The sequence below is a fragment of the Nocardia sp. NPDC051981 genome, from assembly GCF_040680715.1.
Lineage (GTDB): Bacteria > Actinomycetota > Actinomycetes > Mycobacteriales > Mycobacteriaceae > Nocardia.
This window is the reverse complement of record NZ_JBFAXK010000004.1, coordinates 112,455-157,602: the sequence shown is the minus strand read 5'-3', so window position 1 is coordinate 157,602 and position 45,148 is coordinate 112,455. Positions and strand designations below refer to the sequence as shown.

General features: G+C 69.5%; 39 protein-coding genes and 1 pseudogene (1 of these 40 running past the window's edge). 18 read left to right on the top strand and 22 right to left on the bottom strand.

Annotated elements, in window-relative coordinates; genetic code table 11:
• Positions 1-132 precede the first annotated feature (132 nt).
• From AB0L60_RS10070 to AB0L60_RS10050, 5 genes are all read right to left on the bottom strand, one after another.
• On the bottom strand, positions 133-1,560 hold the full coding sequence (locus AB0L60_RS10070) for an aldehyde dehydrogenase family protein (protein ID WP_364610211.1): 1,428 nt from the start codon (positions 1,558-1,560) through the stop codon (positions 133-135).
• 55 nt (positions 1,561-1,615) lie between these two features.
• Complete coding sequence (locus AB0L60_RS10065) at positions 1,616-3,115, bottom strand: cytosine permease (protein ID WP_364610870.1); 1,500 nt, start codon at positions 3,113-3,115, stop codon at positions 1,616-1,618.
• Positions 3,108-3,575, bottom strand: coding sequence for a gluconate 2-dehydrogenase subunit 3 family protein (locus tag AB0L60_RS10060; protein WP_364610209.1), 468 nt, complete (start codon positions 3,573-3,575; stop codon positions 3,108-3,110). The genes AB0L60_RS10065 and AB0L60_RS10060 overlap by 8 nt, the downstream gene beginning before the upstream one ends.
• A 10-nt stretch (positions 3,576-3,585) precedes the next feature.
• Positions 3,586-5,226, bottom strand: coding sequence for a GMC family oxidoreductase (locus AB0L60_RS10055; protein ID WP_364610206.1), 1,641 nt, complete (start codon positions 5,224-5,226; stop codon positions 3,586-3,588).
• Between the two features lie 664 nt (positions 5,227-5,890).
• Positions 5,891-6,322 carry a hypothetical protein gene (locus tag AB0L60_RS10050; protein WP_364610203.1) on the bottom strand — a complete coding sequence of 144 codons (432 nt, stop codon included), beginning with the start codon at positions 6,320-6,322 and terminating at the stop codon, positions 5,891-5,893.
• A gap of 145 nt (positions 6,323-6,467) precedes the next feature.
• On the opposite strand from AB0L60_RS10050, the gene AB0L60_RS10045 reads away from it, so the two are divergent.
• Entirely contained in the window at positions 6,468-6,908 is a 441-nt protein-coding gene (locus tag AB0L60_RS10045; RefSeq protein ID WP_354832372.1) for a Fur family transcriptional regulator, read from the top strand.
• Between the two features lie 64 nt (positions 6,909-6,972).
• Positions 6,973-9,180 carry a catalase/peroxidase HPI gene (gene katG / locus AB0L60_RS10040; RefSeq protein WP_364610199.1) on the top strand — a complete coding sequence of 736 codons (2,208 nt, stop codon included), beginning with the start codon at positions 6,973-6,975 and terminating at the stop codon, positions 9,178-9,180.
• Positions 9,181-9,253: 73 nt separating this feature from the next.
• Here the strand turns inward: katG and AB0L60_RS10035 are convergent, their stop codons facing one another.
• Complete coding sequence (locus AB0L60_RS10035) at positions 9,254-9,781, bottom strand: hypothetical protein (protein WP_364610196.1); 528 nt, start codon at positions 9,779-9,781, stop codon at positions 9,254-9,256.
• Positions 9,782-10,364: 583 nt separating this feature from the next.
• Positions 10,365-11,291 (bottom strand): homocysteine S-methyltransferase, encoded by a 927-nt coding sequence (gene mmuM, locus AB0L60_RS10030; protein ID WP_364610193.1) that lies wholly within the window; start codon positions 11,289-11,291, stop codon positions 10,365-10,367.
• Between the two features lie 37 nt (positions 11,292-11,328).
• On the opposite strand from mmuM, the gene AB0L60_RS10025 reads away from it, so the two are divergent.
• Complete coding sequence (locus AB0L60_RS10025) at positions 11,329-12,180, top strand: alpha/beta hydrolase (RefSeq protein WP_364610190.1); 852 nt, start codon at positions 11,329-11,331, stop codon at positions 12,178-12,180.
• A gap of 43 nt (positions 12,181-12,223) precedes the next feature.
• Here the strand turns inward: AB0L60_RS10025 and AB0L60_RS10020 are convergent, their stop codons facing one another.
• Positions 12,224-12,970, bottom strand: coding sequence for a hypothetical protein (locus AB0L60_RS10020; protein ID WP_364610187.1), 747 nt, complete (start codon positions 12,968-12,970; stop codon positions 12,224-12,226).
• 227 nt (positions 12,971-13,197) lie between these two features.
• On the opposite strand from AB0L60_RS10020, the gene AB0L60_RS10015 reads away from it, so the two are divergent.
• Entirely contained in the window at positions 13,198-13,908 is a 711-nt protein-coding gene (locus tag AB0L60_RS10015; protein WP_364610184.1) for a metal-dependent hydrolase, read from the top strand.
• Between the two features lie 84 nt (positions 13,909-13,992).
• Positions 13,993-14,487 carry a phosphoribosyltransferase gene (locus tag AB0L60_RS10010; protein ID WP_364610181.1) on the top strand — a complete coding sequence of 165 codons (495 nt, stop codon included), beginning with the start codon at positions 13,993-13,995 and terminating at the stop codon, positions 14,485-14,487.
• A gap of 81 nt (positions 14,488-14,568) precedes the next feature.
• On the opposite strand, the gene AB0L60_RS10005 is transcribed toward AB0L60_RS10010, so the two are convergent.
• The 4 genes from AB0L60_RS10005 to AB0L60_RS09990 all read right to left on the bottom strand — a co-directional run bounded on the left by AB0L60_RS10005 (position 14,569) and on the right by AB0L60_RS09990 (position 17,427).
• A complete protein-coding gene (locus AB0L60_RS10005; RefSeq protein ID WP_364610178.1) occupies positions 14,569-15,069 on the bottom strand; it encodes a peptidylprolyl isomerase in 501 nt (166 codons plus the stop codon).
• Positions 15,070-15,271: 202 nt separating this feature from the next.
• The gene (locus AB0L60_RS10000) at positions 15,272-15,658 is read right to left on the bottom strand and encodes a VOC family protein (protein WP_364610175.1); all 387 of its coding nucleotides are present in this window, start codon (positions 15,656-15,658) and stop codon (positions 15,272-15,274) included.
• Positions 15,659-15,716: 58 nt separating this feature from the next.
• Positions 15,717-16,571, bottom strand: coding sequence for a fructosamine kinase family protein (locus tag AB0L60_RS09995; protein WP_364610172.1), 855 nt, complete (start codon positions 16,569-16,571; stop codon positions 15,717-15,719).
• A 64-nt stretch (positions 16,572-16,635) separates the two neighbouring features.
• A complete protein-coding gene (locus tag AB0L60_RS09990) occupies positions 16,636-17,427 on the bottom strand; it encodes a helix-turn-helix transcriptional regulator (RefSeq protein ID WP_364610169.1) in 792 nt (263 codons plus the stop codon).
• Positions 17,428-17,545: 118 nt separating this feature from the next.
• Between AB0L60_RS09990 and AB0L60_RS09985 the strand changes: the two genes are divergently transcribed.
• The 3 genes from AB0L60_RS09985 to AB0L60_RS09975 all read left to right on the top strand — a co-directional run bounded on the left by AB0L60_RS09985 (position 17,546) and on the right by AB0L60_RS09975 (position 19,710).
• On the top strand, positions 17,546-18,331 hold the full coding sequence (locus AB0L60_RS09985; protein WP_364610166.1) for a DeoR/GlpR family DNA-binding transcription regulator: 786 nt from the start codon (positions 17,546-17,548) through the stop codon (positions 18,329-18,331).
• A 39-nt stretch (positions 18,332-18,370) separates the two neighbouring features.
• A complete protein-coding gene (locus AB0L60_RS09980; protein WP_364610163.1) occupies positions 18,371-18,739 on the top strand; it encodes a hypothetical protein in 369 nt (122 codons plus the stop codon).
• 134 nt (positions 18,740-18,873) lie between these two features.
• Positions 18,874-19,710, top strand: a complete 837-nt coding sequence (locus AB0L60_RS09975; RefSeq protein ID WP_364610160.1) for an SDR family NAD(P)-dependent oxidoreductase — start codon at positions 18,874-18,876, stop codon at positions 19,708-19,710.
• Between the two features lie 76 nt (positions 19,711-19,786).
• Here AB0L60_RS09975 and AB0L60_RS09970 read toward each other — a convergent pair whose 3' ends face one another.
• Positions 19,787-20,344, bottom strand: a complete 558-nt coding sequence (locus AB0L60_RS09970; RefSeq protein WP_364610157.1) for a sugar O-acetyltransferase — start codon at positions 20,342-20,344, stop codon at positions 19,787-19,789.
• 63 nt (positions 20,345-20,407) lie between these two features.
• Between AB0L60_RS09970 and AB0L60_RS09965 the strand changes: the two genes are divergently transcribed.
• Together AB0L60_RS09965 and AB0L60_RS09960 are read left to right on the top strand one after the other, a co-directional pair.
• Positions 20,408-21,307, top strand: coding sequence for a TIGR03619 family F420-dependent LLM class oxidoreductase (locus AB0L60_RS09965; protein ID WP_364610154.1), 900 nt, complete (start codon positions 20,408-20,410; stop codon positions 21,305-21,307).
• A 274-nt stretch (positions 21,308-21,581) separates the two neighbouring features.
• Positions 21,582-22,790 carry a hypothetical protein gene (locus AB0L60_RS09960; protein WP_364610151.1) on the top strand — a complete coding sequence of 403 codons (1,209 nt, stop codon included), beginning with the start codon at positions 21,582-21,584 and terminating at the stop codon, positions 22,788-22,790.
• On the opposite strand, the gene AB0L60_RS09955 is transcribed toward AB0L60_RS09960, so the two are convergent.
• Together AB0L60_RS09955 and AB0L60_RS09950 are read right to left on the bottom strand one after the other, a co-directional pair.
• Positions 22,791-23,018 (bottom strand): hypothetical protein, encoded by a 228-nt coding sequence (locus tag AB0L60_RS09955; RefSeq protein WP_364610148.1) that lies wholly within the window; start codon positions 23,016-23,018, stop codon positions 22,791-22,793.
• A 31-nt stretch (positions 23,019-23,049) separates the two neighbouring features.
• Complete coding sequence (locus tag AB0L60_RS09950; protein ID WP_364610145.1) at positions 23,050-23,727, bottom strand: response regulator transcription factor; 678 nt, start codon at positions 23,725-23,727, stop codon at positions 23,050-23,052.
• Positions 23,728-23,846: 119 nt separating this feature from the next.
• Here AB0L60_RS09950 and AB0L60_RS09945 point away from each other — a divergent pair, with 119 nt between their 5' ends.
• The 4 genes from AB0L60_RS09945 (at position 23,847) to AB0L60_RS09930 (ending at position 26,721) form a co-directional block, all read left to right on the top strand.
• The gene (locus AB0L60_RS09945; protein ID WP_364610143.1) at positions 23,847-24,398 is read left to right on the top strand and encodes a hypothetical protein; all 552 of its coding nucleotides are present in this window, start codon (positions 23,847-23,849) and stop codon (positions 24,396-24,398) included.
• A gap of 116 nt (positions 24,399-24,514) precedes the next feature.
• On the top strand, positions 24,515-25,084 hold the full coding sequence (locus tag AB0L60_RS09940; protein WP_364610141.1) for a copper chaperone PCu(A)C: 570 nt from the start codon (positions 24,515-24,517) through the stop codon (positions 25,082-25,084).
• Positions 25,077-26,315, top strand: a complete 1,239-nt coding sequence (locus AB0L60_RS09935; protein ID WP_364610139.1) for a Dyp-type peroxidase — start codon at positions 25,077-25,079, stop codon at positions 26,313-26,315. Before AB0L60_RS09940 ends, AB0L60_RS09935 begins: the two co-directional genes overlap by 8 nt.
• Positions 26,316-26,385: 70 nt before the next feature.
• Positions 26,386-26,721, top strand: a complete 336-nt coding sequence (locus tag AB0L60_RS09930) for a YnfA family protein (protein WP_356996771.1) — start codon at positions 26,386-26,388, stop codon at positions 26,719-26,721.
• 822 nt (positions 26,722-27,543) lie between these two features.
• Here AB0L60_RS09930 and AB0L60_RS09925 read toward each other — a convergent pair.
• On the bottom strand, positions 27,544-27,894 hold the full coding sequence (locus tag AB0L60_RS09925; protein ID WP_364610135.1) for a hypothetical protein: 351 nt from the start codon (positions 27,892-27,894) through the stop codon (positions 27,544-27,546).
• Positions 27,895-28,083: 189 nt separating this feature from the next.
• On the opposite strand from AB0L60_RS09925, the gene AB0L60_RS09920 reads away from it, so the two are divergent.
• A complete protein-coding gene (locus AB0L60_RS09920) occupies positions 28,084-29,067 on the top strand; it encodes a glycosyltransferase family 9 protein (protein ID WP_364610132.1) in 984 nt (327 codons plus the stop codon).
• Positions 29,068-29,128: 61 nt separating this feature from the next.
• On the opposite strand, the gene AB0L60_RS09915 is transcribed toward AB0L60_RS09920, so the two are convergent.
• Positions 29,129-30,058 (bottom strand): EamA family transporter, encoded by a 930-nt coding sequence (locus AB0L60_RS09915; RefSeq protein WP_364610129.1) that lies wholly within the window; start codon positions 30,056-30,058, stop codon positions 29,129-29,131.
• A 194-nt stretch (positions 30,059-30,252) separates the two neighbouring features.
• A pseudogene (locus AB0L60_RS09910) lies at positions 30,253-30,537 on the bottom strand (metalloregulator ArsR/SmtB family transcription factor); the annotation flags it as partial.
• Between the two features lie 182 nt (positions 30,538-30,719).
• Here AB0L60_RS09910 and AB0L60_RS09905 point away from each other — a divergent pair.
• Positions 30,720-31,400, top strand: a complete 681-nt coding sequence (locus AB0L60_RS09905) for a M23 family metallopeptidase (protein ID WP_364610126.1) — start codon at positions 30,720-30,722, stop codon at positions 31,398-31,400.
• A gap of 184 nt (positions 31,401-31,584) precedes the next feature.
• Complete coding sequence (locus tag AB0L60_RS09900; protein ID WP_364610123.1) at positions 31,585-32,643, top strand: hypothetical protein; 1,059 nt, start codon at positions 31,585-31,587, stop codon at positions 32,641-32,643.
• Here AB0L60_RS09900 and AB0L60_RS09895 read toward each other — a convergent pair.
• Positions 32,594-32,920 (bottom strand): hypothetical protein, encoded by a 327-nt coding sequence (locus tag AB0L60_RS09895; RefSeq protein ID WP_040857932.1) that lies wholly within the window; start codon positions 32,918-32,920, stop codon positions 32,594-32,596. The genes AB0L60_RS09900 and AB0L60_RS09895 overlap by 50 nt on opposite strands.
• A 195-nt stretch (positions 32,921-33,115) precedes the next feature.
• On the opposite strand from AB0L60_RS09895, the gene AB0L60_RS09890 reads away from it, so the two are divergent.
• The gene (locus tag AB0L60_RS09890) at positions 33,116-33,451 is read left to right on the top strand and encodes an RNA polymerase-binding protein RbpA (RefSeq protein ID WP_040857934.1); all 336 of its coding nucleotides are present in this window, start codon (positions 33,116-33,118) and stop codon (positions 33,449-33,451) included.
• A 136-nt stretch (positions 33,452-33,587) separates the two neighbouring features.
• Here the strand turns inward: AB0L60_RS09890 and AB0L60_RS09885 are convergent, their stop codons facing one another.
• The 3 genes from AB0L60_RS09885 to AB0L60_RS09875 all read right to left on the bottom strand — a co-directional run.
• Entirely contained in the window at positions 33,588-34,370 is a 783-nt protein-coding gene (locus AB0L60_RS09885) for an ABC transporter permease (RefSeq protein WP_364610865.1), read from the bottom strand.
• Positions 34,371-34,462: 92 nt separating this feature from the next.
• On the bottom strand, positions 34,463-35,455 hold the full coding sequence (locus tag AB0L60_RS09880) for an ATP-binding cassette domain-containing protein (protein WP_364610118.1): 993 nt from the start codon (positions 35,453-35,455) through the stop codon (positions 34,463-34,465).
• Positions 35,452-45,148, bottom strand: partial view of an amino acid adenylation domain-containing protein gene (locus AB0L60_RS09875; protein WP_364610115.1) — the 3' portion only. 3,947 nt of this gene lie beyond the right edge of the window; the window shows 9,697 of its 13,644 coding nt (coding positions 3,948-13,644); its start codon lies beyond the right edge, outside the window — the gene reads right to left on this strand; it ends in the stop codon at positions 35,452-35,454. Before AB0L60_RS09875 ends, AB0L60_RS09880 begins: the two co-directional genes overlap by 4 nt.

Sequence of the window (45,148 nt, the reverse complement as noted above, 5' to 3'; positions counted from 1 at the left end):
ACATGACGTGTTTGGTCCGGGAGAAGTCGTCGAGCGCGTAGAGCGAGAGGTCGCGCCCGTAGCCCGATCCCTTGAACCCGCCCCATGGCACCTCGCAGCGGCAGGAGCAGGAACACCCTGAGTTCACCTGATCTATGTTCTGAACATGACGTGTTTGGTCCGGGAGAAGTCGTCGAGCGCGTAGAGCGAGAGGTCGCGCCCGTAGCCCGATCCCTTGAACCCGCCCCATGGCACCTCGCACGCGAACACGAGGTGCGAGTTGACCCAGACAGTGCCGAAGTCGAGCCGCTTGGGCACGCTGAGAGACAGGCCCACGTCCCGGGTCCATACCGATGCCGAGAGTCCATACGGGGTCTCGTTGGCCCGCGCAACCGCCTCGTCGGTGGTGCTGAACGTCTCGATCGTGACGACGGGGCCGAAGATTTCCTGCTGGGTGATCGGCGCCCCGGCCGGCACCCCGCTGAACACGGTCGGTTCGATGAAGTAGCCAGGGCCGTCCAAGACCGCGCCGCCGATGGCCGCGTGCAGGCCGGCCGCCGTCGCCTCGGCCAACGACTTCCGTACGCGCTCGAAGTGTGGGCGGGAAACCATAGGGCCGATGTCGATGTCGTCCCCGGCAGCCGGCGCGCCGACTACCAGGCTTCCGACTTCCCGAACCAGGAGTTGAGTGAACTCTTCCGCCACCGATTCGTGCACCAGCACCCGGCAGGCTGCCCCGCAGTCCTGGCCCGCATTGCAGAACCCGGCGTTGCGCACCCCGGCCGCGGCCGCACCGAGGTCGGCGTCAGCGAAGACGACGACGGGTGCTTTGCCGCCGAGTTCGAGATGGACGCGTTTGACCGACCGTGAGGCGGTTCCTGCGACTGCCCGGCCACTGAGAACGCTTCCCGTCACCGCGACCAGTGCGATGTCGGGGTGTTCGGCCAGGCGCTGTCCCACTGTCGGGCCAAGACCGGTCACGATATTGACGGTTCCGTCGGGGATGTGTCCGGCGATGAGCTCGGCCAGTTTCAGTATCGACAGCGGCGTCTGTTCGGAGGGCTTGAGCACCACGCTGTTTCCGGCGGCAAGAATGGGGGCGATCTTCCAGGCTGCCATCAGCAGCGGATAGTTCCAGGGCGTGATCACCCCGACCACTCCCACCGGTTCGCGGAGAATCACCGAGGTGTATCCCCGTGCGTAGTCTCCACCGGCGAGGGAAGTCATCGTCCGTCCCGCCCCCGCCATGAACCGGAACGTGTCGATGGTGTTGGAGACATCGTCCTCGGCGATGCTGCGGGGCTTGCCGGTATTCGCGGACTCGAGCACTGCGAGTACCTCGCGGTTGGCTTCCACGATGTCCGCGATCCGGGAGAGCACCTCGGATCGTTCCTTCGGTGTGGTGCAGCCCCACGATCTCTGAGCCTCGACGGCCGCCTCCACAGCCGAATCGACATCTTCGACGGTTCCTGCCGGGACGGATCCGAGAATCTCCTCCGTGGTCGGATCGAGGACGTCGATGACTTCGGTGGACGAGCCCTCGACGAACGATCCGCCGATGAAGTGGCCTGCGGGCGGCACGTCAGCGACCGGGATCTGATCCGGAGAGGGACGCCGAACGGTGAATCGCCCAATTTCAGTTGATGCCATGATTATTCGCCTGTACTTTCTGCGCCCGATCCGGCGCCGGTAGGTAGGTTCTTCGTCTCGGTCGCCTCGCCGAGGCGTCACGTGCAGCGGAACGATTCCTGCGGCGGGCAAGAGCTGTGACGGTGAAGTAGTAGAGCGGTGAAACGACAGCCAATCCGACGATGAGCGAGATGTCCGTGTTGCCGAGCATTGTGGCGATCGGCCCGATGAAGGCTGTTCCAATGATCATGAACGGGAGTTGTACAGCGACGCCGACGAGGTAACAGCTGACCGCGGGCCAGTTGACCCGGCCGTAGCGACCGCCGTCGCGCTTGTAGAAATCTCCGACGACGTAGTCCCCGTGCCGGACCAGGTAGTAGTCCACCAGATTCACCGCGGTCCACGGGACCAGCGCACCCAGCAGCAGAACCAGGAAGTTCTTGTAGGTGGCGACGAAGTCGCTGCCCGCGGTGAGCGCGATACTCGTGGCCAGCGCGCACAGTCCGGTGGCGACCAGCGCACGTTCGCGGCCGCGTGGATTGAAGCGCGGAACGATCGTCTGCGCCATCGTGATCGTGCACAGCGTGCCGCAGTACAGGTTCATCGCGTTCGTCGCGGCGACTCCGATGCTGAAGACCACGACCACCACCACACTGATCCCGGCGGTGGCCCGGGTCAGGGCGACAACCGGGTCGGTGTGGGGGAGCAGCAATCCGATGCCTGCCCCGAGGAACATCGGCAGGACCGAGCCGATGCTGGTGCCCCAGTAGCTCATCCAGAATGCCGGCCTCGCGCCCGTCTCCGTCGGCAGGTAGCGCGAATAGTCGGAAACGTATGGGGCATAGGCGATCTGCCACACCGCACACGCCCCGAAGGTGCTCAGGAAGCCGGCCGGCGTCGCGACGCCCGTGCTGAAGAAGTGAGCGGGCACCGAGTGGACGATGAAAGCCCAGACGAACGCCATCAGCAGCACCAGCCCCGACGCCCACGTCATGATGCGCGCGTAGGCGTGGATCAGGGTGTAACCCCAGATGGCCGCGCAGACGCTGATCGCCGCCAGCATCACGATGCCGGCCTCATCGCTCAGGAAGGGTATCGCCGACGCGAGGGACTGCCCGCCGAAGACGAGAATCGAGACGAAGAACCCCAGATACATGCAGACGACGACTCCGACGATGAGAATCGATCCCAGCGAACCGAATTGGCCCTTGGTCTGCACCATCTGTGGAACACCCAGCCGCGGCCCCTGAGCTGAGTGCAGCGCCATGAAGATCGCACCGAAGAGGTTTCCCGCGATGATCGCCAGCGCGGCCGACCAGGCGGGCTGCCCGAAGCGGGTCGTCGACAACGCCCCGGTGACGATCGCCAGGATCATGATGTTGGTTCCGAACCAGATCGTGAACATGTCCCGGTTGCGCCCATGGCGCTGGTCGGCCGGGATCGGTTGGATGGTGGCCGATTCGATGGTGGAGACAGATTCTTCACGCCCGCCGTGTTTTTCATTCACTGGTGTTGCCTTTCGCAGGACCCCGCGCCAGGTGTGGCGATCGTGGTTCCGGCCGCGCCGGGCTCGACCAGCGGATGACGAAGCCACGCTCGACAACGTCGGCGAGAAGATCGACGTAGGAATCCATGTCGTCGCGGGCCGGACGCGGTGCCGCGGCATAGGGCATGGCGGCCTGCACGACGGGACTGAGGAAGTACGCGCCTGCCGTCAGCACCGTCAGCGCCTCGAACTGGTCGGGCCGGTGCGCGGCGAGCTCATCGAGAGCGGCTTCGGGGGCCTTGCCGTCGCACGAGGCGACGGCGGCCGCGAATGCCTCTGCGAGATCAGGCCGGTAGCCGAGAACCTGGTCGAGCAACGCGTCGGGTACTCCCGCGGCGCTCGCCGAGGGCATGGAGCCGGACGCGGGAATCAGGGTGTCGGCGAGAAGCGCGAAGGTGCGGCGCTGGCCGGAATCGAGCATCATGCTGTCCTCAGAACGCGGTCTGGATGCTGTGGCGGGTTTCGGCGAGATGCCGCATCGAGCGCAGCGCAATCGCCATGATGGTCGCGGTCGGGTTCACGCCCGTGGAGGTGACGAAGACGCTGCCGTCGATGATGAACAAGTTGGGTACGTCGTGTGCCCGACCCCACTGATCGACGACGGAGGTGGCGGGGTCGCTGCCCATGGTGGCCGTGCCGAGCAGATGCCAGGCACTGTGGCGTACCACCGGGATCGGATGGACTTCGACAGCCCCGGCGGCCTGATGCGCCTCGATCGCCCGCTCCACATTGAATTCGAGCATTCGCTCACAGTTCTCACCGATGGTGTAGCGGATTTTCGCGGCCGGGATCCCGTCGGAGTCCGTGACGTCCGGGGACAGGACGACCGCGTTGTGCTCGTCGGGCAGGTCTTCGGTGGTGATCCCCCATTCGGTGTAGCGCCCGAACGTGCGCTCGAGGCGGCGGTGGAAGGCGGGTCCGAAACTCCCACGCCAGTCCTGGCCCCGCTCCCACAGGGCGTGGGCGAGCGGGCCACCGGTCGGCATCAGGTTCCACTTCGCTCCCCGCACGAAACCGCGGTCGGTGTCGGTCTCGTAGAACTGCATCGACTGCAGCGCCTGTCCTGCCGGGCCGAGCCAGGTTTCGAGCTCTTCGTCGTAGGCGCCGAAAACCGAGGCGTACGGGTGCGTCATCAGACGCTTGCCCACCAGCCCCGAGGAGTTCGCGAGGCCGTCGGGGAAGAGCGACGAGGTCGAATTCAGCAGCAGGCGCGGTGTGCCTACACCGTTCGCGGCCATCACGGTCACCCGGGCCGCCAGGTGTTGCAGGTTCCCGTCGCGGTCGATGTACTCGGCGCCGGTGACAAGGCCGCGGTCGTTCACGGTGAGCCGGCTGACGCGGGCACCGGTGATCAGCACCGCACCCAGCGCGATCGCGTCACGCCAGTGTGTGAGGTCGGTGCTGGCCTTGGCTCCGGTCGGACATCCGGATTCACACGCGCCGTAGCGCAGACAGGCCGGGCGGTTCTTGAAGGCGCGCGACGCGATGGCATTCGGTGCCGGCCACCAGTGCCAGCCCAGCCTGTCCATCCCTCTGGCCGCGACCAGCCCGTACTTGCCGATCGGCAGCGGCGGCAGCGGAAAGGTGTGCGGATCCGGATAGGCGGGATCGCCTTCCAGCCCGGACACGCCGATTTGGTGGGTGACCTCGTCGTAGAACGGTCGCAGATCCTCATAGGTGAACGGCCAGTCCTCGGCCACGCCGTCGAGTGTCCTGACGCGGAAGTCCGACGGCATGGCCCGAACCCAGTGCCCGGAGAACAGGATCGTGCTGCCGCCGACCCCGTTGAACATCAGCGGTTCGACCGGGCTCTCGGTGGCATCGACCGGATAGTCGGCCCGGTTCTGACGCACATTCGGGCTGGAGTTCCACTGCTTCAGACGGGTGAGCTCCCACGACGGTTTGTCGCCGGTGAAGTCGCCGGGCAGGTTCCAGTCTCCCTGCTCCAGACACACGACCCCGAGGCCTCTGCCGGCCAACTCGAGTGCTGCCACCCCGCCGGATGCTCCGGCGCCCACGATGAGGACGTCGGCTCCTTCGGCGGTGTCGTAGTCGATGTGCTGTGTGTTCATCGGCTGTGCTCCTGGTCAGCCCAAGAGCAATGATGCGTGGGTCGCACCTCGCCCGCCAGCATCGATCCGCAACAAACCGGCGAACCTGTGTTGTGTAACCGCACAAGGGGATGCAATGTACACGTTATGGGATTTCCTGGCCCCGGCGACCGGGACCAACATCCGTTCACCCAAACCCGATCAGCAGTTCGTCACTGTGACGTAATGAGATGCGGGAAGCCGCAGCACAACCCAGGGGAGAAGCGCCAAACCGGACAATCCGAAGAAGACCTTCGAGCCGCCACATACGTCACAGTGACGCAACCAATCACCGAATAACTATGCAGAAGCCAGTGAATAATGCGCCACACACGCAGGTTTCCCGGATTTATCCACCGAATCGGAGCACACGCACTTGCGCCGGACTACACGCAACTTTGCCCGGATCGAACACCGACAGTGGCTGACACGCGGGTTTCAAGATCAACTCCCATGCCGTAACCACGCCGATAATCGACATTATGTCAAGTAGTGCCGATCCGATGCCTCCCCTGCCGTCGTCAGCACGGCCGCGGGCACCACTGGTCCATGAGGTTTCGAGCGCGCTCCACGAGCTTCGAATGCGCCGGTGCCGCTGATGAATTCACCGATGTACCGGGAGGCCGCCCGGGGCGCGGCGAGATGGTCAGTCCCAGACGAGGGTGAGGACGCTGTGACCGTCGGGTATGGCCGGGACGCCGCAGTAGGAGGTGTCCTCGTCGTAGGACCAGCCCTCCCATACCGGTTCCGCACACAACTCCCCCACATCGAGTCGCTTGTCGATATCGCTGGGCAGCAATGACGTACAGATCGCCACCGATTCCGCCGCGATGCCGTCGTGATCGTCGTCGAACATCTCCTCGTGCAGTTGCACCCGGATCCAGGCGACGGCGGGGTCGGCGTCGAGAGCGGTGAGGCGCGCCGCGATCTCGGCAAGGCCGGGGCGGCCTTCGCCGTACTGGTTGGGGGCGATGGAGTCTTCGAGGGTGTTGCCCTCGAAGAACTCCGCGATGGTCACCAGCGGGTACCGGTTGTCGTGGGCGGCGGAGCGGGTGCGGATCTCGTCGCGGGTGATCATCGCTCGATGGTAGGGGCTGCACCCGCCCGTGGCTCCGGGGCCGGGTCGCCGGCGGTGGTATCGCCGGTCGGCGCCGGGATCATTTTTGCCGCCGATCCGGCCCAAAGACTTGATTGATTCCAGAAAAAGGGGCAGACTTCGGGTTGTGCCCACGCCTACGGATTTCGAGCGCATGTTGCGCGGGGCCGCTTTGCGTGTGACCGCACCGCGGCTGGCGGTGCTGACCGCGGTGCACACTCACCCGCACTCGGACACGGACTCGATCCTGGGGTTCGTGCGCGAGACGCTGGGCGGGGTGTCGCATCAGGCGGTGTACGACGTATTGAAGGCCCTGACCAGTGCGGGGCTGATTCGCCGCATTCAGCCGATGGGGTCCGTGGCGCTGTACGAGACGCGCGTCGGGGACAACCATCACCATGTGGTGTGCCGGTCGTGCGGCGTGATCGCCGATGTCGACTGCGCTGTGGGCGACGCGCCGTGCCTGACCGCGTCCGACGACAACGGTTTCGCGCTCGACGAGGCCGAGGTCATCTACTGGGGCCTGTGCCCCGAATGCTCGAAAACTACTGCGACACAAGACAAGTAGCGGCCACAATCGTGGCCGACAGCAAGATGATCACGCAGATGATCACTCACTGAAAGGACACACCGTGCCTGAAGAACACCCGCCCATCGGTGAAGCCAATACCGAACCCGCCGGTGGCTGCCCCGTCGTACACGGCCGGCTCGCGGACCCGGCCGAGGGCGGTAACGCCAACCGTCAGTGGTGGCCCAACCAGCTGAACCTGAGCATCCTGCAGAAGAACCCGGCCGTCGCCAACCCGATGGACGAGGGTTACGACTACGCTGCCGAGTTCAAGACCCTGGATCTGGCCGCGGTCAAGCAGGACATCGTCGAGGTCATGCACACCTCGCAGGACTGGTGGCCGGCCGATTTCGGCCACTACGGCCCGTTCTTCATCCGCATGTCCTGGCACGCCGCGGGCACCTACCGCATCAACGACGGCCGCGGTGGAGCCGGTGCCGGTATGCAGCGTTTCGCTCCGCTGAACTCGTGGCCCGACAACGCCTCTCTCGACAAGGCGCGGCGTCTGCTGTGGCCGGTGAAGAAGAAGTACGGCAAGAAGCTGTCGTGGGCCGATCTCATCGTCTACGCCGGCAATGTCGCCCTCGAGGACATGGGCTTGAAGACGTTCGGCTTCGGCGGCGGCCGCGTCGACCAGTGGGAGCCCGAGCAGGACGTGTACTGGGGTCCGGAGACCGAGTGGCTCGGCGACGCCCGCTACACCGGCGAGCGTGACCTCGAGAACCCGCTGGCCGCGGTCCAGATGGGTCTGATCTACGTCAACCCGGAAGGCCCCAACGGCAACCCGGATCCGCTGGCCGCGGCCGTGGACATCCGCGAGACCTTCCGCCGGATGGCCATGAACGACGTCGAGACCGCGGCGCTCATCGTGGGTGGCCACACCTTCGGTAAGACCCACGGTGCGGGCCCGGCCGACAATGTCGGCCCCGAGCCCGAGGCCGCCCCGCTCGAGGAGCAGGGCCTGGGCTGGAAGTCCACCTTCGGTACCGGTGTCGGCAAGGATGCCATCACCTCCGGCATCGAGGTCACCTGGACCCCCACCCCGACCCAGTGGGACAACTCCTTCCTGGAGACCCTCTACGGCTACGAGTGGGAGCTGTCCAAGTCGCCCGCCGGTGCGCACCAGTATGTCGCCAAGAACGCCGAGGCGATCATTCCCGACGCGTTCGACGGGTCCAAGAAGCACCTGCCGACCATGCTGACCACCGACCTGTCGCTGCGGTTCGACCCGGTCTACGAGCAGATCACCCGCCGCTGGCTCGACCACCCCGAAGAGCTGGCCGAGGAGTTCGCCAAGGCCTGGTACAAGCTGATCCACCGCGACATGGGTCCCAAGGTCCGCTACCTGGGCCCCGAGGTGCCGGCCGAGACCCTGCTGTGGCAGGACCCGATCCCGGCCGTCGAGCATGAGCTCATCGACGCCGCCGATGTCGCGGCGCTGAAGGCCAAGATCGCGGAGTCGGGTCTGACCGTGGCGCAACTGGTGTCGACCGCGTGGGCGGCGGCCTCGTCGTTCCGCGGCTCGGACATGCGCGGCGGCGTCAACGGCGGCCGCATCCGCCTGCAGCCGCAGGCCGGGTGGGAGGTCAACCAGCCCGACGAGCTGGCGCAGGTCATCCGGGTGCTCGAGGGCATCCAGGAGTCCTTCGGCAAGCCGGTCTCCTTCGCCGACCTGGTGGTGCTGGCCGGTAACGTCGGCGTCGAGCAGGGCGCCAAGGCCGCCGGCTTCGATGTCGAGGTGCCGTTCCGTGCGGGCCGCGGCGACGCCACCCAGGAGCTGACCGACGTGGAGTCCTTCTCCGCGCTCGAGCCGGCCGCCGACGGTTTCCGCAACTATGTCGGCAAGGGCACCCGTATCCCGGCGGAGTACCTGCTGCTGGACAAGGCCAACCTGCTGACCCTGTCGGCCCCGGAGATGACCGTGCTCGTCGGTGGTCTGCGTGTGCTGGGCGCGAACTACCAGGGTTCGCAGCTGGGCGTGTTCACCGACAAGCCGGGTGCGCTCACCACGGACTTCTTCGTGAACCTGCTCGACATGTCCACCAAGTGGGGCCCGTCGTCCGCCGACGACGGCACCTACGAGGGCAAGGACCGCGCCACCGGCAAGACCGTGTGGACCGGTTCGCGTGTCGACCTGGTGTTCGGCTCCAACTCGCAGCTGCGGGCCCTGGCCGAGGTGTACGCCGAGGACGACTCCAAGCAGAAGTTCGTCAACGACTTCGTGGCCGCGTGGACCAAGGTCATGGAGCTCGACCGCTTCGACCTGGCGTGATGACATCCGTCTGAACCAGTAGCACGATGCCCCCGAACCGACCCGGTTCGGGGGCATCGTGCGTGCCGGGATGCTAGCCGGTGGACGGCTCGGTGCGGACGCGGCCGAGGAAGCGGCGGGCGATGTCGGTGCCGTCGTGGTTGTAGGCGTTCATCAGCTCGGTCAGTTCCTCGACCAGCGCCCGCAGCGCTGGAGTGTCGAAGCCGTCGGGGTCGGTGTCCCACCCGGGCGGGATGTTGCCGACTGTGATGAGAATGCCTGCGTCGTAAGGGGTTTCGACGTCGTACGTGAGCTGGCCGGGGGCGTCGCGCAGGGCGCTGCGGGTAGCGAGGTCGCCATCGCCGTCGGAAAAGGTGAGGATGCGGGCCAGGGCGATGTCCTCGCCGATCATGTCGGCGATACGGGACAGGCTCGCGTGCCGGCCGGGACGATCGTGGCGCGCACCGTAGGTGCGGTCTCCGGTCCGGTGCGCTCCCCCACCGGTCTTGCTCAGCAACCGGTCCAGCATGCGCTGCGCGGCCGCCCGCTCCGCCTGCCCGGTGCGCGGATGCTCGATGAGACTGCGCAGCCGCTGAATTCGGCCCATCGCCGCCGTCGTCATGCTCTCCCCTTCCGACGCTGCTGTCGACCCCCCGATCATGCCAGCGGCAGCAACCGCAAAGCGAGGCGCGGGCACAGCCGCACCGCATCCCGTGCGGCGGGCAGGTGATTCGGTTCCGTTCTCCCGAGTTACGGGCTCGTCGTCACCGGAGGCGGCCTGCGGCCACCCGCACAAGGTGATGTGCCCGCGGTGGCGATGTCACCGCCCAGGCTCACCAGCACGCCACAGTCGAGCCGATCGGCGACCACCTGCGCGCAATGGTCGGCGGCAAGTGCTTTCGCCGTCGCACCACGCGCGCGGTGGTGTGCTCCACACCGGCCATGCGGTCGAGGCCGTGCGGTCGGAGGCTGCGATCACGAGCCGCTCGATCGGGCGTGGACGCGACTGGTACCCGAGCGCAGCGCCGGGGTGGGGTCGGTGGTGGTGACGTTATGCGAACCGGCACTGTGAGGGCGCTGTGAAGCAGGGTCCTGGATGCTGCGAATACGCCGGGAGCCGACGCTCCCCGGTCTTGGCGCCTTTGTGTTTGTTGGCCGCATTCGAACAACGTTCGTACATGCACATGTCTGCATGTGAACATTTATCATTGGGCAGACCTGGGCGTCTGCCGCCTACCTGCGGCGACGACCGCGGCGAGCCGCTCGATATCGGCGGGCAGCACCCGGCAGCAGCCACCGACGATGGCCGCACCCAGCCCCGCCCACTCCTCCGCCAGCCCGGCCGGGAATCGCGCCTCCCCCGTCCAGCACCGTTGCCCGGCGTCCCACTTCTCCCCGCTGTTCGGGTAGACGATGACCGGTTTCCCCGTTACGTCCCGAGCCTGGGCGATCGCCGCCGCGACATCGTCCGGCGCACAGCAGTTCACCCCTACGGCGACGATCTCCGGAACCGCGCCGGCGATCGCGAACGCGTCCCGCAGCGGCTGCCCGGCCCGGGTCCGGTCGCCGTCGATGGTGTAGCTGAGCCAGGCGGGCACGCCACTCCCGTCGAGCAGTCCGGCCAGCGCCTCCGCCTCGTCGATATCCGGAATCGTCTCCAGCGCAAGCACATCCGCCCCGGCATCGGCGAGCACTTCCAGCCGCGGCAGGTGCCAGCGCTTCAACTCGGCCAGGGAAAGCCCGTAGCGGCCGCGGTATTCGGAACCGTCGGCCAGGGCCGCACCGTAGGGGCCGATCGAGGCGGCGATCCAGCGCTCACGGCCGTCGTCGATCTCGTCTCGTGCCGTGCGCGCGAGCGCGACACTGCGCCGCAGCAATCGGGCGGTCTGCTCGCGATCGATTCCACGCGCCGCGAATCCCTCGAACGAGGCCTGGTAGCTCGCGGTGGTCGCGATGACCGCGCCCGCCCGGAAGAACGCGGTGTGCACGGCTCGGATCTCGTCGGGCGCGTCGACGAGCAGTCGCGCCGACCACAGCGCGTCGGACAGATCGTGTCCGCGCGCTTCGAGTGCGGTCGCCACTCCTCCGTCGGTGACGGTCACCTCGCCCACCGGGATTCCGAACTCGGCCATCGGCCTCCAAACTGCAACCTGTTCTACTGTGGGTGGCGTGGATGTCACCTACGAGAACACCCGACGCGAAATCGCCACCGACAAAGGCGTCCTGCGCTACCACGAGGCCGGCGACGGTCCTCCCCTGATTCTGCTGCACGGCTCCGGAATCGGCGTCAACGGCTGGCGCAACTTCCGCGGCAACCTTGGCTTCTACGCCGACCATTTCCACTGCTACGTCCTGGAATTCCCGGGCTTCGGCGTCAGCGACCCGGTCCCCGGGCACCCGGTCCTCACCGCCGTCGACTCCGTCGTCCGGTTCATGGATGCGTTGAACATCGACTCCGCCGCCATGATCGGCAACTCCATGGGCGGCGTCGTCGCGGTGAATGTCGCCATGCACCACCCGCAGCGGGTCGAGAAGATCGTCGCCATCGGTGGTGTCGGCCACAGCCTGCTCACCGCCAACCCCAGCGAAGGCACCCGTCTGCTGTCGGAATTCGCCGACCAACCCAGTCGCGAGGGCCTCGAGCGCTGGCTGCGCTGCATGATCTACGACCCCAAGATGATCACCGACAGCCTCATCGAGGAACGCTGGACCGCGGCCACCGAACCCGCCGCGCAGGCCAGCCTCAAGGCCATGTACGGGTCCGAAGCACTCGCGCTGCAACAGCAATTCCTGGAGAACTCCCCCACCCCGCCGTACTGGTCCATGCTGCACAAGATCAAGAGTCCGGTGCTCATGACCTGGGGCGCCGACGACCGCCAATGCCCCACCGATATGGCGCTCATCCCGCTGCGGCAGATCCCCAACGCCGAACTCCACGTGTTCCCCAAGTGCGGGCACTGGGTCATGTACGAGGCCAAGGAGGCCTTCGAACGCGTCACCCTCGAATTCCTGCACCGCTGAACAGGATTCCCGGGTGGGCTCACCGGCCCACCCGGGCAGCGCGTCAGCGGTCGCCGAACACCGCCAGCTGGCAGGCGTTCAACAGCGTCACCAGCTCCTCGCCCTCCTTGTCGTCGAGGACCGCGAACGCGGGCGCGATCAGATCCTCGGTGATCGACTCCGCCTGCATCCAGCGGCCCTTCAGCTCCGCGGTGATCTCGTCGAACGGCTCCGGCCAGCCGAAATTGCGGGCCTGATCCGGACCCGGCTTCAGCGGAGAGCCCGCGATCAGCACCGCCTGCAAGGGAGTCAGCCCGCTACCCAGGACGCCGATCAGGTGCAGGCCGCCACGCAATTCCCGGAGCACATGGATCAGCTGCAGCACCAGGCCCGGCGCGTCCTCGGCCTGCGGCAGGGCACGCCAGCCCGCGAACAGCGGCGCGCCCACCGGATTCGCGGCCGCCACCACCCGCTGGAGCAGCTCGGCCAGGCGCCCGGAGTCCTCGAAGGAGGCCAGCTTCCGGCGTCCGAAGTCCTGGCACGCCGTCAGATATCCCTGGGCTGCTGCTGCGGCCGGGATCGAGGCCGTGGCCTCCCACGCCTGCCGGATCGCCTCGGGACGGAAGAAACCGAAGGCCGCGGTCACCACATCGGCATCCACATCACCCAGGACGCCGGCGCGGCCGCGGGTGTAGCCGGGCATGAAGCCGGGGACACCGGTGCTGTCGGCGAAGGCTCGGGCTTCCCGGGAGAACATGAATCCCCCACCGATCGTCTGGATCTGATCCTTCACCGCGGACGCTACCGACATGTCCGTTCCTCTCTGAGCGGAAAGCGCAATCGATCCGAGACTATTTCAGACCGCCGTCCGGCCGCACGCGGGCCACCCGAATGTGACCGGGAGAGCACTCCCAACACCAAACCGACTGTCCTGAAACATATTTGCCTTGCGGTACCGGAATCTGCTGCCCAGCAAGGCCCCTCACCGCACCACGCGGCCGGAAAGACCTGTCGGTTACATCGGCTAACCTTCAAGCGGTGCTAGGACATTCACATGCGACCAGCGGCGCGCTCGCCTGGTCGGCGGCGGCCGCGGCGCTACCGTTCACCGTCTTGACCTATCCCGCAGTGCAATCCGGGGCCATCGGCTCCGTCGATCTGGTGATGGGCACCTTCCTCACCGCGGGCGCCGCGCTGCTGCCCGACGCCGATCACCCCTCCGGCACCATTTCCCATGTGCTGGGGCCGATCTCGCACTACGCGTGCAAGTTCATCTCGTGGATCTCCGGCGGGCACCGCCACGGCACCCATTCCTTCGCCTTCGTCGCCGCCGTCACCTACGGCGCCTGGGCCGGCGAACACCTGCTCGGCCGCTACTTCACGCTCTCGCTGGTGTTCTTCCTGCTCGCCCTCGCCATCAAGGCGCTCGGTCTCGCACCCACCGGCGACGGACTCAAATCCTGGGGCACCGTCATCGTCCTCGCCGTCTGCGGTACCTTCGCCATCGACCACTGGATCAGCGACAAACCCGCCTGGCTGCCCTTCTCCGTCGGGCTCGGCGCCCTCGCTCACCTCGTCGGAGACTGCCTCACCGACCGCGGCTGCCGGCTGCTGTGGCCGCTGAAGATCCGCACGCGTATCCCGATCATCGACCGCACCGGCAACAAGATCGAGACCATGGTGCTGGTGCCTCTCTTCGCCCTCGGCACCCTCGCCCTGCTCTGGTACACCCTCACCCACCATCCGTGAGCCGAACGGGCCGGACCGGGCAACGACCGGCAACCCGGCTCGTATGATCCGAAGACCACCGCAGCGGGCAGAACGGAGTCGGGCATGAGCGATCGCGAGGAACTGAGCTGGGAACTGTTCGGGGACGCCAGCCGCGAACTATCCCAGGCCATCGCCGACGACGGCTTCGAACCCGACCTCATCCTGTCGATCGCCCGCGGCGGGCTCTTCGTCGCCGGCGCCCTCGGCTACGCCCTCGACGTCAAGAACCTCCACGTCATGAACGTGGAGTTCTACACCGGCGTCGACCAGCGCCTCGACATGCCGGTCATGCTGCCGCCCGTCCCCAGCGCCGTCGACCTCACCGGCGCGACCGTCCTGGTCGCCGACGACGTCGCCGACACCGGCAAGACCCTGAAACTCGTGCGCGACTTCTGCTCCCACCACGTCGCCGAGGTGCGCTGCGCGGTCATCTACCAGAAGCCGCATTCCGAGGTCGACTGCGAATACGTGTGGAAACGCACCGACAAGTGGATCAACTTCCCCTGGTCCGTACTCCCGCCCGTCGTCAAACGCGAGGCCCGCGTCCTCGACGCCTGACCCGAAACCCGCTACGCGCCAACGACAACGGCCCGGAACCATACGGTTCCGGGCCGTTTGTTCAGATCCCGCAGGGACTGATCAGACCAGTTCGGCGGACAGGATGGTGATCGGCTCGACCGGCACATCCTGGTGCCCGGCCTTGTTGCCGGTGCGCACACCCTCGATGGCGTCCACGACGGCGGTGCCGTCGACGACCTTGCCGAACACGGCGTAGCCGAAGCCGTCCTGGCCCGGGTAGTTCAGGAAGGCGTTGTTGCTGGTGTTGATGAAGAACTGCGCGCTGGCCGAGTGCGGGGCCGAGGTGCGCGCCATGGCGACGGTGTACTTGTCGTTCTTGAGGCCGTTGGCGGCCTCGTTCTCGACAGTCTGCTTGGCAGTCTTCTGCTGCATGTCGGCGGTCAGACCGCCACCCTGGATCATGAAGTTCGGGATCACCCGGTGGAAGACGGTGTCCGCGTAGTGGCCCGCCTTGACGTAGTCGACGAAGTTGGCGACGGTCTTGGGTGCCTTGGCCTCGTCCAGTTCCAGGGTGATGTCCCCGGCGGAGGTCTTCAGGAGCACTTTGGTCATGTGGACCATCGTATGGGAGCCCCCAACCCAGCGACCGAGCGGCATCGAATAGCCGCTCCCCTCTTCGAGGTTGGTTGGTGATGGGTGTGGTCATGCAGGTGTGTGCGGTGGTGAGTGCTGGAGTTCGTTTGAAACGAAGCAAAATGCGTAGATGCGCATATGTCCATTTCCTAATGTTCAATCGAGAATGCCTCCGGCAGAGGCGCTGATCTCAGGCTTCGTACAGCTCCAGCGGCAGGCCATCCGGATCAGCGAAGAACACGAACCGTTTCCCCGTGTACTCATCCACCCGCACCTCCTCCACCGCCACTCCCCTACCCCTCAACTCAGCCACCGCCTCCCCCACATCCGCTACCCGGAACGCCAGATGCCGCAACCCAGCAGCTTCGGGCCTGGACGGCCGCGCGGGCGGCTCCGGGAACGAGAACAATTCCACCTGTCCGCCGTCGGGTAACGCGAGATCCAGCTTGTACGAACATCTTTCGGCCCGATAGTTCTCCGCAATCACCCGCAACCCGAGGACCTCGGTGTAAAAGGCCTTCGACCTCTCATAGTCCGACGCAATGATCGCGACATGATGAATCCGCTGCAGCTCCACGCCCCCGACGCTAGCCCACGACTACCCCCACCCAAGCAGAGTTGCAGCAGCGATCGCGCTACTGACCCGCCAGGGCTGAGGCTGCGGCGGCGAGCAGCATGCCTCGGTAGGAGCCGCCGAAGAGGATGACATGGACGAGGAGGGGGTGGAGTTGATGGAGGGGGATGCGTTGGCGCCAGCCGGAACTCAGGGGGGTGGTTTCCTGGTAGGCCGCGAGGATGCGGTCGAGGTGGGGGGCGCCGAAGAGGGTGAGCATGGCGAGGTCGGTTTCGCGATGGCCGCCGTGGGCGGCGGGGTCGATGAGGAGGGCGTGGCCGGTGGACCAGAGGATGTTGCCGGACCAGAGGTCGCCGTGGATGCGCGCGGGGGGTTCGGGAGGGCCGGCGAGGTGGTCGATGCGGTCGATGACGCGGTCGAGGAGGCGGGTGCCGTCGCGGCCGAGTTCGCGGGCGGCTGCGGAAGCGTAAGGGGCCAGGCGGTATTCGGCGTACCAGGGGCCCCAGTCGCCGGTGGTGGGGGTGTTGTCCAGAGGGAGGGTGGCGATGTAGCCGTCCCAGGGGGCGCCGTAAGTGGGTGGAGTGGCGGTGTGGAGGGTGGCGAGGTCGCGGCCGAGCTGTTCGGCGGCGGTGGGGGTGGCGGGTTCGCGTGGCTGCCAGGGCAGGACGAGCATGCGGGGGTCGGCGGCGACGACGGGTGGGACGAGGGTGGGGTGGCCGGCGGCCAGCCAGCGGAGGCCGGCGGCTTCGGCGGTGAGGACGGCGGAGGCGGTGCCGTTCTGGACGGCTTTGACGAAGAGGGTGCGGCCGTCGGCGGTGTGGGCGCGGTGGAGGGTCCAGGCGTGGCTGTGGCCGAGGTGGTCGACGCGGGTGATGGGTGTGCCGGTGAGGTGGGTGAGGTGCGCGGGCACGTCCATGGAATCTCATTGTGGGGTATGGACCGGCCCGCGCGGACCGACTAGTCGGATCGGGTTGTGGGGGTCAGGTTCCCGGGACGGTGAGGCGGTCCCGGAGGTGGGCGGCGGTGGCGGCATCGGCGGGGAGGAAGGCTTCGATGGCGAGTTCGGCGACGGTGACGTTCATGGGTGTGCCGAAAACGGTGGTGACGCTGAGGAAGGCGAGTTCGTGGCCGTCGAGGCGCACGCGCAGGGGGACAACGGCCTGGTCGGGTTCGGGCAGGCGGGGTGATTCCTCGCCGCCGGGGTAGGCGCGCAATTCGTCGAGCAGCGCGGTGAGTTCGGGTGATCCGGTTACTTCGATCTGGCGTTGCAGGCGTTCGAAGAGGTGGCCGCGCCATTCGGCGGGGTTGATGATGCGGGGGGCGAAGCCGTCGGGGTGCAGGGTCAGGCGCAGGGCGTTGACGGGCGGCGCCAGCAGGGCGGGGTCGATGCCGTCGAGGAAGAGTCCGATGCCGGCGTTGGCATCGACCATGGTCCAGTTCGCGTCGATGGCGAGGGCGGGGTGGGGTTCGAGGCCGGTGAGGATGCGGCGGAGGGCGTCGCGGACGGATTGCATGGCGGGGGTGTCGAGTTCGGGTTCGGCGTAGACGGGTGCGTATCCGGCGGCCAGGAGCATGCGGTTGCGTTCCCGCAGGGGGATGTCGAGTTCGTCGGACAGGTGCAGCAGCATCTGGCGGCTGGGGGTGGCGCGACCGGTTTCGATGAAGCTGAGGTGGCGGGTGGAGGTTTCGGCGCGACCGGCGAGTTCGAGCTGGCTGAGTCGCCGGGTGGTGCGCCAGTGCCGCAGGAGGTCGCCTGCCGTGTGAGTCGCCATGTGCCGATCGTACGAATGATCAACCACCGCAGGCCATTACCCGGGAGGTAAGCGCCCAGCCTCGGGCAATACGAAACCGACTCTGTTCATTCGAACACACCTCTGTTAGAAATATGGGGTGGATGCCGGTGAACGGTTGGATGTGACGCTGCGTCTGGTGCAGGGCGCGGAGCGGGCCGCGGTGGCGGAATTGGCGCAGCGCCTGGGTGTTTCGGAGATGACCGTGCGCCGCGACCTGGACGCGCTCGAGCAGCGCGGCCTGGTGCGGCGGGTGCACGGCGGGGCGGTGGCGACCCGGGCGCGGACCGAGGCGGGCGGGTTCGCCGATCGCGCGGGCTGGTCGGCCGTGACCAAGGACCGGCTGGGCGCGGCCGTCGCGGCCCTCATCGCACCCGGGTCGCGGGTCCTGCTGGACGCGGGCACGACGACCGTGCATGTGGCCCGGGCGCTGGCCGAGCGCGGTCCGTTGACGGTGACCGCGCTGAGCCTGCAGACCGCGGTGTGCCTGGCCGACCGTCCCGGGATCGAGTTGCTGGTGGCGGGTGGGCGTTCCCGGCCGGGTGAGCAATCCCTGGTCGGCCCTTTGGCTTTGCGGGCGGTGGAGTCACTCGCGTTCGACGTGTTCGTGATGTCGATCGGCGGGGTGCACGCCGAGTACGGCTGGTCGGAGTTCTGTCTCGACGATGCCGCGGTCAAGCAGGCCGGGATCGCGCAGTCGGCGCGGGTGCTGGCGGTGGCGGATGCGACCAAGCTCGGGGTGCGGGCTTTCAGCCAGGTGGCCGCGCTGGGCGCGGCCCACGAGTTCGTCACCGACCGCTCCGCATCCGACCCGGCGATCCATCCGGCCGGGCCGCAGACCCTCGATGCCCTGCGTGAGGCGGGCGTCGTCCTCCATACGGCGTGAACCGAATCGACGTATGAACCGATGATCGAAGGAGCTACCGTGTCGAATTCTCAGATGATCCTGGTCGCGGGCCCGTACCGCTCGGGCACCGGTGACGATCCGGTCAAGCTGGCCGCGAATGTGCGCGCCATGAACGAGACGGCCCTGACCCTCTTCCGGGCCGGGCATCTCCCGGTCACCGGTGAGGCGCTGGCGCTGCCGCTGCTGGAGATCGCCGGCAGTACGCGCCCGGGTGACCCGCTCTACGACGAGATCTTCCATCCTGTCGCCGAGCAGCTGCTCTCTCGCTGTGACGCGGTGCTGCGCATCGGCGGTCCGTCCGAGGGTGCCGATCGGATGGTGGCGCAGGCGCGTGCGGAGGGCAAGCGAATCTATCTGAGCCTGAGCGAGATTCCCGTGGCCGTCTGATCGCCCTGGGCCCGGTGGCGGCCCGGGCTGAGGGCGAGGGCCGGTGAACGGCGAAGTCGGACAGCGGGTCGGCGCCGGATACGCGGGTCGGCGTACCGCGACAGTGCGCCCGGGGTGTGGCAGGCTGGCCGGGCATGAAGACCATGCTGATCACGGGGGCCACGTCGGGGATCGGATTGGCGGCGGCGGGGCAGCTCGCGGCGGCCGGGCACCGTGTCATCCTGGTCGGCCGCAATCCCGGAAAGCTCAGTGCCGCAGTCGAATCGGTGCGCTCTACCGCCGCCGCGCCGGTCGATGCGATCGAATGCGACCTCTCCTCCCTGGCCGAGGTGCGGCAGCTCGCCGCAACCGTCGCGGCCCGATACGACCGGCTCGACGTGCTGGCCAACAATGCGGGCGCATTCCACTTCTCGCGCACCGAAACCGGGGACGGTCTGGAAGCCACCTTCGCGGTGAACCATCTCGCCGGATTCCTGCTCACCGAGCTGCTGCTGGATCTGCTGCGCCACAGTGCCCCGGCGCGGATCCTGTTCACCTCGTCGGTCATGCACTATGGCAATGCCCTCGACTTCGAGGACCTGCAGCTGCGGCACGGCTACAGCGGCACCACCGCCTACGGCCGCGCCAAGCTCGCCAACGTTCTGTACACGCGCGACCTGGCCCGGCGGCTGGACGGAACCCGGGTGACCGCCAACGCCTTCCACCCGGGCGTCGTCGTCACCGGCATCTGGGACGCCGCACCCTGGTTCGCCCGGCCCGTGCTGGCGCTCGGCAAACGCCTGTTCATGACCGACGCCGCCACGGCCGCGCGGACCCTCACCTACCTGGCGACCGACCCCGACGTCTCCTCCGTGTCCGGCTGCTACTTCGAGCGCAACCGTGTCAAGGCGCCCTCCCCCACCGCCCAGGACGACGCGGCCGCCACCCGCCTGCACCGGTTGTGCGCCGAACTGGCGGGCCTGCCCGGCTGAGGTCGTGCCGAACCAGCTTCCGCACCGGTGAACGAAGTCGCACCAGATCCGTTTTCCTGCCCGTTGCCGGTATCGGTCACAGCGGCCTGATCACCCGCGCGGGATTGCCTGCGGCGAACACCTTGTCGGGCAGCTCACGGGTGACGACGCTGCCCGCCCCGACCACCGTGTTCGCACCGATGCTCACGCCCGGGCAGACGATGACCCCGCCGCCGAGCCACACATTGTCGCCGATGGTGATGGGCGCGGCCGTCTCCCAGCGGTCCCGGCGCAGCGCGTGATCGTCCATCGGGTGCAGGGCGGTGAGCAGCTGGGCGCGCGGGCCGATCGAGACGTCGTCGCCGATGGTGACCGGCGCACAATCCATGACGATGGCGTCGTAGTTGAGGAAACTGTTGCGGCCCAACCGGATCAGGTGCCCGTAGTCGCATTGGAAGCGCGGCATGATCCAGGACCCCTCCCCGATCTCGCCGAGCAGCTCGTCGAGGATGGTTCGACGCTCGACGTCCTGACCGGCGCGGGTGGCGTTGAACCGGTCGAGCAACCCCTGGCAGCGCAGACGTTCGGCGACCAGTTCGGGGTCGTTGTCGCGGTACGGCTCGCCGGCGAGCATGCGGTCCTTGTGTTCTCCCACGCCGTCCATCCTGTCCGCGATCCCGCGGCCCGGCGTGATCGCGTATCTGGTATCACCGGAAGGGTGAGAATCGGCTTCGCTCTTCCTCAGCATGGTTCACAGGCCCGCGAGGGCGCTCGGGTGGCGCATTATGCGACCGCGCTGGAGCAGGCGGGGGCCGACAGTCTCTGGGTGGGTGAGCGGCTCATCGCCGCCACCGATCCGAAGGTCGGTTACGCGGGCAAGGACACCATTCCCGACGAGTTCAACTCGGTGCTCGATCCGCTGTTGCTGCTCGGGATCGCGGCCGCGGTGACCGAGCGGGTCGCCCTCGGCGCGAATGTGCTGATCGCGCCGCTGTATCGGCCCGCGCAGCTGGCCCGCGCGCTCACCACGGTCGACGTGGTCAGCAACGGCCGGCTGATTCCCGGCTTCGGCATCGGGTGGTCGCCGGAGGAGTACGAGGCCGCCGAGGTCCCCTTCACCCATCGCGGCGCCCGGCTGGACGAGACCCTCGATGCGCTGGAAGCCATCTGGACCACCGACCCCGCAGGATATCGCGGCCGCTACGTGTCGGTGCCCGAGCATCGCAGTGAGCTCAAGCCGGTGCAGCGGCCGCGCCCGCCGATCTATCTGGGCGCGTTCAGCCCGGCCGGTCTGGCCCGCATCGGCCGCCGCGCCGACGGCTGGCTGCCCGTGGTGCCGGTGCCGGGCCCGCCCACCTGGGGTCAGCAGTTGTTGAAGCTGCGCGGCGTGATCGACGAGGCCGCGGTCGCCGCCGGCCGCGATCCGAAGGACATCGGCACGGTGTTGCGGGTGAACGTGGCCGCGGGCACCGACCTCGAAGTGGTCGCCGCGACCATCGAGAAGGTCGCCGCCGATACCGGATTCGACGACTTCTTCATCGACCTGCTCTACGTCACCGACTCCCTCGACGGCATGCTCGACGCCGCCCTGCAGCTGCTGGCCCGGCTGCGCGGCTGAACCGGCCCGCGACGCACCCGCGCCGCTCTCCATCAGCGGCGTGCCGCCATCCGCTCGGCATTGCCGGATGCACCGGTCCCCTACCAGCTCATCGGCGATATCGCTGCCCACAGGCCGCCCGGCGCGCAGGCGATTCGAGCAGGTTGGGCGAAACCCGAGCCGGGTGGGCAAATCGGGCACTCACCGGGCATACTCGATCCCGTTGTGCCGCAGGGCCGCCGGGTGACCGCCCGGATGACCGGCCCCGGTGATGTGCTGAAGGGAGTCCGGGCCGGTGGGGTTGCGGAATCCGGTCGTGCTGGCCGGAGTCGTCGGAGTCGGAGTACCGGTCCTGGCGGCGGGGGTGGTCGCGGCGCTCACCATCAAAACCGGTGAGAGCGGCCCGGACTCGCAGACGACCGACACGACGACGGCCCCCGCGACAGCGGCCCCGGCCACCGGGCCTGCCATGACGCCGACCGCCGTCGAGGCCGCGGCGCCGGATCCGGTCGGCTTCCAACCCGATTCGATCACCTTCATCTCCGCCGACGAGGGCTGGGTGCTGGGCCGGACCTATCCGTGTGCGAGCGAGCCCTGCCTGGCGTTGCAGCACACCACCGACGGCGGGCAGACGTGGCAGCCGGCCCCGCTCCCGGCCCCGCTGCGCGATCCCGGGTCCAAGGGGCACTGGCTGAAGTTCGCCGACGCCCGCAATGGCTGGATCCGGGCCGGCGACAAGCTGTTCGCCACCCACGACGGCGGAAAGATCTGGCGCGAGATCGATCTCGACCTCGATCCGGTCGTCGACGCCTGGTCGTTCACGATGTCCGACGACAGCGTGTACATCGCCACCGTGCAGCCCGGCGAACGGACCGTACTGTTCACCAGCCCCCTCACCCGTGACGCGTGGACCGGTCCCACCGAGATCCCGGTACCCGGTAGCGGCGGCCCGGACCCCTCGGCCGCTGTCACCGTTCTCGGCAGCCGGGCCTGGATGGTCGTCACCAACCGGGGTGCGGACGGTGCCCGATCGGTCGACGGCACATGGACACCGTGGAAACTGCCCTGCGGCGGCAATGGTCCAGCCGCCTGGCACCCCTTCTCCGAAAAGCGGCTCGTCGCCCTGTGTGGCCGATCCGGCCCGTACTCCGACGGCGGCACCACCACCCAGCTCATGACCTCGACCGACGGCGGTGCCACGTTCGTCGAGACCGGGCAGCTGTCGCCGACGCTGTCTTCAGCTGCCGCGCTCATCCCCGCCGACCCCACCCATCTGGTCGCCGCTCTCGACGATCGCCTGCTCACCTCGGCCGACGGCGGCGCGACATGGACGACCACCTACCGCGCACCCGCCCAGGGCTGGCGCGAGAGCTCGGGCCATTTCGTCACCGAGACAACAGGTTTCGTGATCATGGCTCAGCCCGGGTCCAAGCACCTGGCCACCACGATGCTCGCCACCCAGGACGCGGGCCGCACCTGGACCCCGGTCAGCTTCGGCTCCTGATCACCGGCGGGCGGTGGCGCGGGCGTAGTTCCAGCCCTGCCACGAATCGCTGGACAGGCGTGCGCGAATGACGTCCGCGATGGCCGCACGCTCGACGTCGGGCAGCCAGTCGGCCACCGGCAGCACAACGGCCAGCTTCAGTTTGATCGACCCCACCCGGTCCAGCGGGCGCGGCATCCACCCCGCCGCCCGATTCCCGGCCGCCCGCAACCACTCTCGCACGCTCACCGCTCCCCCTCCGCTGCGCGCCCACCGCCGTTCATCGAGCCTCCAGCGCGTACCCCACGCCGTGCACGGTGCGGATCAGGTCCGCGCCGAGCTTGCGGCGCAACGCCTTGACGTGACTGTCGACGGCGCGGGTGCCCGAGGCATCCGCCCAACCCCACACCTCGCTGAGTAGCCGTTCCCGGGCCAGCACGGTGCGCGGCCGGCGGGCCAGGTGCACCAGCAGCTCGAATTCCAGTGGGGTGAGCTGGGTTTCGGCGTCGCCGCGCCACACCCGCCGCTGATCGGTGTCGATGCGTAGATCACCGACCACGATGGCGGCGGCCGGGGCGGCGGTGCGGTCCACGCGGCGCAGCAGGGCGTGCACGCGGGCGGTGAGCACCCGCATCGAGAACGGTTTCGTCAGATAGTCGTCCGCGCCGACCCCGAGGCCGACGAGCATGTCGGTTTCGTCGGTGCGGGCGGTCAGCATCAGCACCGGCACCGGCCGGCGGGCCTGGATGCGGCGGCAGACCTCGAGCCCGTCGAAGCCGGGCAGCATCACGTCCAGTACCACCAGATCCGGGTCCCCGGCCGCGTCGGCCGCCACCGCCGCGGGCCCGTCGTGCGCGATGTCGACCGCGTACCCCTCGGCGCGCAGGCGGGCGGCGAGGGATTCCGCGATGGTCGGCTCGTCCTCGACGACGAGGATCCGGCGCGCGCTGGTTTCCATGCAGGTGACATTAGGCAACCGCCGTGGAGATGGTTCGCATCGATTGTGAAGATCCTGTGGAGACGCCGGTCATACCACCTGGAAACATCGTCTGCGACACGACGTCGTAGCATGGCCGGGTGCGCTCAACGACGGATCACACCGCGCGCCTGCGCGGCGCTGCCGTCGGCGCATCCTCCGGCGCGGTAGCGATTCTCGCGCACGGACTCGGCGGCGGCGCGACCCTGCTCGACGGTTCCGCGCTCGCCCTGCTGTTCGCCGCGTGCACGCTGATCGGGGTCGGGGTGGCGACCCTGCGCCCCCGCTACGGGATCGCCGGAACCATGGCCATGCTGGCGGTGGGTCAGTCCATCGGCCATGCGGCGCTGTCGATGTCGCCGGGCCACCACCATCACAGCTCCTCGCCGTCGATGCTGCTGGCCCACCTGGTCGCAATTCCGGTGGGCGCGCTCGCGATTCGCGCCGCCGAGGCCGGTATGCGCCGGGCCGTCACCAGCGTGCGGCGGTTCATCCTCGCGCTGGGTTCGATCCTCCGGCCGCCCGCGCCGCGCCTGCGGCCGTGCCGCGCCGACGATCGCGCCGAGGCGCGTCGCCTGCTCGTCAGTCCGGGGATCGGGCGTCGTGGCCCACCCCGGGCCGGCGCACCGTTCCCACACCTCGCTCCGGCATAGATCCGCGACGCCTCCTCCCCCGCGCAGTGACCGAATCAGGCCTGCGCCGAATGGGTGTCGCCGTGAACCGGTCCGGGGTGACCTCCCTTCCCCCTGACACACGGAGTCCATTTCCCATGTCCCAGATGCCCTCCTGCCACAGCTTCCGCCTGCGCACCGGCGGATTCGCGCGCCGGGTCGGCGCGGCCGCCGCCGTCGCGACCCTGGCGCTGCTGCCCGTCGCCTGCTCCTCCTCGCAGACCGCCTCGGACGCCACCGGCAAGGCCGCCGACCGGATCACCATGACCGATCAGTGGATCAAGGCCGCCGACAGCGGCATGTCCGCTGCCTTCGGCACCCTCGCCAACACCTCCGACCAGCCGATCAACCTGGTCGCGGCCACCAGCCCGGCCTCGGCCACCGTGGAGATCCACGAGATCGTCCCCGAGGCGGCCGGAGAGAAGACCATGCGGCCCAAGGCCGGTGGCATCGTCATCCCCGCCCACGGCAGCGCGACCCTCAAGCCCGGCGGCGACCACCTCATGTTCATGGGGTTGAAGGCACCGCTGCGCACCGGCGCGGACACCCCCATCACGCTCACCTTCTCCGACGGGTCCAGCACCACCGTCACCGCGCAGGTACGCGACTTCGCGGGCGGCAAGGAGAACTACCAGCCCTCCGGCGACAACGCCGCCCACGGTGGCTGACCGGCCGCAACCGCACCCCCGCCTGTCCCGGCGGCGACTGCTCGGCGGCGGGGCCGCCGGGGCCGCCGCGGTGACAATTGCCGGCTCCGCCGGCGTCGGCTGGGGCGCGGCCACACTCACCCACCGCGACCACGATCGCGATCCCGGACTGGACACGGTCGCGTTCCACGGTCCGCATCAGGCGGGCATCGCGACGGATCCGCCGCTGCACGCGGCCTTCGTCGCCTTCGATCTGGTGGCGGGTGCACAGCGCGAGGACATCGTCGGGCTGTTGAAGATCTGGACCGATGACGCCTCGCGCCTGACCCAGGGCCGACCGGCACTCGCCGACACCGAACCGGAACTGGCCGCCCGGCCCGCCCGGCTCACCGTCACCGCCGGATTCGGGCCGCGGTTGTTCACCGTCGCCGGACTCGAGGACCAGCGGCCGCACTGGCTGAAACCGTTGCCGGCCTTCACCATCGACAAGCTCGATGCCGCCTGGTGCGGCGGTGATCTGCTGCTGCAGATCTGCGCCGACGAGGCCACCACGGTCTCGCACGCGGTGCGGGTGCTGTCCAAGCATGTGAAATCGCTGGTCACGGTGAAGTGGGTGCAGCGCGGGTTCCGCAATGCCGCCCGCGGCCGGACCATGCGCAATCTCATGGGCTCGGTGGACGGCACGGTCAACATCGCGCCCGGCACAACCGATTTCGATCGCCTCGTGTGGGACGACGGATCGGTGCGGCCGTGGCTGGCCGGGGGCACCTCGATGGTGTTGCGGCGCATCGCCATGAACCTCGAGACCTGGGACGAGCTCGACGCCGACGGGCGCGCCATCACCGTCGGCCGCACCGTCGAGCACGGGGCGCCGCTGTCGGGCACCCGGGAATTCGACGAACCCGACTTCGCGGCCGTGGACCAGTACGGCATCCCGAAGATCCCGCCGTCCTCCCACATCGCCCGCGCCCACCACGCCCACGACGGGGAGCGGTTCCTGCGCCGCGGCTACAACTACGACGACGCGCCCGCCCCCGGGCACGTCTCCAACTCGGGCCTGCTGTTCGCGTCCTTCCAGCGCGACATCGACGCCCAGTACCTGCCGGTGCAGCAGCGACTGGCCGACTTCGACGCCCTCAACCAATGGACCACACCGGTCGGCTCGGCGGTCTTCGCCGTCCCGCCCGGCGTGCCCGGCCCGGGCGGGTACCTCGGACAGCAGCTGTTCGACCGCGCCGACGCCCAACGATGATCCGGACCGGCCGGACCGCACACGGGGCGGTCCGACCGGACACCGGCCGCGGACTCTAGGGTGGGCTGCCATGACCGTCTTGCGATCGATCGTGCTCTTCGGACTGGCCGCCGTCGCCGAAATCGGTGGCGCGTGGCTGATCTGGCAGGGAGTGCGCGAGCACCGCGGCTGGCTGTGGATGGGGGCGGGGGTGGTGGCGCTCGGCTGCTACGGGTTCGTCGCCACCCTGCAGCCCGACGCCCACTTCGGGCGCATCCTCGCCGCCTACGGTGGCGTCTTCGTGGCGGGGTCGCTGCTGTGGGGCATGGCGCTGGACGGCTTCCGGCCCGACCGCTGGGACGTGATCGGCGCGCTGGTGTGCCTGGCCGGGGTCGGGCTCATCATGTACGCACCGCGCTCGGCGTGAGACACGCGGGTGCCAGACACGCCGTGGCAGTGCTCCACGTGAAACCGGCTGCGCCCGAACCGCATTCACGCATGCCACGCATCGCCGCCGGATCGCGCCGACGTGCAGTCGATGCAGAATTGCCGGGCGCGAACGAATTACGCATTCCCGCCGGTCACGGCGATGGTCAGCGGCCGGCCCCGAGCAGGCCGTCGATGATCGCGCCTGCGGTGGGCAGCGCCGTGTCGTCACCCATCCGCGCGGCCGTATTCGCCGCCACAACCGCATCCAACTGGAACGCGACGGGTGCGGGTCCAGCCCGGCCAGCTCGGTGGCGGCGGCATCGGCCTGCTCATCAACGACCTGTTCCTGCGCAATGCGCGGCTACCCGAGGTGGAGGCCGCCCTCGACGAGCTGTGCACCCGGGTGGCCGCCGCAACCGGCGCGCGGCTGTCGCTGTTCACCCTGGCCGACTCCTTCACCGGGCGCACGGCTCCCCTCCTCCCGCTGTTCGCCGGATTCGCCGACGCCGTGCGCCGCGTCCCGCCGAGCGCCACGACGCCATCCTCACCGAATTCTGGGACCACCCGCGCGACTGCCGGACTGGCTCTCGGCCGATCTCATCCACCTGACCATGGCCGGGCACGCGGTGGTCGCCGCCGAGATCGCCGAGAACCTGGCCCGCCACACCGCCCGCGAACTCCCGCCCGAGCTCGTCCGGCACCCCTGAGCCGGCCCGGAAACACCCGATGCCGCACGCGGTGCAGTCATGCACCCTGTGCGGCATCGCCTTTCACGCGGGAGAACGTTATGCGGTTGTCGCGCTCACGGTTTCGCGCCCGCTCACTTCCACAGCGCCGCGATGAAGACATTCAGGATCGCCAGCCCGCCGGCCGCGTGGGTCATCCACGCCACCTCCTTGCCGCGCTTGGCGTCCGCACGCCCCATTTCGGCGAAGGCCGCAACCAGCACCGCCACCACGAGTTTGGTGATCATCTTCGCCATATCGGGGTGCTTGCCCAGCGAATGGATCGACTCGGCCATGCCGAGCAGGATCACCCCGGTGAGGATCTGCACACGCGCGCCCCACACCATCAGCTCCGACACCCGCGGCTGGGAGGCGACATACCCGCCGACCACCGCCGCCATACCGAGCAGATGAGCCGTGACCATGAGGTTGTAGACGACCGTCATGACTGCACACGGTAATCCATCCACCCGCGACAACGACAGCCGGTAGTAACAGCGGTTTTCCGCCATCATGCGGATCGGTCCCCAGGGTTTCACCCCCGCTCGGGCCGGGTAGTCCTCACGCAATGGTCCCCGCACGTCCGGTGGCGGACCGCAGCGTCGTGGGCGACGTGGCCGGCTAGGAGAATTCAGGTGGCGGTTGTACTAGTGCTGCGAGCACGCGGATTGGGTGATCTCCTCACCACCGTTCCCGCGTTGCGCGCCCTGCGCCGGGCCCGGCCCGGCGACCACATCGCACTGGCAGCACCCCATCGCCTGAAACCCATCGTCGACCTCATCGCCTCCGTCGACGAAATGGTCCCCATCCACGATACCGTCGGACTGCGCTGGGACGGCGAATCACCGGCCCTGGCCGTCAACCTCGACGGCACCGAAGGCATCGCGGAACTCTCCCGGACCAAGCCCGAACGCATTCTCACCTACCGCAATCCGGCCTTCCCCGACCTGCCCGGCCCGGAATGGCAGCCCGAGATGCACGACGTGGACCGCTGGTGCCATCTGCTCGAATCCGACGGCATCGCCGCCGACCGCCGCAACCTCGGCCTGGTGCCGCCGGTGGCCAGCACCAGCCACCGCAACGCCGTGGTCGTGCACATCGGGGCCGGCGCGACCGCCCGGCGCTGGCCTGCCGACCGGTTCGCCGCCGTGGTCCGGCATCTGCTGGTCCAGGATCGCGATGTCGTGGTGACCGGTGACGAATCCGAACGCGAGACCGCGCTCGGCGTCGCCACCCGCGCGGGACTCTCATCGGCGCGAGTCCTCGCCGGCCAGCAGAACCTCATCGAACTGGCCGCCACCGTCGCCGAGGCCGCCCTCGTGGTGTGCGGCGACACCGGCGTCGCCCACCTGGCCACCGCCTTCGGCACCCGCACCGTACTGCTCTTCGGCCCCAACCCGCCCAGCCGCAGCGGCCCGCCCCCGCACCTGCTCGGCCGCCACGCCGTGCTCTGGGCCGGGCAGACCGGCGACCCGGACGCCGACGACATCGACCCGGGGCTGCTGAAAATCGGTGTGCCCGAGGTCGTCAACGCCGTCGACAAGCAACTGCGCAAACGCCCCTGGCCCGGCACCGGATTGGACCGCCGCGCCCAGCAGACCTTCCGGCGGGTGGGGTGAATCCCGTCTTCGGAACTCTGCGGGCTTCGCCCTGCGAACCCGGCTGAGATCTCGGCCGCGTTCATTCCCGCGCTTGGGACGGCCGCACGTTCCCGCGCAGCCGCGGACGGCTATTGCGTTGCGTCGCACTGAGAGTCAGAGCCGCCATCACCAGCGCGATGCCCGCGAGTTCGGGGACAGCGGGGCGCTGGGACAGCGCGACCGCGCCGATGACGGCTGCGGTGGCCGGGAGCAGCGCCAGCAGCAAGGCGAAACGAGCGCGGCCGACCGTGCGCAGGACCAGCTGGTCGAGGGCGTAGGGAACGGCACTGGACAGCACGCCGACACCGACGCCCAGCAGCCAGGTGCCTGGGTCCGCGAAAGCGGCTGGGGCGAGCACACATTGGCGCGTCACCAGGACCGGGGCCAGCAGGAGTGCGGCGGCGGCCATACCCACGGCCAGAGCGTCCAGGCCCGACCCCGCGTCGGCGACCCGCTTGCCCAACAGGATGTAGCCCGCCCACAGCGCGGCCGCGAGCAAGGCGAACGCGACACCGGCCGGCCGGGCATCCGCGGACACGCCCGCCAGCAGGAAGACACCGGCGACCACCAGGGCCACGGCGAGGAGATCGCGGGGCCGACGCGATCCGAGAGTGGCCACCGCGACCGGTCCCAGGAATTCGATGGCGACCGCGGTGCCGAGCGGGATCCGCGCGATCGCCTCGTAGAAGGCGATATTCATGCCCAGGGTCACCACGCCGAACCCGGCAGCCACCCCGATCGAGCGGCGGGACCAGCGCCCGCGCCAGGGCCGCCGCCACGCCAACAGGGCGGCACCCGCGGCCGCCGCACGCAGCCAGGCCACCGTCGCGGGTTCGACCGTGCCGAACAGATGGACGCCGATCGCCGCGCCGAGATACTGCGAGACACCGCCCGCGACGAAGATCAGCGGCACCGACCAGCCGGGTGGCACTGTCCGGCGGGGACTCTCGACAACGACGGACGTACCCACCCCGCCACGGTAACGCCCGGCCGCCCGGGGTCTCAGCGATCCAGCCCTACGCGGCCCTGCCACCCGTTTCCTGACTCTGCTCCCGCAACCTCGCGTCTGCTCCTGCGGCCCCGGCCCGTTCCCGCCATATCCGACCTGCCCGCAGGTTCGCGCTGCCCGGAGGGGGGTTCGGCCTGCGCGCTGGACAAGGCCGCCGAGTAGGCGGCCAGGGCGCTGGGCCAGAACTGTTCGAGATAGTCACGCGCATCGGCCAGCCCGCGCGGGTCCAGGGAGTAGAGACGGCGGTTGCCCTCCGGCCGCATCATCACCAGGCGCGCCTCACGCAGCACCTTCAGATGCTGGGAGATTGCCGAACTGGTGACGCCCAGGGCCCCGGCGAGTTCACCCACCGATTTCGGGCCCTGCGGGAGGGCTTCGAACACCGCTCGGCGAGTACCGTCGGCGAGCGCGCTCAACACCCGCACTCCATTAGTGACCACTTAATCAGAGTGCCCGCACCACGCTGCCAGGGTCAATTCGCCGGCAAACCCCGGAGGCCGACGCCATCCACGAATTTCCCCGTGTCGTTATCGTCTCGTAATACACGAACTGGACTTTTGGCGCACTGTGACGGTCGCAACTCGGCTTCTGAACGACACTCGGGTTCTCGTACGGTCGAGCAATGCCCGTAACCGTTCCGTTATCTCGTCTTGGAACCGGCCGGTACCGCTCGGTCGCGACCCGCGCCGCGGCCGTCACCGCCGTCGTCGGCGCGACCCTGACCGCGCTGGCCGCCACCGACCCGCACGCCACACACGAGCTCACGGGCGACTCCGCGGCAAACGCCGCCCAGATCGACGGCGCCTTCACCGCCTTCACCCCGCGCGAGGCGCAGATGCCGCAGGTGGTACCCCAGCCGGTGCTCGACTTCCTCGACGGCCTGCACGCCGAGCAGGCCCGCCCCAAGACCGTGCGCCCGGTCGCCGGTCCGCTCACCTCCGGCTTCGGCATCCGCTGGGGCGCCATGCACGCCGGCATCGACTTCGGCGAGGGCTTCGGCGCGCCGATCCACGCCATCACCGACGGCACCGTCATCGAGGCGGGTCCCGCCTCCGGGTTCGGTCTCTGGGTACGGGTGCTGCAGGACGACGGCACGATCGGCGTCTACGGCCACATGCAGGACATCCTGGTCCAGGTGGGCCAGCAGTTGCGCGCCGGCGACGTACTCGCCACCGTCGGCAGCCGCGGGTACTCCACCGGACCGCACCTGCACTACGAGGTGCACACCCGCGGCGGCGCGCCCGTCGATCCGCTGCCCTACCTGGCCGGGCGCGGCATGGACGTCGGCATCCCCGTCGACTGACCCCACCGCTCACCCGGGCGCCCGCTGCAGGGTGCACGGATCGGTTGCGCGACAACGGCGTTCGCGGCCCACGCAGAACAGCCCCGGCTCATACCGCCGGGGCTGTTCTCATACCCGGGTACTACGTGCCCACCCCACCGCCGGGGGACGTGGCGGACGGCCGCACGGACCTAGCGTCACCATCATGACCACGCTCGATCGTCCGCCGCTCGCGCCGCTCACCCCTGCCGTCCCCGCTCGCCGGCTGCACCGCCCCCTGCTCGTCACCACCGCGGCCATGGCGGCCCTGGCCGTGTTCTCCCTGGGCGCCATGGCCTTCGACGACCGCATGCTGCTGGGCGAATCGGTGTGGCTCAAACCGCTCAAGTTCGCCATCGCCATGGTCCTCTACTGCGGCACCCTGGCCTGGCTGGTGTCGTTCCCGCACCGCGGGCAGCGGCTGACCTGGTGGATGGGCGCCGTCTTCGCCGCCACCGCCATCGTGGACGTCGGCTTCGTGGTGGTGCAGGCGGCGCGCGGCACCTTCAGCCACTTCAACACCCAGCACGACGCGGTCAACACCATCGGCCAATGGGTGTTCATGACCGGCGTGCCCGGACTGTTCCTCGCGAATCTGGTGATCGCGGTGACCCTTTCGTGGCAGCGCGTCACCGACCGGCCCACCTCGCTGGCCATCCGCGCGGGCCTGGGCATCGCGGTGTTCGGCATGGCGCTGGGTTACACCATGGGCTTCAGCGGCCAGCAGCAGACCACCGACGCCTACGGGCACCCGGTCCGGCTGGGCGCGGGACACACCTTCGTCAGCGGGCAGCCCGCCGTCCGCGACGGTGTCGAGGGCATGCCGATCACCCACTGGAGCACCGCGGGCGGCGACATGCGGATCGCGCATTTCGCGGGCCTGCACGGCATTCAGCTGCTCATCGTGGCGGCCATCGTGCTGGCCCGCCTCGCCCCGGCCGTGACATGGCTGCGCACCGAACGCACCCGCACCCGGCTGATCGGGGTGCTGGCGCTCGGTTACACCGCTCTGGTGGCGCTGCTGATGTGGCAGGCGCTGCGCGGGCAGCCCGTGACCCGGCCCGACGGTGAAACCCTCACCGCCCTCGGCCTTGTCGCCGCCGTCACCGCGCTCGGCATCGGCATCGTCTACGCACTGAGCGTGCGCGCCCTGCCCGCCGGCCGCCACGCCGCGGTCAGCGCAGCCGTTCCGCCTCGCGCGTCAACGCCACCAATGTCGCGGTGAGATCGGCGAGTTCGATCATCTCGGCGCCTTCCGCGACCGCCGTGGCCACATCCTCGGCGGCACAGCGGGCGGCGAACCAGCGATCGGACAGGTCCGAGACCTCCTGGGCACTGAGCACCACCGAATCCTCGGGAATGCCGGTGCCCTTCACGCTGTTTCGGTGTTCGTACGCCCGCTGGCGACACGATTGCCGGCAGTACCGCCGGCGGCGTCCGATCTCCGATTCGGCGATCTCCCGCCCGCACCATTGGCAGCAGGACAGCACGCGTCGAGACATGGTCCGTCACATTAGCGGTTTGCGGCCGCGACCGGGCGGAAGGGCACGCCGCGGCGGAGTGGGCGCGCCGGACGAGTAGGATGGCAGGGTTCTCCCACGGGAACCAACACGTGCGCGGCTGCGTTGACACTAGGTAGCGCAGCTGCAGAAACACTGATGTAGAACATTGCCGACAGGCGAGAAGGGACCGCACTCATGGCAGATCGCGTACTCCGGGGGTCTCGGCTCGGAGCGGTGAGCTACGAGACCGACCGCGACCACGACCTGGCGCCGCGTCGGATGGCGCGGTACCGCACCGACAACGGCGAGGAATTCGACGTTCCCTTCGCCGACGACGCCGAAATCCCGCCGACCTGGCTGTGCCGCAACGGCCAGGAGGGCATCCTGCTCGAGGGCACCACCCAGGAGCCCAAGAAGGTCAAGCCGCCCCGCACCCACTGGGACATGCTGCTGGAGCGTCGCAGCAAGGAGGAGCTCGAAGAGCTCCTGCAGGAGCGCATGGAGCTGCTCAAGACCCGCCGCCGCGGCTGAGCACAGCGACGAACGGGAAGGGCCCCGCACACACCGGTGCGGGGCCCTTCCCATGCCCGGGGTCAGCCCGATAAGCCGTAATGGGCGGCAAGGGTGGCATCGAACAGAGAGCGGTCGGCGCGCTGCCCGCGCCGGCTCAGTGACTGGCCACCTTCCGGTACTGCAGCAGGGCGATCGGCACGGAGATCGCCAGGATAGCGAGCGAACAGTAGACGGAGTACTCGACGCAGTGGTCGGCGGGCCAGCCGGTGGCCGGTCGGAACGACGGCGGGGAGCCGTTGTCGAAGAGCTTGCGCCCGGCCGCCGACACCGCGGTGATCGGATTCCAGGCGGCGACGGTGCGCAGCGGGCCGGGCAGCGTCTCCCCGGAGATGAAGGCCGAGGAGATGAAGGTCAGCGGGAAAAGCCAGATGAGACCGGCGCTCTGGGCCACCTCGACGCTGGGCGACATGAGCCCGGTGATCGCCCCGACCCACGACATGGCGAACGCGAACAGCAGGATCACCCCGAATGCCAGCACCGCGTCGATGATCGACCCGTTGATCCGCCAGCCGACCACGTACCCGCAGACCACCATGACCGCCAGCGCCAGAATGTTGACCACCAGGTCCGACAGAGTGCGGCCCATCAGCACCGCCAGCCGCGACATGGGCAGCGTCCGCATCCGGTCGATGATGCCCTTGTGCAGGTCGTTGGCCAGGCCGACGGTGGTGAACGCGGCATTGAAAGCGACTGTCTGCGTGAAGATTCCGGCGAGCAGGAACTCCCGGTACTGGCTGCCGCCCAGGGACGCACCGAAGATGTAGGCGAACAGGAACACGAACATCAGCGGCTGGATGGTGGCCGTCACCAGCAGGGTGGGCACCCGCAGGATGGTCAGCAGGTTGCGGTAGGCCACGATCGCCGAGTCGCGCACCACCCGGGGTAGCAGCATGAGAGGACCCTCGATGCGGGGGCGGCCCTGGTCCTCCTCGGGTGGCGCGGGAGCTTCCGGTTCGGCGGGGAGGGTCGTCACGACAGGATCTCCTCTTGAACAGACTCGGGGGCGGGGACATCCGGCTTGCGTTCGCCGGGTTTGCCGGTGAGGGAAAGGAATACGTCGTCGAGGGTGGGCCGGTCCACGACCGCGTCGACCACGTGCACCCCGGCGTCGTCGAGGCGGCGCAGCGCCTCCACCATGGTGCGGCTGCCGTCGCCGACCACCACGGTGACCGTGTCGGCGCCCTCGTCGAATTCGGCTTCGCCGATGCCCACCTCGCCCAGCACCTGCTGTGCGGGGGCGGGATCCTGGCCGGGCGCGAGAGTGACGGTGAGCTTGTCGCCGCCGATGGAGGTCTTCAGCTCGTCGGCCGAGCCGCGGGCGATGACCCGCCCACGGTCGATGACGGTGATGCGGTCGGCGAGGAGGTCGGCCTCCTCCAGGTACTGGGTGGTGAGCAGCACGGTGGTGCCGTCGTCGACGAGTTCGCCGATGACACGCCACATGTCGAGGCGCCCACGCGGATCCAGGCCGGTCGTCGGCTCGTCCAGCACGACCACCGGCGGCCGGCACACCAGCGCCCCCGCCAGGTCCAGCCGGCGGGCCATACCGCCGGAGTAGGTGCCCGCCCGCCGCCCGGCCGCGTGGTCGAGGCCGAGGGCGGTGAGCAGTTCGGTGGCGCGTTCGGCGGCCCGCTTGTGGTTCATGCCGTACAGCCGGGCCACCATGCGCAGGTTCTCGAATCCGGTCAGGTTGGCGTCGATGGCCGCGTACTGGCCCGACAGGCCGATCCGGGTGCGAACGCGGGCCGGATGGTGCAGCACGTCCACACCCGCGACGTGCACCGAGCCCGCGCTCGGGCGTAGCAGGGTGGTGACGATGCGGACCGTGGTGGTCTTGCCCGCGCCGTTGGGCCCGAGCAGGCCCATCACCGTGCCGGACGGGATCTCGAGATCGATACCGTCCAGCACCCGCACCTTGCCGTAATACTTCACCAGCCCTTGGACTTCCACGGCCAGACTCATCGCATACCCTCCCGCCGGGCTCGGATGGCTGCCAGCTGATCCCGCAACACCGGCCCGATGACGGCGAGGGATTCGGGCGTTGTCATGCCGGCGTGCGTGCAGCGCACCAGCTGGTCGTGCACCGCACCGGTGACGTAGGGCTGCCAGGCCGCGGCACGGCGGTCCGGGTCGGCCCGGTTGATTTCGTCGTCGGCGGCCGTGAAGAACAGCAGATCACCGTCGAAGACGCGGGGCCGGAACCCGTGCGCCTGCGCCGCGCCGTTCTCGTATCCGGCGTAGAGCCGTTCCAGGTGCTCGACGGTGAGCGCCGCGAACGGCCCGGATCGCCCGCGGAGCAGTTCGGCCGCCTCGGTGAGCGTCATGCGCGAATCGATGTCGGCGTCACCGCCGAGCAGGTCGGAACCGAATTCGGCGACCACGGCCGCCACCGACGGCACCGCCTCCTCGAGCCACCGATCCGACAGCTGGTAGCTGTCCATCATGGCCAGCAACGCGACCTCGTCACCGGCCTCCTGCAGCTGCACGGCAATCTCGTGGGCGATGAGCCCGCCCAGCGACCAGCCCAGCACCTGGTAGGGGCCGGTGGGCTGCACCGACTTCATGTGCGCCACATAGTGTTTCGCGGCCTCGGCGATGGTGCGGTGACTGTCCTCCCCGGCCACGTGCGGGGCCTGCAGGCCGTATACGGGCCGCTCCTGCGGCAGATGCGGCAGCAGCCCGGCGAAGCACCAGGACAGGCCGATGGCCGGATGCACGCAGAACAGCGGCGGCACACCAGAATCGGCGACCGCGCGCAGCGGCAGCACCGCGCCCAGGGCCGCGGTCAGCGCGGCGCCCGCGTCACCCTCGGCGGCGGCGAGCCGCCCGGCGATGGCGGCCGGGGTGGACTCGCCGAACATGGCCTGCACCGGCAGGTCGATGCCCCCTGCCCGCAGCTGGGCCACCACCTTGGTGGCCAGCAGCGAGTTGCCGCCGAGTTCGAAGAACCCGTCGTCGGCGCCGACCTGTTCGACGCCCAGCACATCGGCGAAGGCGGCGCACAGCGCCTCCTCCAGCGGGGTGGCGGGGGCCCGGTAGCCCTCGCGGGCCGCGAACACCGGTTCCGGCAACGCCTTCCGGTCGAGCTTGCCGACCGGGGACAGCGGCACCCGGTCCAGCAGCATGATCGACTGCGGGACCATGTAGTTGGGCACCAGCTCGGCCACGTGGGCGGTCAGCTCGGCGGTGGTGGGCGCGGTTCCGGTGCGCGGCTTCACATACGACACCAGCGCGGTGGAGCCGGCCGGGGTGCGGTGCCCGATGGTGGTGGCGAACTCCACCTCCGGGTGCTTGGCCAGCGCCGCGTCGATCTCGCCGAGTTCGATGCGGAAGCCGCGGATCTTGACCTGGTGGTCGGTGCGGCCGACATACTCCAGATCCCGTGCGCCGCCCGCGCTTTCGAGCCAGCGGACCAGGTCGCCGGTGCGGTACATGCGCTCACCGGGCTTGCCGAACGGGTTGGCCACGAAGCGCTGTGCGGTCAGGCCCGGGCGGCGCAGGTAACCGCGCGCCAGCGCCGCGCCGGCCAGGTGCAGTTCACCGGTGACCCCGGCCGGGGCCGGGTGCAGGCGCGCGTCGAGCACGCTCGCGCCGACCCCGCGGATGGGCCCGCCGATGGTGATCTGCCCGCCGGGTGTCATGGGGTGCGAGATCACCGTGACGATGGTGGTCTCCGTCGGCCCGTACACGTTGTAGAGCCTGCGGCCCGGGGCCCACCGGCTGACCAGGTCCGGGGGCAGCGCCTCACCGCCGACCAGCACGTGCCGCAGTGCGGTCACGCCCGCCGGATCGACGGTGCCCAGGGCCGAGGTGGTGATGAAGGCGTGGGTGATGCCCTCCTCGATGAACACCTGGCCCAGTTCCTGCCCGCCGACCACACCCTGCGGGCTGATCACCAGGGTGGCGGCCCCGCCGAGAGCGAGCAGCAGGTCCAGCATGGCGGCGTCGAAACTCGGTGTGGCGAAGTGCAGGACCCGGCAATCGGGGCCGACGTCGAAGCGCTGCGCGGTCTCGGCGGCGAAGTTGGACAGGCCGCCGTGGGTGACGACCACGCCCTTGGGGATACCGGTGGAGCCGGAGGTGTAGATGACGTAGGCCGGGTTGTGCATGCGCAGCGGCACGATGCGTTCGGCGTCGCGGATCGGCGCGTCGGAGGTGGCGAGCACCCGCCGCCGGAACGACGGCGCGTCCAGCACCGTCCAGTTGGCCGCGTCGGGCATGTGCTCCCGGTAGCCGGACAGCGTGATGCCCACGGCCGCACCGGAATCCAGCAGCATGTGGCTGATGCGCTGCTCCGGGTAGTTCGGGTCGACGGGCACGAACGCGCCACCGGCCTTGGCGATGGCCAGCATCACCGCCACCGATTCGGCCGACCGTGGAATCCCCATGGCGACCAGGGTTTCCGGGCCCACGCCGTAGCCGATGAGCACCCGGGCCAGCCGGTTGGTCCAGCGGTCCAGAGCGTCGTAGGAGATCTGGGTGCTGGTCGAGCGGACCGCGATGGCCGACCGGTTGACGTTGGCCGCGGCCTCGAACACCTCCGGGAACGTGATGGGCAGGCCGGGCTCGGTGCCGCGGACCGGTGCCAGCGCCGACCATTCGGCCGAGTCCAGCACGTCCAGATCGCCCACGGCGGTGGCCGGATGCGCGGCGGCCGCGGCCAGCAGGCGCACGAACCGCTGTGCCAGCCGCTGCGCGGTCGCCGCCTCGAACAGGTCGGAGGCGTAGTTCACCGACACTGTGATGCCGTCGGGTTCGCGGCGCGGCGTCCAGGATTCGGTGAGGGTGAACTGCAGGTCGAACTTGGCGATGCCCGGGTCGGCGTCGTCGGCCTCGATGCGCATGGCCGGCAGCTCCAGCACCCGCGCGGGCTGGTTCTGTACCGACAGCATGACCTGGAACATTGGGTGATGCGCCTGGGAGCGCACCGGATTCAGCACCTCGACCAGGCGCTCGAACGGCACGTCGGCGTGGGCGAAGGCCTCCAGATCAGTGTCGCGGACCGCGCGCAGCAGGTCGCCGAACGCGGCGCCGCCATCGATGTGGGTGCGCAGCACCAGGGTGCCGACGAACATGCCGACCAGGCGGTCCAGCGCCGGATGTCCGCGTCCCGCAATCGGTGTGCCGACCGTGATGTCGTCGTCGTGCGTCAGGCGATGCAGCAGTGCGACGAGTGCCGCGTGCAGCACCATGAACATGGTGACGCCGTGTTCGGCTGCCAGCGCCTGCAATTCGCGGTGGGTGAAGGCGTCGAGCTTGCACTCCACCGTGCCGCCCCGGTAGGTCGGCACCGGCGGCCGTGGCCGGTCGGCGGGAACGGAGAGCCGTTCCGGGATGCCGTCGAGGGCGCGCCGCCAGTAGTCGAGCTGGCGGCTGATCACCGAGTCCGGATCATCCTCGCGGCCCAGCACATCCTGCTGCCACAGCGTGTAATCGGCGTACTGGATGGGTAGTTCGGGCCATTCCGGGGTCTGCTTGCCGGTGTGCGCCCGGTAGGCGGCGGCCACATCGGCGGCCAGCGGCTGCAGCGACCAGCCGTCCATGGCGATGTGGTGCACCACCAGCACCAGCACATGTTCGGTCCTGCTGCCGGTCAGGCGCAGCAGGGCCGCGCGCACCGGCACGCTGGTGGCCAGGTCGAAACCGCCGGCGGTGACGCGGCGGATCTCGGCGGGCACCTCGTCCGCGGCGACCGTCCGGACCGGCAGGCCGAACGCCCCCTCGCCCGGCTCCAGGATCCGCTGGCAGGGTTCGCCGTCGATCTCCGGGAAGACGGTGCGCAGGGTCTCGTGCCGGTCCTGCACGGCGTGCAGCGCCGCGCGCAGTGCCGGGATGTCCAATTCACCGTGCAGGCGCAGGGCGACCGGAACGTTGTAGGCGCCCAGCGCTTCTCCGTGCTCGCCGGCGTTGAACTTCTCCAGGAACCACAGCCGCCGCTGGGCCGCGGAGAGCGGGATCCGCGCGGGCCGGGTGCGCCGGCGCGGTTCCGGCCGCAGATCCGCGGAGGAGGATCCGGCGTCCAGGGCCGCGGCGAGTCTGGCCACGGTGGGCGCGGCGAAGACCGACCGGACCTCCAGTCGCACCCCGGTGGCGGTGGCCAGCCGGGCCACCAATTGGGTGGCCAGCAGCGAGTTTCCGCCGACCTCGAAGAAGCTGTCGTCCGCGCCCAGGGCCTCGGCGCCGACCAGCTCCCCCATCACCTCGGCGACCAGGCGTTCGGTGTCGGTCTCCGGTTCCCGCGAGACCCCGGCGACGACGGCCGTGGGTTGCGGCAGCGCGTCGCGGTCGAGCTTGCCGACCGGGGTGAGCGGAATGTGGTCGAGCAGGGCGAGGGCGCTGGGCACCATGTGCGCCGGCAGATGCTCGGCGCAGTGCGCGCGCAGCTCCTCGAGATCGGGTGCGGCGGCGAGGTCCACGGGCAGCACGAACGACACGATGCGGCGCGCGCCCGCGATCTCGCGAACCTCGGTGTGGGAGAAGCGGATCGCGCGGTGGGCGGTGAGCACGCCGTCGATCTCGCCCAGCTCGATACGGAAACCGCGCAGCTTCACCTGGTGGTCGCTGCGGCCCAGGTAGACGATGTCACCGTCGCCGGTCCAGCGCACCACATCGCCGGTGCGGTAGAGGCGCGAGCCCTCCGGACCGTACGGATCCGCGACGAACCGGGCGGCGGTGAGGTCGAACCGCTCGAAATAGCCGCGCGCACAGCCCTGTCCGCCGATGTACAGCTCGCCGGGCACGCCGACCGGGACCGGGCGCAGGCGCTCGTCCAGGACCACGGCGCGGGCGCCGCGGACCAGATTGCCGATGGTGATGGGCTCGCCGACCCGCAGCGGCGCGGAGATGGTGACCACGATGGTGGTCTCCGTCGGGCCGTATACGTTGAACATCAGGCGGCCGGGGGCCCAGCGCCCCACCAGTTCCGGTCCCAGGGCCTCGCCGCCGACCATGATCGCGCGCAGGTGCGGCAGCGGCCAGCGGTCCCGGTCGATGGTCGCCAGCGCGGCCGGGGTCATGAAGGTGTGGCTGACCTGTTCGCGTTCCATGAGCGCGGCCAGTTCGTCGCCGCCGTACACGTCGGGCGGGACGATGATCATGGTCGCGCCCGCGCAGATCGCGAACAGCAGGTCGTAGACGGAGGCGTCGAAGCTCGGGGACGAGAAGTGCATGATCTGCGAGTCCCGGTCGACCCGCGCGCGCTCCCGGACCTCGTCGGCGAAATTGGACAGGCCGCCGTGGGTGACGGCCACGCCCTTGGGTTTTCCGGTCGAGCCGGAGGTGTAGATGATGTACGCCAGATCCGTGGTCCACAGGGTGCCGGTGCGCTCGGCATCGGTGATCGGCCCGTCGTCGAGGACCTCGAGCTCGTCGAGCAGTTCGGCGTCGTCGAGCAGCAGCCACTCCACGCCGCCGGCGGCGTGGAGCCGGTCGGCGTGCTCGGTCATGCTGACACCCACCCGGCAGCCGGAGTCCGCGAGCATGTGCTGCACCCGGTCCGCCGGATAGTTGGGGTCCACCGGCACGAACGCCGCGCCGCATTTGGTGACGGCCAGCGCCGTCAGCACCGACTCCACTGACCGGGTCAGGCCCAGCGCCACCCGGTCACCCGGGCCCAGGCCGCGGTGGATCAGGGCCCGCGCCAAGCGGTTCGAATACACGTCGGATTCCAGGTAGGTGAGCTCGGTGCCGTCGAGTCGCAGGAACACCCGGTCGGCATGCAGGTGCGCGGTGGCCGCGAAGTAGGCGGCCAGGCTGCACTGCGGCTCCGGCGCGGGGCCCCAGGCCGGGGTGAGCATGTCGTGCTCGAGTTCGGTGCGTGCGTCGATGTCACGCACGCGCACGTGCGCGTCGGCGGTGACGGCGCCGAACACCTTGACCAGGCGCTCGGCCAGGATGCCGACCGTCGACTGGTCGAAAAGCTCGGCGGCGTAGACGAATTCGAAGGCCCGCCGGTCCTCGCCCACGCCGGGCAGCACCCGCAGCTCCAGATCGAACTTGGCCAGCGCGATATCGAGTTCCTCGGCCTGCAGCGACAATCCGGGCAGCCGCAGCGCGGGTACCGGGGTGTCCTGCACGGTCAGCGCGACCTGCAGCAACGGGCTCGCGCCGTAGCGGCGCTGCCCCGCGTCCGCGGACTGCAATTCCTCCACGACCCGCTCGTAGGGCACCTCGGCGTGCGCCATGGCGGCCAGTTCGGTGTCGCGGTCGGCCTGCAGCAGTTCGGCGAAGCTGCGGTCGGGGTCCACATCCGAGCGCAGGATCAGCGTGTTGACGAACATGCCGACCAGATCGTCGAGGCGGGTGTCGGTCCGCCCGGCCACCGGGGTGCCGACGATCACGTCGCGGCCGCCGGTGACCACGCGCAGCAGCACGGCCAGCGTGGAGCGCAGCACCATGAACAGGCTGACGCCGTGTGCCCGGGCGACCTCGGCGAGCCTGCGCTGCACGGCTTCGGGCACCTCGAACCGCACCGATCCGGCCCGGTGGGTGGGCTCGGCCGGGCGGGGCCGGTCGTAGGGTAGCGGCAGTTCCCCGGGCAGCTCGGCCAGCGCGGTACGCCAGTAGGCCAGCTGGGTGGCGGCGGCGCTCTCGGCGTCGTCCTCCGTGCCCAGAATCTCGCGCTGCCACAGGCTGAAGTCGGCGTACTGCACCGGCAGCGGCGTCCAGGTGGGCGCCGCGCCGCCGTGGCGGGCGGTGTAGGCGATGGCCAGGTCCCGGGTCAGCGGCCCCAGCGACCAGCCGTCGGCGGCGATGTGGTGCAGCGCGATGCCGAGCAGGTGCCGGCGGGTTCCGGTGCGCAGCAAGGTCATCCGCAGCGGGATCTCGCGGGTCAGGTCGAAGCCGCGGCGCGCCAGCGAGCGCAGGGCGTGGCGCGCGCCGACCTCGTCGGTCTCGACCACGTCCAGCACCGGCAGGCACCGGGCGGTGTCCAGCACGACCTGGTAGGCGCCCTGGGCGTCCTCCGGGAAGACGGTGCGCAGCACCTCGTGCCGCTCCGCGACGTCGGCCAGCGCCGCCCGCAACGCGTCGATGTCCGGATCGCCATCGATCCGCAGCACGAATGCGATGTTGTAAGCGCTGGATTCGGGGGAATATCTGTTGAGGAACCACAGTCGCTGCTGCGGCAACGACAGTGGTACGCGCTCCGGGCGCGGCGTATGCACAGCCAGCGCTACACGCTCGGCCCGGGGCGCTTCCGCCAGCCGTGCGGCCACCCCGGCCACCGTCGGCAGCTCGAAGATGTCGCGCACCGGCAGCTCCACCCCGAACTCGCTGTGCAGGGCCGAGGTCAGGCGGGTGGCCAGCAGCGAGTTGCCGCCGATCTCGAAGAAGTTGTCGTCCGCACCCGGCGTGAGGCCGCCCAGCACGCTGCCGAAGACCAGCGCGACCTGTTGCTCCAGTTCGGTTTCCGGGGCGCGGGTGGGCGCGGCGGCCACGAACTCCGGTGCGGGTAGCGCCTTGCGGTCCAGCTTGCCGGTCGGGGAGACCGGTACGGCGTCGAGCACGGTGAGCGCGGCGGGCACCATGTAACCCGGCAGCCGTCCGCGCGCGGTCTCGAGCACCGTGGCCGGGTCGATGTCGGTGTCGGCGGTGAGATAGGCCACCAGACGCGGGATTCCGCGCTCGTCGTGGTGAACGACGGTGAGCGCGAAGGTGACTCCCGGATGCGAGGCCAGCACGTGGTCGATCTCGCGCAGTTCGATGCGGAAGCCGCGGATCTTGATCTGGTCGTCGGCCCGGCCCAGGAAGCGCAGTTGTCCCGCCCGGTCGGCGACCACGAGATCGCCGGTGCGGTACATGCGTTCGCCGCGCCGCCCGTGCGGGTTGGCCGGGAATTGTTGCGCGGTCAGCCCGTGCCGGCCCAGGTAGCCGCGGGCCAGGCCGGGACCGGACAGGTACAGTTCGCCCGCCACGCCCGGCGGCACCGGGTGCAGGCGGCCGTCGAGCACGAACAGCCGCATTCCGCGCACGGGCCCGCCGATCGGCACCGGCTGCCCCGCGAGCATGGGCCCGGTGGCGGTGGCGGCGACGGTGGCCTCGGAGGGGCCGTACATGTTGTGCATGCGCCGCGCCGGACGGCCGGGCCGGGAATCCGGTGCGGTCCAGACCTCGACGAGATCCTCGGGGCAGGCCTCGCCGCCGACGATGACGGCCTCCAGCTCCGGCAGGTCGGCGGCGGGCACGGTGGCCAGGGCCGCCGGCGTGACGAAGGCGTGCGTCACATGCTCCTCGCGCAGGATGCGGGCCAGCTCGGCGCCGCCGAAGACGCCCGCGGGCACCACCACGATGGTGGCCCCGGCCGCGAAACCGAGCAGCAGCTCCAGCACCGACGCATCGAAGCTGGGCGACGAGAAGTGCAGGGTGCGAGCCGAATCGGTGACCTTGAACAGGTGCATCTGCTCATGCGCCAGCGAGGCGATGCCCGCATTGGTGACCACCACGGCCTTGGGCTTGCCGGTGGAACCGGAGGTGTAAATCAGGTAGGCCGGGCCGCCGATGCGCAACGGGTGGTGCCGGTCCGCGTCGGTGACCGGGGTGTCGGGGAACTGCGCGCACTCCTGCGTGAGCTGCTCGGAGCCGAGCAGCAGCCAGTCGACGTAGCTCTTGCGGTGGCGGCCCCGATTGCCGGGCCAGGTGGTCGGCATGTTCTCGCGCCGTTCGGCATTGGTGATGCCGAGCATGGCGCCGGAATCGGCGAGCATGTGGGCGATGCGGTCGGCCGGATAGTCGGGGTCGACGGGCACGTACGCGGCACCGGTCTTGGCCACCGCCCACACCGCGAGAATGCTCTCCAGGCTGCGCGGCAGCGCGATCGCCACCACCACCTCCGGGCCCGCGCCGTGCTCGATCAGCACCCGCGCCAGGCGGTTCGAGCGTTCGTCGAGTTCCCGGTAGGTGGTGTCGACACCCAGGTAGCGGACCGCGACCGCGTCGGGCACCCGCTCGGCGGTGTCGCTGAGCAGCCGGGCCAGGGTGATGCTGGGCACGGCGGGGGATCCGACGATGGGCACCAGCTTCGCGATCTCCCGGACGTCCAGCAGCGGCAGGTCACCGACGGGGGTGGACGGGTCGGCGACCGCGGCGGCCAGGAGCGCGCCGAAGCGCCGCGCGATGGCCTCCACGGTGGTCCGGTCGAAAACGTCTGCGGCATAACCGAATTCGGCGGTGAATCCGGCGTCCTCGGCGGGGATGCCGGCGGGTTCCTGGACGGTCAGCTGCAGATCGAACTTGGCGACGTCGGTGGCCAGGGGCACCACCTCGGTCTCCACGCCGGGTAGGTCGACGTCCAGCTCGGGGTTGCTGTCGTAGGACAGCATCACCTGGAACAGGGGGTGGCGGGCGGCGGAGCGCTCGGGATTGACCACCTCGACGAGCCGCTCGAACGGCACGTCGGCATTGGCGAAGGCATTGAGGTCGGTTTCGCGGACCTCCGCGAGCATGCGGTCGAAGCCGGCGGCCGGGTCCACCCGGGTGCGCAGCACGAGGGTGTTGACGAACATGCCGACCAGATCGTCGAGCGCCGGATCGCTGCGCCCGGCGATCGGCGTGCCGATCACGATGTCGGTGGTGTTGCACAGGCGCGCGAGCACCGCGGCCAGCGCGGCGTGCAGGACCATGAAGGTGCTGACCCCGCGTGCGGCGGCCACGCCGGCC

Bases quoted from the DNA above. Each gene is read 5' to 3' on its own strand.
- AB0L60_RS10060 (WP_364610209.1), bottom strand. From the start codon at position 3,575: ATGCTCGATTCCGGCCAGCGCCGCACCTTCGCGCTTCTCGCCGACACC.
- AB0L60_RS10055 (WP_364610206.1), bottom strand. From the start codon at position 5,226: ATGAACACACAGCACATCGACTACGACACCGCCGAAGGAGCCGACGTC.
- AB0L60_RS10050 (WP_364610203.1), bottom strand. From the start codon at position 6,322: ATGATCACCCGCGACGAGATCCGCACCCGCTCCGCCGCCCACGACAAC.
- AB0L60_RS10035 (WP_364610196.1), bottom strand. From the start codon at position 9,781: ATGACGACGGCGGCGATGGGCCGAATTCAGCGGCTGCGCAGTCTCATC.
- mmuM (WP_364610193.1), bottom strand. From the start codon at position 11,291: ATGGCCGAGTTCGGAATCCCGGTGGGCGAGGTGACCGTCACCGACGGA.
- AB0L60_RS10020 (WP_364610187.1), bottom strand. From the start codon at position 12,970: ATGTCGGTAGCGTCCGCGGTGAAGGATCAGATCCAGACGATCGGTGGG.
- AB0L60_RS10010 (WP_364610181.1), top strand. From the start codon at position 13,993: ATGAGCGATCGCGAGGAACTGAGCTGGGAACTGTTCGGGGACGCCAGC.
- AB0L60_RS10005 (WP_364610178.1), bottom strand. From the start codon at position 15,069: ATGGTCCACATGACCAAAGTGCTCCTGAAGACCTCCGCCGGGGACATC.
- AB0L60_RS09995 (WP_364610172.1), bottom strand. From the start codon at position 16,571: ATGGACGTGCCCGCGCACCTCACCCACCTCACCGGCACACCCATCACC.
- AB0L60_RS09990 (WP_364610169.1), bottom strand. From the start codon at position 17,427: ATGGCGACTCACACGGCAGGCGACCTCCTGCGGCACTGGCGCACCACC.
- AB0L60_RS09975 (WP_364610160.1), top strand. From the start codon at position 18,874: ATGAAGACCATGCTGATCACGGGGGCCACGTCGGGGATCGGATTGGCG.
- AB0L60_RS09950 (WP_364610145.1), bottom strand. From the start codon at position 23,727: ATGGAAACCAGCGCGCGCCGGATCCTCGTCGTCGAGGACGAGCCGACC.
- AB0L60_RS09940 (WP_364610141.1), top strand. From the start codon at position 24,515: ATGTCCCAGATGCCCTCCTGCCACAGCTTCCGCCTGCGCACCGGCGGA.
- AB0L60_RS09930 (WP_356996771.1), top strand. From the start codon at position 26,386: ATGACCGTCTTGCGATCGATCGTGCTCTTCGGACTGGCCGCCGTCGCC.
- AB0L60_RS09925 (WP_364610135.1), bottom strand. From the start codon at position 27,894: ATGACGGTCGTCTACAACCTCATGGTCACGGCTCATCTGCTCGGTATG.
- AB0L60_RS09905 (WP_364610126.1), top strand. From the start codon at position 30,720: ATGCCCGTAACCGTTCCGTTATCTCGTCTTGGAACCGGCCGGTACCGC.
- AB0L60_RS09900 (WP_364610123.1), top strand. From the start codon at position 31,585: ATGACCACGCTCGATCGTCCGCCGCTCGCGCCGCTCACCCCTGCCGTC.
- AB0L60_RS09895 (WP_040857932.1), bottom strand. From the start codon at position 32,920: ATGTCTCGACGCGTGCTGTCCTGCTGCCAATGGTGCGGGCGGGAGATC.
- AB0L60_RS09890 (WP_040857934.1), top strand. From the start codon at position 33,116: ATGGCAGATCGCGTACTCCGGGGGTCTCGGCTCGGAGCGGTGAGCTAC.
- AB0L60_RS09880 (WP_364610118.1), bottom strand. From the start codon at position 35,455: ATGAGTCTGGCCGTGGAAGTCCAAGGGCTGGTGAAGTATTACGGCAAG.